This window comes from Frigoribacterium sp. CFBP 13712 (assembly GCF_014842255.1).
In the GTDB taxonomy this organism is placed as follows: Bacteria; Actinomycetota; Actinomycetes; order Actinomycetales; family Microbacteriaceae; genus Frigoribacterium.
In genome coordinates, this window is sequence record NZ_JACYVH010000006.1 from 1 (window position 1) to 55,766 (window position 55,766).

The window sequence follows — 55,766 nt, forward strand, 5'->3', positions numbered from 1 at the left end:
CGTTGACAACTGCAAGCAGACCGACGACATGGCAATCCCACTGCTGAGCCATGGTGCGCTATTGCATCGAGTTCGGATGATGTTGACGGAGATCCGCGAGGCCCGCTGAGTAGACGAAGCCTGGATTCACGAGCTGCGTTGCACGAGCCAGAGCAGTGACTGTGAACCTAATCTCGTAACCGCCGTTCCTCCATCTCTCGTGTTTCACCTGGCTGATCATTCCGTGGGAGTACGCGGGATCTGCCGTGATCGGGTAGATCACTCCATCGGCGTCTTTGTGATCAACGACCTGCGTCAGCGTGTGCCCGTCGAGCTCATATCGTGTTGGGACTTCGGTCCCGGCCGCGTCGAGTGCCCAGGCTGGTGTGAAACCACCGATGAGGACTCCCAGCCTTGTCTCAAGGAAGATCAGGCCGCCGTCCTCGCGCACGACAGTTCCCTCCGGGAGTTCCAGGTCGTAGTCGAAGCGCTCGGGAGCTTCCGGGCCGTCCAGGATTGTCGCGATCTGCAGGGTCCCGTCTTCTTTGACGGCTGTCGTCGTCCTCGTTCCGTTGAAGTTCTCGGATGCAGTCACGCCGTCCTGGACCATAAATGCTGAGGACGAGTCGCTTTCAAAGGGGCGCCCGATACCCACGGTCGCGACGTCAGATTCGATGCGGATACTCTCGTTGCCGGCGCGCGGAACGGCAACAGTCACGTCATCGAGTTCGAGAAGCATCGACATTTCCGTCGTGGCGCTTGCCTCGGTCGTCGTCTCCGCCAGAACGTGCCTATCTTCCTCGACGGTCGCCCGGGCCACCTGGTTCAAGATTGAGCGAACGTCACGGACGGAACCGGAGTCGTCAGCTTGCGCAGCACCCGCAGTGACCACCAGCGCGGAGATCGTGATGAGGCCGATCAACGAGCTTGACCTTCGTGCAGACATAGGTAAACCTTTCGTTTGCAATAACAGTTGATCGAAAGGTAGCCCTAGTCGTGTTTCGAAGCAAGACCGTCGTCGCGATCTGCGTTGGCATCGTTCTCATCCTCGGGGTACTCGTCTGGATCCAGATGACCGGCGCTCTGGCCATCTTCTTCGACCCTGAACCGGAGTTGGATCTTTGAATCTCTGCCTTTCACCCCCACAGGCTCGCTGACCAGGCTGACGCGCGGGGGTCGGCTGAGCGCGCCGACCTCTCTGCATCCGAAAACCCGACGGATCTTGCAATCGAGGAGTTCATCAACCGGGCGACAGCTGGCCTTGCGCCCATCTGACTTAACGAAGACGTGTGCCGCTTCCAGAAGCTCGCTCTCTGGGCGCTGATAAGCGAGAACCTGGGCCGGTAGCGCTCGACAACTAGTTGGACCGGTGGACGTCGAAGTCCGCACTCGTTGCAGCCGCATCCAACACACAAGGAGCGCTGCTCGGAGACAGCGTCTGCCCGCTACAGCGTGATGCCGCGCTGCGCCATGAAGGCGACCGGGTTGGCGGCCGTGCCGTTGATGCGGGTCTCGAAGTGCAGGTGGCAGCCCGTCGAGTTGCCGGTCGAGCCGACGTGCCCGATCTGCTGGCCGAGCGCGACCCGCTGGCCGACGCCGACCATGATGCCGCCGTCGGGCTGGTGTCCATAGGCCGTCGTGATGCCGTTGCCGTGGTCGATCAGCACGTAGTTGCCGTAGCCGCCGTACCAGCCGGCGTAGACGACGGTGCCCGCCGTGGCGGCGAAGATCGGGGTGTTGCAGGCGGCGGCCAGGTCGGTGCCCGCGTGCAGGATGTAGGCGCCGGTGACCGGGTTCACGCGCATGCCGAAGCCGCTCACGACGTTCCCGCCCGACGGGCGCGTCCAGCCGAAGCTCGACGTGACGCCCACCGGGGTGCCCGAGGTCGGGCTGCCGAGACGGGCGGCGCGGGCCGCAGCCTCGGCCTCCTTCTTCTTGCGCTCAGCCTCGCCCTTCTCGAACTGGGCCTGTGTGGTGTCCGCGTTCGTCTTGAGCGAGACGAGCTGCGCCTGGAGGCGGGCGCCGTTCTCCTGCTGCTCGGCGAGCGAGTCGGCGGCGGCCCGGGCCGCCTCGTTGGCGACCTCGAGCGCGGCCTGCGCCTTCGCGGCCAACTCGCCCAGCGCCTCCTCGGCCACTGCGGCCTGGTCGGTCAGCGACTGCGCCGTGTTGCGATCCTGTGTGGCCTGCGAGTAGATGCCGTCGGCCTGCTCGGTCAGCTTGGTCATCGCGCCGAGCTTGTAGAGCAGCTCGCCCGCGTCGCCCGGGTCGGCGATCAGGGTGCCGGTCATGTCGTTGCCGTTGCCGCCCGAGCGGCCGAGCTGCGCGGCGAGCTGCCCCGCGCGCTCCTCACTGGCGGCGGCCACGGTCGCCGCCGAGTCGGCCTGATCGCGCAGCTGCTGCGTCTTGAACTGCGCTTCGTCGAAGGCGGTCTGCGCCTTCTGCAGGATGTCGCCCTTCTTCTTCGCGTCGGCGTTCTTGCGGTCGAGGTCCTTCGTCATCTGGTCGAGGATCTCCTCGAGCCGCTTGATCTCGGCGACCTTCGCGGCCTCGTCGCCGCGTGCCTTCTCCACGTCCGCCCACGACGGGTAGCTCGCCGCCTGAGCCGAGTCGACGGGACCGCCCGTCACGCCGACGCCCACGCCCGCGACCAGAGCGAGGGCGACGACCACGGCGGTCGCCCGACGACGGCGACGGGTCGAGGCAGCGGGGCGCGACGCACCGGAGCGGCCGAGGAGGCGGAAGAGACTCATGCAGGATCGATTCGTTCGAGAACGGGGTGACGCCGCCTGCGGCCCCTCAGACCTTCAAGCGCAGGTCGAAACTAACGGCGCCCGACCCGTCCGGGGGGTGACACGCCGGAGCGACGTCGCGGTCGGCGGTCGGAGACGCCGGCCGCGCACGGGCGATCGCCGACCACGTTTTGCATTAACGCCGCCTGGTCCGTATGCTCGTCTCTCGGTTGCTCTGTGCTCTTCGGAACACACGGCCCCATCGTTTAGTGGCCTAGGACACCGCCCTTTCACGGCGGCAGCACGGGTTCGAATCCCGTTGGGGTCACTGGTTCGGCAACGATCCAGAGTCCGGTTAGTATAAGTAGCAATTGTTTGGCCCTGTAGCGCAGTTGGTTAGCGCGCCGCCCTGTCACGGCGGAGGTCGCCGGTTCAAGTCCGGTCAGGGTCGCCAAGGCGAGTTTCTCGTCTGGAGGGCCAGTCCCTCCCGGTGGGCCAGAGAGTCGAAGCACCTGTTCGATCAGGCCCCCACGGCTGGGTAGCTCAGTTGGTAGAGCGTTCGACTGAAAATCGAAAGGTCCACGGATCGATGCCGTGTCCAGCCACTCAAGGTCCCGTCTCGGCGGGGCCTGTCGTCTTTAAGCCGGGTATCGGGTCGCTGCCGGGTATCGGATCACTGCCGGGTCACGGATCACTGCCGGTCCTCGGGCGCGGTCGTCGCGCCGGCCGCTGCGAGGTCGCGTGAGCATCGGCCACGACCCCGGCGTCGCGCATCCGCGCCACCGCTGGCTCGACCCGCTGCTGGCCGGTCTCCTGGCGTTCGTGGTCGCCGGTGTCGGCAGCTGGATCCCCTCGTACTGGAGCGACGAGGCGACCACCCTGATCGCCGCCCGCATGCCGCTGCCCGACCTGATCGCGTTCCTGGGTCAGCGCGACGCGGTGCACAGCGTCTACTACCTGATGATGCACGCCTGGATCGGCCTGATGGGCGAGAGCGAGTTCGCCACGCGCCTCCCGGGGGTGCTGTTCACCGGTCTCGGGGCCGCGGGCGTGCTCGTGCTGGTCCGCATGCTGACCAGCCGCATGACGGCCGTGCTCGCCGCCGTCGTCTACGCGGTGCTGCCGCGCCTCACGCTCGAGGCCATCGAGGCCCGGCCGTACGCCCTCACCGCCGCCCTCGCCGTCTGGGTCACCGTGCTGGTGCTCGTCGCGTCGCGGCGTCAGAGCTGGTGGTGGTGGCTCGCGTACGGCGCGGGTCTCGCCGCGTCCATCGCGACGTTCGTCCCGCTCGCCCTGATGGTCGTGGTGCACGGCGTGTTCCTCGCGTTGGCACCGGCTCAGCGCCGACGTCGGGGAGCCCGCCACCGCCTCCTCGGCTGGTCGCTCTCGACCGGGGCCGCGCTGCTGGCGACGGCGCCGATGATCGGCACGGTGCTGAGCGAGCGCAACCGGCTGCTCGGCTCGGACGACCCCTCGACCGGGGCCGACATCACATGGTGGACGGTGCTGGTCGAGCCGTGGTTCGCGACGTCGATCGCGTACGCGGTGATCGGCCTGGTGCTGCTCATCCTGCTCGGCACGCGGTTGCGCGACCGGGCACGGACCCCGGGCAGCATCGTGCTGCTCGGAGCCCTATGGGTCGTGCTGCCGGTGGGTCTGCTGCTGATCGCCGGTCTCGCGCTCGAACCGGTCTTCCAGGCGCGCCTCGTCGTGTTCGCGGCGCCGGGCATGTGCCTGCTGCTGAGCGTGGCGATCACGGGGTTCCGGCGCCGATGGGTCAGCATCGCGCTGATCGCCCTGCTCGTCGTCGCCTCCGCCCCGACCTGGGTGCTGCAGCGGCAGCCGACGGGCAAGGGCGGTGCGGCCGACCTGCGTCAGATCGCGGGCTACATCGAGCAGCAGGCCCGGCCCGGCGACGCGTTCGTGCTCGACGCCTCTGGCACGGTGTCGACCCGGCCCCGCCAGGCGTTCTACGCGTACCCCGACCGGTTCGACGGGCTCGACGACGTCGCGTTCGTCCGCTCGGGCGCCGCCGAGGGCCGCTTCACCGACGTGACCCTCGGCCTCGACGACGAGACGCAGCGCGCCGAGCTGCAGGAGCGCCTCACCGACGTCGACCGCCTGTGGATCGCGCGGCTGCAGATCGATGCGCTCGACGACCCCGACCTGAACACCCTCGGCGGCTTCGGCTACGACCTCGCGCAAGAGCACCGCACGGGTCGCAGCGTCGTCTACCTGTTCGTCCGCCCCGACGGTCGCGGCTGAGCGGCGACCGCCGAGGAGGCGCGGGTCGGGTCGACCGTCAGCGTCGCAGATCGAGGGTGCAGCACTTCACCCCGCCGCCGCCCAGCAGCAGCTCGGAGAGGTCGACGCCGATCGGGTTGTAACCCCGCTCGCGCAGCTGACGCTCGAAGCCCGTCGCCCGGGCGGCGATGACGACGTTGTAGCCGTCGCTGTACGAGTTGAGCCCCAGGATGGCGGCGTCCTCCTCGTCGACGAGGATCGCGTCCGGGAACCGCTCGCGCAGCACCTCGAGCGAGGCCGCGTCGAAGGCGCTCTCGAGGTAGGCGATGTTCTGGCCGCCCTCGACGGGCTCGGGGTCGAGCACCGCGATGGCCGTGTCGAGGTGGTAGAACGCGGGGTTCACGAGGGTGAGCCCGACGACCTCGCGACCGAAGACCCGCGCGACCTCGTCGTGCGAGCGGGTCGATGTGCGGAACCCGGTGCCGGCCAGCACGACGTCGCCGACGAGGAGCAGGTCGCCCTCGCCCTCGTTGATCTCGTCGGGCACGGCGACGTCGAAGCCGGCCTCGCGGAACCAGTCCATGTAGGCGGGGCCCTCGGGCTGGCGCTCGGGGTAGGTGAACAGGGCGCCGTAGGCCTTGCCGTCGACGACGAATCCGCCGTTCGCCGCGTAGACCATGTCGGGCAGGCCGTCGATCGGGTCGATCAGGTGCACGTCGTGACCGAGGCCGACGTAGGTGTCGTAGAGCACCTGCCACTGGGCCACCGCCTTCGCGGTGTCGGTGGGCGCCGCGGGGTCCATCCACGGGTTGATCTTGTAGCTCACGGTGAAGTGGTCGGGTCGGCACATCAGCACCGTGCGCGGGGTGGCTCGACGGGTGATCGGGGGCTGGGGGTCTCCGGCGGTGTCCACGGAGTCGCTCGTGATGCTCACGGGTGCCAGTGTCACACGCACCGGGCGCAGGAGGCCGGGCTGCGACGCAACGAATGTGCGTTATGGGCCTGGATCACGCAACTAGTTGCCGTAGGGTCTCGGGGTGGACAATCTCGACTTCGGCATCATCGACCTGCTGCGCCAGAACGCCCGCGCCGGCTACGGCGACATCGGGGCGTCGGTGGGGCTGAGCGCCTCGGCGGTGAAGCGACGTGTCGACCGCCTCGTCGCGGACGGCGTCATCAAGGGCTTCACGGTGCAGGTCGACCCGACGGTGGACGGCCTGGGCACCGAGGCGTACGTCGAGCTGTTCTGCCGAGGCACCGTGTCGCCGCAGGAGCTGCAGCGGATCCTCAGCACGGTGCCCGAGGTCGTCGACGCCGGCACCGTCACGGGCAGCGCCGACGCCATCGTGCACATGCGCAGCCGCGACATCCCGTCGCTCGAGGAGGCGCTCGAACGCGTCCGCAACGCCCCGAACGTCGATCACACCCGCAGCGCGATCGTCCTGTCGAAGCTGATCAGCCGCCACCCCGCCTGAGCGTCGCACGTGCCGCGCGCCGGGTCCGTGGTCAGAAAGCGCCCTTCACGAGGCCAGGAAAGACGACTACTGACCACCGAGCCCGGCCTCGCCCCGCGCGCAACGAGTCGAGTGGTCAGAAGATGCTCTTCGCGAGGCCACCAAGGACATCTTCTGACCACTCGAGGCGCGAGCTCGCCTGACCTCACGTGACCGAGCGCCGCGCGTCGCGTGGCGTCGAGTGGTCAGAAAGCGCCCTTCGCAAACCCACGAAGGGCGACTACTGACCCCCGAGCGCGGGCGGGGGCGCGGGCGCAGGCGCGGGCGCGGGCACGGGCTAGCGCGCGAGCGCGGGCTCGAGCGCAGGCCCGCCCGGCGCCCGCACCCGCACCCGCGTCAGAGCCGCAGGTCGCGGAGGGCCGCCTCGGGCCGCCCGTCGCGGTGGGCCGCCACCGTGACCGTCTGCTCGTGCACGAAGGGGAGCAGCTCGACCCGGCCCTCGTCGGTGACCTCGCCCGTCCAGATGGCGACGTCGGCGCTGTGCCCGACGGCGGACGAGAGCTCCGTCCGCCCCCGGCCGACGAGGCGGATGCGCAGCCCGCGGTAGTCGGCCACACGACGGCGCTGGGCGGCGGAGGGCGTCATGCCGAGCTCGATCGCGGGGTCATCGACGTCGTCGATCTGCTGCAGCGACCCGACGGCCGCACGGTCGAAGAAGGCCTCGTCGCTCTCGACGATCACCGCCCCTACCTCGACAGGCGACTGCGGAGACGTGATCAGCAGATGGAGCGCCGCGGGCAGGGGCAGAGCGGTGCTGAGGTCGATGCGCGCCCCCGCCCGAGTGGCTGCGGCGATGAGACGGACGAGGTCGACGGGGTCGCCGCCCGACGCGAGCCGCAGCACGACCGACGCGGGGCGGTGACGCAGCACCGTGCGCTCGACCTCGAGGCCGCCGAGGGCCCGCGAGGCGCCGAAGACGTCTCGCCAGGCGCGTTCATCGCTGCGGGCCGCCGCGCGGATGCGGTCGAACTCGTCGAACGAGAGGTTCGCACGGGCGGCCTCGATCAGGCGGACAACCGGCTCGGAGACGCCGTCGAGCTGCAACGACTTCTCGAGCGACCGGGCCGCTCTCGACCAGGCGCCCTGCGCGATGACGGTGTGCGCGCCTCCTGCGGCGGTGGTCCGCCCGACCGACGCGCGACGGCGCCCGCCCGAGGGGCTCCGACCCGCCCGGGGTGCGGCGACGGCGCGGTTGACCACGAGCGAGCCGACGTCGAGGGCCTCGAGCCACTGCTCGACCTCGTCGACGTCGAGCGAATGCAACCCGGCCGTCGACGAGCGCTCGAGCGCGCTCTGGAGGTCGACCGCCTCGGCGAAGGTGTCGACGTGCACGAGTCCGAGCGCGGGCCCGCCCGGCATGGGGCGGGTGAAGGCGCCGCCCGGGCGCACGCCGTCTCGGATGCCGGGCCGCCAGAGCACGCCGTCGTCGTCGAGTCGTTCGGGCGCGACGAGCCAGGATTCTCCGGGGTCGAGCTCGGTGAGGGCGGCGAGCAGCGGCCCCTCGGCGGAAGCGATCAGCGGCCCGACGTCGGTGGTGGCGGCGTCCGGCCGGCCGACCCGCAGCGCGGCGACGGCGTCGACCAGACGACGACGGAAGCCCGCGGCCCGCGACCTCGACCCCACGACGACCACGAGCCGGGCGGCCCAGGGCGCCTGACCGGCGTGGGCGAACGCGCCGGCCACGACGTCGACGGCCGCTCGGTCGAGGTCGGCGGTCTCGGCGACGACGACGGAGTTGAGCCCGGGCGTCTCGGCCCAGAGCTCGCGGTCGCCCCGGAACGAGCGGACGCCCGCCGCGGTCTCGAACGGGCCGTGCAGCACGACGCGGTCGACGGCCGGGTGCACGAGCAGATCGTGCGCCAGCCCGAGGTCGTCGACGATCGCCGTCGCGACGAGTTCGGCGGGCACGCCTGCCGAGCGGAGCAGGTCGGCGACCACCGAGGCCGTGCGGCACGCCTCGAGCGCGGGGCGGACGACGACGCCGCTGCCCGCCGCGAGCGCCGCGGACACCGAGCCGACCAGGGTCGAGACGGCGGAGTCGGCCGTCGGCACGACGACGGTGAGCCGAGGAGGCGCGTAGCGGGCCCCGCGGACGTCGCCCAGACCGCGGGCGAGAACCGCGTGCCACCGGGCGGCGTCGACCGCCGCGCCGACGTCGAGGGCCGCCTCGCTGAGCGTCGAACCCGTCTCGCTGATCAGGACCTCGATCAGGCGGGCCCGGTGGGAGTCGAGCCGGGCGGCGACGGCGTCGAGCAGGGCGGCGCGCTCGGCGTGGTCGCGGCGACCCCAGGCGACTCCGGCCTGGACGGTGCGGGCGACGGTCTCCTCGAGCCGACTGTGATCGGGCACCCGGGCGCCGTCGATCTGCGCGAGACCGAGCTCGGACGTCTGCGCGGCGACGAGGATGCGCCGGCCCCATGCCCGGGCGAGGTCGAGCGCCGGGTCGGCGTCGGGGGTGTTGACGAACCCGGTGCCCGACTCGACGCCGGAGGTCGGATCAGCGGGCCCACCCTCCGCGGTGTCGCCGCCGGGCGCGCCCTCGGTCCCCGCCGCGGCGTCGACGCCGGCAGCGACCGCGGCCGCGACCGACCGACGGTAGGCGGCGACCTCGCGCTCGAACCCGGGCCCGTCGGCCGGGTCGACGCCGACGGGGCCGCCGATGAGCCCCCGCACCAGTCCGCCGATCGCGGCGTCGAACTCCTCCGGCGGTGCGACGGGCGTGTACATCGCCATGCCGCCGACCTCGGCGGCGACCGCGCGGGTCTGCGCCGGCGCCAGCCCGTGCACGGCCTCGAAGACGACGTGGGGTACGACGTCGCGCTGCTGCGCGAGGGTCCAGGCGTGGGCGAGGTCGAGCAGGCTGTGCGTCGCGACGCCGACGTGCGCCACCGCGGCGTTCTCGGGTCGCAGGGCGTGGTCGAGCAGACGCCGGTACGACGCGTCGGTCGCGGCCTTCGTGGGCAGGGTCGGCGCGGGCCGCGCGTGACGGGACGCGTCGACGGCCTCGGCGGCGAGGTTCGCGCCCTTGACGAGTCGGATGCGGATCGGGGCCCCGCCGTCGGCGACCCGCTGCCGCGCCCAGTCGGTGAGCAGCTCGAGCGTCGCCAGGGCGTCGGGCAGGTAGGCCTGCAGCGCGATCCCGGCCTCGAGGCGCCTGAGCGAGGGCTGGTCGAGAAGGCGCGTGAAGACGTCGACGGTCAGGTCGAGTTCGCCGCGCCGCCCCATGTCGAGGTCGATCAGCGTCGGCACCCGGCCGGCGAGCGCGAGCTCGTACACCGGGGTCAGCCGGGCGACCAGGGCCGAGGCGGTCTCGTCGAGGGCCCACGGGCCGAAGGGGCCGCCGACGTCGCGCAGCGAGACCGACACGTGGTGCACGTCGTCGCGGGCGACCAGGTCGTGCAGCCGCGCGAGGCGGCGGTCGGCCCCGGCCGGGCCGATGACGGGCTCGCCGAGCGGGGCGAGGTTCGTCCGCGAGCCGCCGGACGCGAGGGCGGACAGGTGCGCGCCGAGCTTGTCGGGGCTCTCGTCGACGACGAGGTGCTCGACCAGGCGCCGGAACGCCCGGCGGGCGACGGGCATCACGGCGCGCGGCGCCAGGGGGCCGAACCCACCCCCGGTCGAGACGGCGGCCCGCAGGTGCCAGGGCAGGGAGTCGGGCATCGCCCGGCTGAGCTGGTCGAGACGACGCGCCGCGACGGCGTGGTCGTCGACGAGCACGACGCCGTCGACGAACGCGGCCGTGAACTCGAGGCCCTCGGCGTCTCGGACGACGCGGGCGAGACGGGTCGCCGACGCCTCGGCCGGGGCGTCTCTCGCGGCCCGGCGCCACCGACCGGCGGTCTCGACGGTCTGCTGCGTGAGGTCGGCGGCGTTCACATCGGACATGGCCCGAGGATATGCCGGACCACCGTCTCTACACTGGGCGAATGGCCCACGAACTGACCGACGACGAGTGGGCCGTCTGGGATGCGTTCTACGCCATGCGCCGACGTCTCGATCGCGCGCTCGAGCTCCGACTGCACACGCAGTCGGGCGTGTCGGCGGCCGAGTACGAGATCCTGGTGGGGCTCGGTCGCAGTGCCGACCGGCGCCTCCGGGTCCGTGACATCGCCGAGCAGATCGGCTGGGAGAAGAGCCGGGTCAGCCATCAGGTCACGCGGATGGAGCGCCGCGACCTCGTGCGCCGCTCGGACTGCTCGACGGACGGCCGGGGCACCTGGGTCGAGCTCACCGCCGACGGCCGCCGGGCCATGCTGACGGCGACCCGCGGTCACACCGCCGCCATCGGCGAGTACTTCGTCGCGGCCCTCGGCTCGGATGCGGCGGCGCTGCACTCGTTCTCCCATCGGGTGCTCGACGCGATCGGCGGCGACGCGTCGCCCGACGCGCCGACGGGCCGCCCGGCGGCCTGAGCCGCCGCCTCCGCGCGCCCGGCTCCGCGCGCCTGTCGGGGCGTCAGTGGAACCGGTGGTCCTGGATGGTCATCCGCGGGCCGAACTTCGGCTTCGAGAACCCGCTGGCCGAGATGAGCCGCATGACCCGCTCGCGGTGACCGCGCCACGGTTCGAGCAGTTCGAGCATGCCGTCGTCGTCGACCGGTCGCCCGATCAGGGCCCAGCCGACGAGGGCCGGGAGGTGGTAGTCGCCGACGCTCGGGCTGTCGGCGTCGCCGTGGGCCCGCTGCATAGTCTCGGCGGCCGTCCACACGCCGATCCCCGGGATCGATCGCAGCCTCCTCTCGACCTCCGGTCCGCCGCGACCGAGCGCCAGCGTCCTCTCGAGCGACGGCGCGACGGCGCAGACCCGCATCACGGTGTCGGATCGCTGGGGGCCCACCCCGGCGCGGTGCCACTCCCAGCTCGGGATCCGCCGCCACCCCGCGGCGTCGGGCGGCACGACGAGCCCGTCGGGCGCGGGCCCGGGCGCCGGCTCGCCGTGTCGGCGCACGAGGTCGCGCCAGGCCCGCCAGGCCTCGCGACTCGTCACCTTCTGCTCGAGCACGGCGGGTACGAGCATCTGCACGACCTGGTTGGTGCGCGTCAGGCGGAGGCCGGGGAGGCGGTGGCGGGCATCGCGCAGGAACGCGTTGTCGGCGACGTCGAGACCCGACCAGTCGTCTCCGCGACCGAGCATCTCGGGGACGGCCTCGACGACCCAGTCGGCGCCCGGGCCCCAGGCGTGGGCGCGGATGCCGTCGGTCGTCGACTCGAGGCGGAGCGTCGCGGGGCCGGTCGGCGCCCGCACGGCACGCCACAGGGCGCCGCCGACCACCCGGAACGCGGGGTCGCCCGAACCGCGTGACAGCGGTCGGAGCGTCGCCCGCACGTCGACGTGCTCGCTCGGACGGTACGTCGTCTCGATCGGAGCCCCGGCCTCGTCGGGCGTCAGGGCGGGATCGGGCATGCGGCGATGGTAGACGCCGCCCCCGTCACCCGCAGCGACCGACCCCCAAAGAGGCATTTGACGGTCGGCGTCGCGGGCTCCAGGGTTGGCCTGTGTCCGCACTCGACGAACTCCGCGCGACGGCCCACCCGATCCGCCTGCGCCTCCTCTCCCTCCTCACCGGCGCCGCGATGAGCGCCGCCGAGGCCGGGCGCGAACTCGGCCTGTCGCAGGCGACCGCGAGCTACCACCTCCGGGTGCTCGAGCGCGTCGGTCTGATCGAGGTCGTCGAGCTGGTGCGGATCCGCGGCGGTGAGGCGAAGCGCTATCGGCACGTCTCGTCGGCCCGGCCGTTCGACCCGAGCCCCGACCCCCGCGACCCGTCCTCCCCCGGCGCGTCCCGACCCGACGATCAGGAGGAGCGCGCCCAGTACATCGAGGCCCTGATCGACGAGCTCCGCCGACGATCCGGCCGTCGCGCCGTCGGGCCCCAGCTGTCGACCGACGCCGAGCTCTGGGTCGACGACGAGACGTGGCAGCGCGTGGTCCGCCACGTCGGCCAGGCCTCGGCCCTGCTGCACGCCCGGGCGCGACCGCCGCGCACGCCCGGCACGAGCCCCGTGTCGATGACGGCTGCGCTGTTCGCCCTGAGGCGACCGTGACCGCGGACCGAGGAGGCGCCTCCTCGGCCTCCGGAGACGTCCCGACCCGAGGCGGTCCCCTCGCGCACCCCTCGTTCCGCTGGCTGCTCGCCGCACGAACGACCGGCATCCTCGGCAACGCGGTCGCCCCGATCGCCCTGGCCTTCGCCGTGCTCGACCTCACCGGGTCGGCGGCCGATCTCGGGCTCGTCGTCGCGGCGCGCTCCGTGGCCAACGTCGCCGTGCTGCTGTTCGGGGGCGTGATCGCCGATCGTCTGCCCCGCGACGTCGTGCTGGTCGGCGCCTCGCTGGCGGCGGCCGCGACGCAGGCCGTCGTCGCGGCCCTCGTGATCACCGGCACGGCGACCATCCCGACCCTCGTCGTGATGAGCGTGCTGAACGGCGCGGTCGCGGCCGTCAGCCTGCCGGCGGCCGCGGCGCTCGTGCCCGAGACGGTGCCGACCGACCTCCTCCGCCCGGCGAACGCCCTGCTGAGACTCGGGCTCAACGGCGGGAGCATCGTCGGCGCCTCGGCCGGGGCGGGTCTCGTCGCGGTGATCGGGCCGGGCTGGGGTCTCGCAGTCGATGCGGCGGGCTTCGCCCTCGCCGGCGCCCTGTACACCCGGCTGCGACTGCCCCGCCGACCCCGGGCGGCACCCGAGGCGGGGCGGAGCCCGTCGGTGCTCGGCGATCTGCGCGACGGCTGGCAGGAGTTCACGCGGCGCTCGTGGGTGTGGATCGTGGTCGCCCAGTTCGCCGTCCTGAACGCCGCGTTCGTGGGCGCCACGACCGTGCTCGGCCCCGTGGTCGCCGACGACTCGTTCGGGCGCGGCGCCTGGGGCCTCGTGATCGCCGCCCAGACCGGCGGCCTGGCCCTGGGCGCGCTGATCGCCCTGCGCTGGCGACCCCGGCGGGGGCTGGCCGTCGGGGTCGGCCTCATGGCCGTGACCGCGGTGCCGGTCGCGACCCTCGGACTCGCTCCGCAGCTGCCCGCCCTGATCGCCGCCTTCGCCCTCGGCGGCATCGCCCTCGAGATCTTCGCGATCACCTGGGACCAGTCGCTGCAGAGCCGGATCCCGCGCGAGGCGCTCGCCCGGGTCTACTCGTACGACATGGTCGGCTCGTTCGTCGCGATCCCGCTCGGCGAGGTCCTGGTCGGCCCGGCGGCCCACGTGTTCGGCACGCCGTCGACGCTCGTGGCATGCGCCGTCGTCATCGTCGCGGCGAGCGCCGCGGCCCTCGCGGCGCCGAGCGTGCGGCGGCTGACCCTGGATGACACCGGTGGGCGATAGGCCTCGGCGAGCATCGCACCGGACGAAGTACCCTGGAGACCATGAGCCACGCCCGGATCCGACACGTGCGACGTCGCGTGACGGTCCGTGCGCAGTCGTTCCCGAAGGCCCGCGTGCTGACGAAGCGCACGTGCGGCACGAACGGGTGGATGAGCCTGTGGGGCAGCAACGCCCACGGCGAGATAGCCGGCTGCCCGCCGCCACGGCGCTGAGACCGCCCGACCTCCAGGCCGGGTGACACGCATCCCGTTCTCGCTCCACCGACCCCGAGGTCACGCATGTCCGACGCTCCGTCCACCCATCCCTCCCCCCAGCAGGCCCCGGGAGGCGCATCCCGCGCGCAGCGCATCTCGCGTTTCGTCAGCCGCGACACCACGGGCGGGCTGCTGCTGCTCGTGGCCACCGTGCTCGCACTCGTCATCGCCAACAGCCCGGCCGGCGGCTTCTACTCGGAGGTCCGGGACCTCCGCTTCGGCCCCGAGGCGCTCCACCTGAACCTCAGCGTGGGCACCTGGGCCGCGGACGGCCTGCTGGCGATCTTCTTCTTCGTCGTCGGCCTCGAGCTCAAGCAGGAGTTCGTGGCGGGTTCGCTCCGCGACCCGAAGGTCGCCGCCCTCCCGATCGCGGCGGCCGTCGGCGGCGTCATCCTGCCCGCCGTCATCTTCACGCTGATCAACCTGAACGCCGGGCCGGACGCCCTGCAGGGCTGGGCCATCCCGGCGGCGACCGACATCGCCTTCGCCGTCGCGGTGATCGCCGTCGTCGGCAAGAACCTCCCACCCGCTCTGCGGACGTTCCTCCTCACGCTCGCCGTCGTCGACGACCTCATCGCGATCACGATCATCGCCGTGTTCTACACGGCCGGCATCGCCTTCGTCCCGCTCCTGCTCGCGGTCCTGCCGCTGATCGCGTTCGCGGTGCTCGTGCGCCGCGGGGTGCGCTCGTGGTGGCTGCTGATCCCCCTCGGCGTCACCGCGTGGGCCCTCGTGCACGCCTCGGGTGTGCACGCCACCATCGCCGGCGTCGTCCTGGGCCTCCTGGTGCCCGCTATCGCGACGAAACGGGCCGGCGTCACGCACGTCACCGCCGACGGCCGAGAGGAGCGCCACCCGCTGACGCACCACTTCGCCGAGCGCTGGAGCCCGATCTCGTCGGGTCTGGCCGTGCCGATCTTCGCGTTCTTCTCGGCCGGTGTCTCGGTGGGCGGCGTCAGCGGCCTCACCGAGTCGCTGACGGACAGCGTCGCCCTCGGGATCATCGTCGCCCTGGTCGTCGGCAAGTCGATCGGGATCACCGGCGCGTCGCTCCTCGTGACGCGCCTGCCGGGCATCCGGCTCGACCCGAGCCTCCGCTGGCCCGACGTGCTGGGGCTGTCGTTCGTCGCCGGGATCGGGTTCACGGTGTCGCTCCTCGTCGGCGAGCTCGCCTACGGCACCGGCAGCGCGCAGGACGACGTGGTGAAGGTCGGCGTGCTGGTGGGCTCTCTGGTGGCCGCGTTGATCGGCGCGGGCATCCTCGTCGTGCGCGGCCGCTGGCACGCCCGGCAGCCCGGCTGAGGCCGGGCGGACCCCGCCGAGCCCCCTCGGCCGGCGCGGTCCGCCGACACCGGCATATCGGGTCTGGCTTAAAAGAATGACAGCTGATATGTTTTGCTTCCGACCTTGGAGGCAGCATGCCAGTTCCCGACCGCTCCACACGTCGCCCCCGGCGACTGCTGCGTGACCTGACGTTCGAATCGGTGCTCGACGCCATTCTCGACGGCACGCTGCACCCGGGCGAGCGCCTGTTCGAAGACGACATCGCCGCGTGGCTCGGCGTCTCGAAGACACCCGTCAAGGAGGCGCTGGCGCGTCTCGCGACGCAGGGCCTCGTCGACATCGAGGCCAACCGGTACACCCGGATCTCGTCGGTGACGGTCGCCGATCTGCTCGACACGTTCGAGCTGATCGGCATCCTGCACGGCGACGCCATCCGCTCGGCGGCGCACGCCCCGACCGACGAGACGGCGGAGATCGCCGACCGCGTCGTCGAGGCGATGACGGCCGACGGCGCCACCTGCGCCGACGTCGTCCGAGAGACGACGGTCTTCGTCGACCGTGCCGAGAACCCCCTAACCCGCAAGGCCGCCGAGCCCCTCGACCACCGCGCGGCGTTCCTCTCCCGCCACGTGTCGATCGATCTGCACCACCCGGCCCTGCGCCCGTCGTTCGACGCGTTCGTCGCGACGCTCGTCGATCGCCGGTGGGTCGAGGCGGGCGACGCACTCACGGGGCTGCTCGGTCGCGACGCCCTCGGGCCCGTGGTCGCCGGGCTCGACGACATCCCGCCCCTGCCCGAGACCCGGCGGGTGACCCGGTGACGTCGACGCCCCTCCGCCCGCACGCCGAGAGCATCCGCGTCGAGCTGCCGCCCGTCCGACGCCGACCCCACCGGGTGACGAAGCGCGTCGTCGACGTCGTGGTGGCCGCCCTGCTCATCGTCGCCCTGCTGCCCCTGGCCCTCGTCACGGCCCTCGCCGTGCGACTCGACAGTCGCGGCCCCGTCCTCTACCGGCAGGTGCGCGCCGGGCTCGACGGCGAGGCGTTCACGATGCTCAAGTTCCGCACCATGCACGTCGACGCCGAGACCCGCCTGGCCGATCTCGTCGCCCGCAACGAGGCCGGCGGCCCGCTCTTCAAACTGCGCGACGACCCGCGCATCACCAGGGTGGGTCGCGTGCTGCGCCTCTACTCGATCGACGAGCTGCCCCAGCTCTGGAACATCCTCCGAGGCGACATGAGCCTCGTCGGGCCACGACCCGCGCTGTTCCGCGAGGTCGACCACTACTGCGACCGGGCGCGTCAGAGACTGCTCGTGCTGCCCGGTCTGACCGGCCCGTGGCAGGTCGGCGGCCGCTCCGACCTCCCATGGGACGACGGGCTCGACCTCGATCTCTCGTACGTGCACGACTGGACTCCGGCGACGGACGCCGTCGTCCTGGCGCGGACGGTCCGTGCGGTCATCCGCCCCGTCGGCGCTTACTGACACCACCGGTGGTCACGCCGCCGCGCTGCCGGCACGCACGACCGAGAGCAGCACCGGCGCCGACGCGATCTCGGCGAGGGCGACGCGTGAGGCGCCGAGGTCGGCACGGGCGACGGCGGCGCGGAGGGCCGCCAGCGCCGCCGACAGCCCCGCCTCGTCGAGATCGTCGCCGATGAAGCGGGCGTGGAACAGCACCGTGGGGCCGAAATGGCCCATCAGCTGAGCGAGCCGCCGGTTCGACGACGCCGTGGCCATCGCCTCGGCGGCGGAGACGAGCGCCTCGATGGCCGGGGGCGCGGTCGGCGACGCGACCCGCGCCTCCTCGTCCACCGGCAGCGGGCCGTCGAGCGCCGTCGCCACCGCGACCCGGGCGGCGTCGTCGGCGATCGCCTCGGCGAGCGCGAGATCGGCGAGCGAGCAGAGCGTCGACAGCAGAGGCCGCACGAGCCAGGGCCGCGCGGTGCTGACCCGCGTGTACCGCTTGGGCACCGTCTCGACGAGAGAGAGGTCTTCCAGGCGGGCGAGCGCCATGCGGATGGGTGTGCGCGAGACGCCGAGCCAGTCTTCGAGATCGGTGTCGTGCAGGCGCTCGCCCTCGCCGAGCTGCCCCGACACGATCGCCTCGAGGACGAGCTCGAAGACCTCGTCGCGGTGGAGGCGCCGGCAGAGGGTGGGCGACGGGGTCGTCGGGATGGGCATCGATCCTCCTCGTGGTGGGTGGGGGCACCGACCGGTCGACCTGTCGTGCCACATCCCAGAATAGTGCATTTATCATCCAGCTTCTGACGACCGATGGCTACACTCTTCCGGTGGCCGTCCCCAAGATCCTGCTGTTCTACGTCTTCACCCCGCTCGCCGACCCCGAGGCCATCCGCCTCTGGCAGCGCGAGCTCTGCCGCTCGCTCGACCTGACCGGCCGCATCGTGCTCTCGCCGCACGGCATCAACGCGACGGTCGGCGGCGAGCTCGCCGACGTCAAGCGGTACCTGCGCACCACGCGCCAGTACGCCCCCTTCGCGGGCGTCGACGCGAAGTGGAGCGAGGGCACCGGTCACGACTTCCCCAAACTGTCGGTCAAGGTCCGCGACGAGATCGTCACCTTCGGCGCCCCCGACGAGCTGCGCGTCGACGAGCAGGGCGTCGTCGGCGGCGGCACCCGCCTCAGCCCCGACGACCTGCACGACCTGATGGACCGCGAGCAGGTGACCTTCTTCGACGGCCGCAACGAGTTCGAGTCGCGCATCGGGCGGTTCCGCGACGCGGTCGTGCCCGACGTCGCCACGACGCGCGAGTTCGTCGCCGAGATCGAGAGCGGGCGCTACGACCACCTGAAGGACGAGCCGATCGTCACGTACTGCACCGGCGGGGTCCGCTGCGAGGTGCTCAGCTCGCTGATGACGAGCCGCGGATTCTCCCGCGTGTACCAGCTGGAGGGCGGAGTGGTCCGCTACGGCGAGCGCTTCGGCGACGACGGCGTGTGGGACGGCTCGCTCTACGTCTTCGACGGGCGCGGCTCGGTCGACTTCTCCGACCACACCGCGGTGCTCGGCCGCTGCGTGCGGTGCGGCGACGCCACGAAGCGGATGCAGAACTGCAGCGACGTGCAGTGCCGCGAGCAGCTGGTGGTCTGCGACGCCTGCGGACGAGGAGGCGCGGTTCACTGTGACTCGCACCGCGCCTCCGGCGTACCGTCGCAGCCATGACGGACACGAACGACATCAAGCGCATCTCCGAGGTGCTCGACAAGGGCCGCATCGGCATCCTCACGACCCAGGGCAGCAGCCAGCACCTGGTCAGTCGACCCCTGGCCATCGTCGACCGCGAGTTCGACGGCAAGGTCTACTTCTTCACGCCCGACCCGTCGCCCAAGACGGACGACGTGCGCGCGCACCCGCAGGTCAACGTCGCGGTCGAGACCGGCAAGGGCTACCTGTCGCTCTCGGGCAAGGCGACAGTCGTCAAGGACGCCGAGATCATCGACGAGCTGTGGACCACCGCGGCCGAGGCCTGGTTCGACCAGGGTCGAGACGACCCGACCGTCGCGCTGCTCGAGGTCGACGTCGAGACGGCCGAGTACTGGGTGAGCAACGAGCCCAAGGCCATCACGATGCTCAAGTACGCGAAGGCCGCGATCACCGGCGGTCACCCCGAGAACATCGCCGACACGGGCACCGTCCGCCTCTGAGGCGTCTGGGCTGCGCCCGACTCGGGGCGCGGCCCGGCTGCGGGCGGCCCGGCTGCGGGCGGCCCGGCTGCGCGCGGCTCGGTCGCGCGCGTCCCGGCTGCGAGCGGCTCAGCCGCAGGTGACCTCGCGCCCGGCCGGGTCGACGTACTCGCCCGAGCCGAGCTGGGCGCAGGTAGCCGACAGGCGCGCCAGGTAGTCGAGGGCGCTGACCCCGTAGACGATGCTCGCGATCAGCACGACGCCTCCGATCGCGACGCCGATCAGGGCCAGCCGACGAGAGAAGCCGGCGCGCGACGAGCGGTGGGCGGCGACCAGCCCGAGCACGATGCCGAGCGGCGCGAAGAAGACGCCGAAGACGACCGACGCGACGGCCAGGCCGTGCCCCGGGTCGTCGTGCCGCGGCCGCGGAGCGTCCCACACGTCGTCGTCGGCGGGTGCGAAGTACGAGTCGAAGTCGGCGTCGCGGGCCCGGTGCTCGGGTGCGCGCGTGCCCTCCGCAGCGGACCCGGCTGCGCCCTGACCGGACGGCGTGCGCTCGGGCGCCTCGGGCGACCAGGTCTGCGGGGCGACCGGCGCGATCGACGCGACCCGTGCCTCCGGCAGGGTGTTCACCGGCCGAGGAGGCGCGGCGAGGGGGATCGAGCGATCCTCACCGGGTGCGGGTCGGGTGAAGCGCGCCCACGGCGACGGGGGTCGCGGCGTGGACTGGTCGGTCATGCATCCACGGTAGTACGCCATGATGGGATCGACCTCGGCCCTCCGGGCCGGGCCCGACCTTGCGATGGAGCATCACGATGAGAATCGGAATCCTCACCAGCGGCGGCGACTGCCCTGGACTCAACGCCGTCATCCGCGGAGCCGTCCTCAAGGGCACGCAGATCCACGGGCAGGAGTTCGTCGGGTTCCGCGACGGCTGGCGGGGGGTGGTCGACGCCGACATCGTGCCTCTCGTCCGCAAGGACATCCAGGGCATCGCGAAGCAGGGCGGCACGATCCTCGGCACGAGCCGCACGAACCCCTTCGAGGGCGACGGCGGCGTGGCGCGCATCACCGAGAACATGGAGCGCCACGGCATCGACGCCATGATCGCGATCGGCGGCGAGGGCACCCTCGCGGCCGCCAAGCGCCTGACCGACGCCGGCCTCAAGATCGTCGGCGTGCCGAAGACGGTCGACAACGACCTCGGCGCCACCGACTACACCTTCGGCTTCGACACGGCCGTGCAGATCGCGACCGACGCGATGGACCGCCTCCGCACCACGGGCGAGTCGCACAGCCGCTGCATGGTGGCCGAGGTCATGGGCCGCCACGTCGGCTGGATCGCGCTGCACTCGGGCATGGCGTCGGGTGCGCACGCGATCCTCATCCCCGAGCAGGCGACGAGCATGGACCAGATCGTCGCGTGGGTGAAGTCCGCCTACGACCGCGGGCGCGCACCGCTGGTGGTCGTCGCCGAGGGCTTCGTGCCCGACCAGGGCACCGACGTGCACTCCGAGCGCGGTCTCGACGCCTTCGGCCGCCCTCGTCTCGGCGGCATCGGCGAGCGCCTCGCCCCCATCATCGAGGAGCGCACCGGCATCGAGACCCGCGCGACGACGCTCGGGCACATCCAGCGCGGCGGCACCCCGACGTCGTACGACCGGGTGCTCGCGACGCGTCTCGGTCTCGCGGCGAGCGACGCCGTGCAGGAGGGGCGCTGGGGTCGCATGGTCGCCCTGCGCGGCACCGACATCGTGCACGTCTCGTTCGAGGAGGCGCTCGACAGCCTGAAGACCGTGCCGCAGCACCGTTACGACGAGGCCGCGATCCTCTTCGGCTGAGCCGAGGAGGCGCGGGTCGCCTCCACACGGACGGATCCGTCCACATTCCCCCGTGCAGGCGAGGCGCGAGGCGTCGTCATCTGACAGTCTCGATGCATGGTCACGTTCATCGTCGTCGGGTCGGTGGGTCTCGTCGTCCTCCTGGTCAGCATCGTCGTGGGTGATCTGCTCGACGTCTTCGACATCGGCGACGGCCTCGTCTCGGGCGTCGCCGTCGGCGCGGCGCTCGCCATCTTCGGCCTGGCCGGCATCGTCACGCTGCAGAGCGGTCTGCCCCCGGGGTGGACGTACGCGATCGCCGTCGCGATGGCGCTCGTCGCCCTCGTGCTGATCCAGATCGTCATCCGCCGCGTGACCAGACGCGAGACCGGCGGCCACTGGTCGCCCGTCGGTTTCGTCGGCACCGCCACCGAGACCATCACGCCGACCGGCGGCGAGGTCCGGCTCGACGGCGTCCGCGAACTCGAACGGCGTCTCGCCGTCAGCGACGTGCGCATCGAGCGCGGCACCCGCATCCGCGTGGTGGCCGAGTCCGGGCCGCGCGTCGAGGTCGTGCGCGACGACTCCGAGCCGACCCGCGCCTCCTAGGCTCCCCCGGCCCGCCGGGCCCCCCGACAACCGCCCTGCACCACCGAAAGAGAAACGAGAAGCCCTGTGGACTTCATCTCCGGCAACACCAGCGTCGTCGCCATCGTCGTCGCGGTCGTCATCGCCATCGCGCTGCTGTCGTTCATCGCCAGCCGCGTGCGCCGCGTCCCGCCGAACGAGGCGCTGATCGTCGTCGGCCGTGGTGCCGAGCGCTCCGAGGGCGGTGGCATCTCGAGCCCGCAGAAGGTGATCATCGGGGGCCGCACGTTCGTCTGGCCCATCTTCCAGGAGGGCTTCAAGCTCAGCCTCGAGCAGTACCAGACCCCCGTCGAGGTCCAGGCGATCGACGCCAACTACATCCGCACCGCGGTCAAGGCCACGGTCAACTTCAAGGTCACCGGCACCGAAGACGGCGTGCGCCGCGCCGCCCAGCGCTACCTGCTGCAGCAGCAGCAGCTGCCGGTCATCGTGCAGCAGTCGCTCGAGGGCTCGATCCGCGGTCTGATCGGCGGGCAGCCGGTCGACGACCTGGTGAAGAACTTCTCGCGCCTCGCGGCCGACGCCGTCAACGAGACGAAGGGCGAGCTCGCCGAGCTCGGTCTGCAGATCGAGACGATGAACATCCGCGAGATCGAGACCCCGGGCAGCACCTACCTCGCCGACCGCGGTCGCGCCGAGGCGGCCGTCGCCAAGCAGAACGCCGACGTCGCCGAGGCGGAGGCCGAGCGCATCGCCGCCCTGGCCCGCATCGGCAACACGCAGCAGACCGCCGAGCGTCAGCTGCAGCTCGACGTGCGCCAGGCGCAGATCAAGGCCGAGACCGACCGCGCCAACGCCGAGGCCTCCGCCGCCGGCGAGCTGGCCCGTGCCACTCAAGACAAGCTGGTCGCCGAGCAGGAGAGCATCGCCGTCGCCGAGCAGGCCAAGGTCAACCAGGAGCGCCTGAACATCGACGTGCGTCAGCCCGCCGAGGCCGCCGCGTACGCCGCCGTCCAGAACGCCGAGGCCGAGCGCGACGCCGCCAACGCCGCCGTCGAGGCCGAGGCGTTCCGCCGCACGCAGCTCGCCGACGCCGCCCGCGCCGCCGCCGAGAACGAGGCCGCAGCCGTCGAGGCCGCCGGTCGCGCCGAGGCCGCGGCCATCAAGGCGAAGGGTCTGGCCGAGGCCGAGGCCGTCGACGCCCTCGCCGAGGCGCAGGGCAAGTTCGGCCAGGCGGCGCTCGCGTCGCAGGTCATCTCGCGCCTGCCCGACATCGCCCGCGAGATGGCGGCGCCGATGAGCAACATCGACACCCTCACCGTCGTGTCGACGGACGGGGCGAACGAGCTCACCAAGTCGGTGGCGAACAACATGACGCAGCTGCAGGACGTCGTCAAGGCCACGACGGGTCTCGACCTCGTCGGTGCCCTGGGCGGGTTCCTGGGCGGGCGTGCCGGCGCGGCGACCGACTCGACCGTCGGCACGTCGCCTCTCGGCACCACGCCGCGCAGCACCACGCCGCGCGACTCCGCGTAGCCTGACGCCCATGCGAGCCGTCGTCGTCGAGAAGGGTCATCCCGCGTCTCTCCGAGAGGTGGGGCCCGGGCCCGACGGCGACGGCCTCGACCCCGGCCAGGTCGTCGTCGACGTGCTCTGGTCGGGCCTGAACTACAAAGACGGGCTCGCCCTCGCGGGCGACCCGGGCGTCGCACGGGTCAGCCCGCTCGTGCCGGGCATCGACCTCGTCGGGACGATCGCGGCCGTCGGGCCTGTCTCGAGCGGCGCATCCTCATCCGCCTCCGCGTCGCCCGCGTCGCCCGCGTCGTTCGCGGTCGGCGACCTGGTGGTCGCCACGGGCGCGGGTCTCGGCGAGACGCGAGACGGCGGCTACGCCGAACGCGCCGTCGTCGACACCGCCACGCTCGTCGCCGTGCCCGACGGCATCGACGCCCGGCGTGCGGCAGCGATCGGCACGGCCGGTCTGACCGCGATGCTCAGCGTGCTCCGTCTCGAGCGCGACGTGCGGCCGGGCGACGGCGAGATCGTCGTCACCGGCGCCGCCGGAGGTGTCGGGTCGGTGGCCGTCGCCGTCTTGAGTCGACTCGGGTACTCGGTCACCGCCTCCTCGGGTCGGGCCGACGAGCTGGGGCCGTACCTGCGGTCGCTGGGCGCCTCGTCCGTCATCGACCGTGCCGAGCTCGGCGAGCAGGGGAAGCCGCTCCGACGCCCCCGCTGGGCAGGTGCCGTCGACTCGGTCGGCAGCACGACCCTCGCGAGCGTGCTCGCCGAGACCGCCTGGGGCGGCACGGTCACGGCCTGCGGCCTCGCTCAGGGCTCGGACCTCACGACTACGGTGCTGCCGTTCATCCTGCGGTCGGTCACCCTGGCGGGCATCGACTCGGTGCAGGCCCCCCTGGCACTCCGCCAGGAGGCGTGGTCACGGCTCGCGACCGACCTCGACCTCGAGCTGCTCGACTCGCTGACCACCGAGACGACCCTCGACGAGGTCGTCGCGCTCGGCCCCGAGATCGTCGCCGGGCGCGTGCGCGGACGCACGGTCGTGCGCGTGGGCGCCTGACACGACGGCCTCCGGCGGAACCCCGAGGGTCGGCCCCGAGGGCGCGGCCGTGAGCGTGGGGCCTCGACACGGTTCGCAGCGGTCGAGTAAAGTACCGGATAATCGATACTTCCTCGCGCATTGAAGGTCTGATACATGCCCATCCCCACCGGCCCCGAGAACCCGGCCCCCCGCCGCCTCCTCCGTGACGTCGTGTTCGACAAGATGCTGTCCGCGATCGAAGACGGCACGCTGCAGCCCGGCGAGCGCCTCAACGACGACGAGCTGGTCACCTGGCTCGGCGTCTCGCGCACGCCCATCCGCGAGGCGATCGCCAAGCTGGTCGACTACGGCCTCGTCGAGATGGAGGCCAACCGCTACACGCGCATCGCGATGCCCGACTTCGATCTCTATCGGCACGCGCTGCAGGTGTACGCCGGGCTGAACGAGTTGACGGCGCGGTGGGCGATCCCGCTGCTCTCCGACTCCGACGTCGACGAGTTCACGGCCCTGGTCGACACGGCCCTCCGCCGCCTCGACGCCCGCGATGTCGGCGGCCTCGGCGACTTCCAGGCCGTGCCGGCGTACCTCCGCACGAAGGTCGGCAACCCGCTGCTCGACAGCGCCGAGCGCCTCGTCAACGCGCGCGTCATGTTCATGTCGAAGCCCGTGCTCAACCACTGGCAGTGGGAGCTCACGACGGACTTCCTGAACCGCATCCGCGAGGCCGTGCGCCGACGCGACATCGACCTCGCCATCGCCGCGTTCATCCCGTTGAACGAGGCGAACCTCCGCCACCTCGAGGCCGTCGAGGTCGACGGGGCCCTCCTCTCGACCCCGTCGTGACCCCGCTCGGACACTGAGCCGCAGCACAGCAAGACCGCACCACCGCAAGACAGCACCACAGCACCACAGCACCACAGCGAGACCGCACCACCGCACCGCCTCATGTGCGGGCCGACGCAGGGAAGTCGGCCCGCACCTCCCACCCTCCGCCCGACCCAGGAGTGCCCGATGCCGATCCCCACGCTCACCGACCAGCCGCCCGCCCCCCGCCGCCTGCTGCGCGACGTCGTCTACGACAAGATGTTCGACGCGATCATCGACGGCACCCTCGAGTTCGGCGAACGACTGAACGACGACCAGCTGGTCGCCTGGCTCGGCGTCTCGCGCACGCCCGTCCGCGAGGCCATCGCGAAGCTCGCCGACCAGGCGCTCGTCGACATCGAGGCGAACCGGTACACGCGCATCGTGCACCCGACCTTCGACGAGTTCGTCGACACCATCGATGTCGGTTACGCCGTCTGGGCGCTCTTCGTCGAGCGCGGTGTCGCGCGTCTGGGTGCCGCTCAGCGCACCGAGGCCCTGAAGATCCTCGACGCCCGCGCGAAGGCGTTCGCGGCGAAGAAGCCCGAAGACGACCGCGCGCTCGTCCGCTTCAACGAGCTGCTGCTCGAGGCCAGCGCGAGCACCTCGCTGGCGCGACTGTGGGCGAACACCGGCCCGCGCCTCCTGCTGCTGATCCGTCGCCCGTCGTCGCAGGGTCTGTTCGACTTCGACGCGGCCCTCGCGTTCACGAAGACGCTGCGCGACGCGGTCGCCGAGGGCGACGCCCAGGCCGCGGCCGAGGCGGTCCGCACGCAGCCCGAGCGTCTGGCCGAGTTCCACGAGCAGGTCCGCGAGGCGGGCGTCTACCTCTCGTGACGCCGACGTCGATCACGTCGAGCATCGCACCAGTGGTGCTCGACGTGGCCGACGTCCGGGTCGCCCGTGCGGGTCGCGATCTGCTCGCCGGAGTCTCGCTGCGCGTGCGGGCCGCCGAGCACTGGGCCCTGATCGGTCCGAACGGGGCGGGCAAGACGACGCTGCTCACCCTCTGCGGCGCCCTCGGTCACCCCACCTCGGGCACGGTCGACGTGCTGGGGCGGCGGCTCGGTCGCGTCGACCTGAGCGAGCTGCGCCGGCGCATCGGCCACGTCGACCCCCGGCATCGCATGCTGCGCGACAACACGGTGCACGAGGTGGTGCTGACCGGGCTCACCGGCAGCAGCGACCCCGTCGCCCGCTGGTCGCCGACACCCGCCGAGGAGGCGCGGGCACGATCGCTGACCGCCTCCGTCGGACTCGGGGCCCGCTCCACGGCCCGCTGGTCGGTGCTGTCGCAAGGAGAGCGGGGTCGCGCCCTGATCGCCCGCGCGCTGCTCGCGTCGCCCGCGCTGCTGCTGCTCGACGAGCCCGCGACGGGTCTCGACGTCGCCGCGCGCGAGCACCTGCTCGACACCCTCGACGAGGTGCGGGCGAGCCACCCCGACGTCGCCTCGGTGACGGTCACGCATCATCTCGAGGATCTGCCGGCCAGCACGAGTCATGCGGTGCTGCTGCGCGACGGACGCGTCTTCGCGCAGGGGCCCGCCGACGACGTGCTGACCTCGGAGCTCGTCTCGGCGGCGTTCGACCACCCGCTGGTGATCGAGCGCGTCGCCGGCCGCTGGTCTGCGCGCACCCGGCGCGGCCGCCCGGCCTCATCGATGTGACCCGAAACGGGCCCTCGGCCGGTGCCGACACCCCCTCCGGGTCATTTCGATGCTTGCGGCGGGCCGGGAAGGGCCCAGCGGGGCCGCCGGCCGGCGACGCGCACCTGGCGGGGCCGCCCGGCTTCATCGATGTGACCCGAAACGGGCCCTCGGCCGGTGCCGACGCCCCCTTCGGGTCACCTCGATGCTTGCGGCGGGCCGGGAAGAGCCCAGCCGGGCCGCCGGCCGGCGACGCGCACCCCGCGGGGCCGCCCGGCGGCATCGAAGTGACCCGGAAGGGGCCCTCGGCCGGTGCCGATGCCCCTTTCGGGTCACTTCGATGAGCGGGCCGGGCCGACTAGCGGCCCGGCCGCTACCCGGCGGCGGGCGCCGTCGCGGCCGCGGCGGCCTTGGCGGCTGCAGGCAACGCGTCGAGGATCCGCGACACCGCAGTCTCGTCGTGCGCCGCCGTGACGAACCAGGCCTCGTACACCGACGGCGGAAGGTTCACCCCGGCGTCGAGCATCGCGTGGAAGAACGGCGGGTAGCGCCAGGTCTGCTGGGCGCGTACGTCGTCGTAGTCTCGCGGGGCGTCGGGTGTGAAGGCGAACGAGAAGAGCGAACCGGCGCGCTGCACGGTGTGCTCGACGCCCTCGGCCGACAGGGCCTCCGAGACGGCGACCGACAGCCGGTCGGCGACCGCGTCGAGCGTCGCGTAGACCTCGGGAGTCGCGAGTCGGAGCGTCGCGGTGCCGGCCGCCACGGCGACCGGGTTGCCGCTCAACGTGCCGGCCTGGTAGACGGGGCCGAGAGGGGCGAGGTAGTCCATCACGTCGGCACGCCCGCCGAGCGCCGCCAACGGCATGCCGCCGCCGATGACCTTGCCGAAGGTGACGAGGTCGGGCTCCCAACCGCTGCCGTCGGGGACGACGTCGGCGGCCTCGAGACCCCACCAGCCGGCGGGCCCGACCCGGAACCCGGTCAGCACCTCGTCGACGATCAGCAGCGAGCCGTTGCTGCGGGTGATCTCGGAGAGGCTGCGATTGAACCCGCGTCGCGGGGCGAGGACGCCCATGTTGGCCGCGGCGGCCTCGACGATGACGGCGGCGATCCGCGGTCCGTGCTCGGCGAACGCCTGACGGACGGCGTCGAGGTCGTTGTACGGCAGCACGAGGGTCTGCGCCGCGGTCGCCTCGGTGATGCCGGCCGAGCCGGGCATCGAGAGCGTCGCGACACCCGAGCCGGCCTCGGCCAGCAGCGAGTCGGAGTGGCCGTGGTAATGACCGGCGAACTTCACCAGCAGGTCGCGACCCGTGAAGCCGCGTGCGAGCCGGATGGCGGTCATGGTCGCCTCGGTGCCGGTCGACACCATGCGGATCTTGCCGATCGGCCGGGCGTCGCCCACGGAGACCCGCTCGCGCACGAGCTCGGCGAGCTCGGTCTCACCGGGTGTCGACGCCCCGAACGACAGGCCGCGCGCGGCCGCCTGCTGCACGGCCTCGAGCACCTCGGGGTGCGTGTGGCCGAGGATGGCCGGACCCCACGACGCGACCAGGTCGACGTACTCGCGACCCTCGGTGTCGGTGACGTAGGCCCCCTTCGCACCCACCAGGAACCGGGGCGTGCCCCCGACCGAGCCGTAGGCGCGGACGGGCGAGTTCACCCCGCCGGGGATGGAGCGCTTCGCTCGGGCGAAGAAGCCGTCGTTGGTGCGGTCGTCGCGGGCGATGCCCATCAGATGCGTCCTTCCCGGAGGCGCGTGGCCAGTTCGGTCGCCCAGTACGTCAGGATCGCGTCGGCCCCGGCGCGCTTGATCGACAGCACGCTCTCGTACGACGCGGCGTCGAGGTCGATCCAGCCGTTGGCGGCGGCGGCCTGGATCATCGCGTACTCGCCGCTGATCTGGTACGCCCAGACCGGGACGGTGCTCGTGGCGGCGGTCTCGGCGAGCACGTCGAGATAGCTCATGGCCGGCTTCACCATCACGATGTCGGCACCCTCGGCGATGTCGAGGTCGACCTCGCGGAGACCCTCACGGCCGTTGGCCGCATCGAGCTGGTACGTGCGACGGTCGCCCACGAGCGTCGACTGGACCGCCTCGCGGAACGGCCCGTAGAACGCCGAGGCGTACTTCGCCGAGTACGCCAGCAACGCGCTGTTCGAGAAGCCGGCCTCGTCGAGGGCGTCGCGGGCCGAGCCGATCTGGCCGTCCATCATGCCGCTCATGCCGATCAGCTGCGAGCCCGCCTCGGCCTGCACGACGGCCATCGCGTCGTAGCGCTCGAGCGTCGCGTCGTTGTCGACCGAGCCGTCCGCCGCGAGGACGCCGCAGTGGCCGTGGTCGGTGAACTCGTCGAGGCAGAGGTCGGTCTGCACGACGAGGGCGCCCTGCGCCGCGTCGACTGCGACCCGGGTCGCGACGTTGAGGATGCCCTCGGGGTCGGTGGCCCCCGAGCCCACGGCGTCCTTCTCGAGCGGCACGCCGAACAGCATGACGCCGCCGACACCGGCCTCGGCGGCCTCGGCGACCGCATGCGGGAGGCTGCTGAGGCTGTGGTGCACGACACCCGGCATGGACGAGATCTCGGCGGGTGAGTCGATGCCCTCTCGCACGAACATGGGCAGCACGAGGTCGGACGGGTGGAGGCGCGTCTCGGCCGACAGCCGGCGGAGGGCGGGGGTGGCGCGCAGCCGGCGGGGGCGCACGCGGGGGAACTCTGACATCAGTCTTTCTCGGGATCGGAGTGGCGTCCGTCGAGGGCGTGGTCGACCACTGCCTGGACGAGGGCGGCCGCCGAGCGGGTCTCGGCGATCAGGTGCACCGGCAAGCCGGCGGCGCGGGCGTCGAACGCCGTGCGCGGCCCGATGCAGGCGACGAGTGTGCTGGCGGGCAGCGGAGCGAGCTGCGCCGCGATCTGCCGGGCGACGCTGCCCGAGGTGATGAGGATGACGCCGATGTCGCCCGAGCGGACGCCGGTCGCGACGGCCTCGGAGACCTCGACGCCGACGGTGCGGTAGGCGGCGACGAACTCGGCGTCGAAGCCGCGCTCGGAGAGACCGGCGACGAGGGTCGGCTCGGCCAGGTCGGACTGGGGCACGAGCACGCGACCCTGGACGTCGTCTCGGGGCCACTCCTTGACGAGGCCCCGGGCCGAGTTGTCGCCCTCGGGCACGAAGTCCACGCGGTACCCCGACAGCGTCAGGGCCGCGGCCGTCGTCTCGCCCACGGCGGCGATGCGGGTCGAGGCCGGGGGCCGGATGCCGTTGCCGACGAGGACGTCGACCGTGGTGGCGCTCGTCACGACGAGCCAGTCGTAGACGCCGGCCTCGAGTCGTGCCAGGGCGGCCGCGAGCAGCTCGGGCGTCTCGGCGGGTGCGAAGTTGATCATCGGGGCGATGACCGGGGCGGCGCCGTGCGCACGGAGCGCCGCGGCCACGCCGTCGCCCCACTTGCCGCCTCGGGGCACGAGGACGCGGGTGCCCTTGAGCGGCCGCTCGGCCGTCACGAGGCGCTCCCCACCGGGTCTCCGCCGGAGGGCCCGCCGCCGATCGGGGCGAGCTCGGCCGCCCCGAGTTCGAGCAGCTCGTCGACGACACGACCGGCGACCTCGGCGACGTCGACCAGCTGCGTCTCGAGCGGACCGTCGTCGAGCGAGACGGCGTGCGACGCACTGACCGTGCCGGCGCCCTCGGGGCTGTAGACCGTGGCGCTGAGCAGCAGCAGACCGGCGTCGACCACGGCCGAGGCGCCGATCGGCGCGGCGCACCCCGCCTCGAGCCGCGCCAGCACCTGACGCTCGGCCGAGACGACCAGACGCGTGTCGCGGTCGTCGATCGCGGCGAGGCCGCGGGCGAGGGTCTCGTCGGGGTCGCCCTCGCGGACCTCGACGGCCAGCGAGCCCTGGCCGGGGGCGGTCGGCCACCAGCCGAGACCGAGCAGGTCGGTCGCGGCGTCGAGGCGCCCAAGACGCCCCAGACCGGCGGCGGACAGCAGGACGGCGTCGAGATCGTCTCCGACCCGGCGGAGGCGCGTGTCGACGTTGCCGCGGATGTCGACGACCTCGAGATCCGGTCGTCGTGCCAGCAGCTGGGCGGCGCGACGCGGTGACCCCGTGCCCACCCGGGAGCCCTGCGGCAGGGTCTCGAGGGTCAAGCCGTCACGGGCGCAGAGCGCGTCGCGGGCGTCGGCACGACCGGGTGTCGCGCCGATGACGAGCCCGGGGTGCGAGGCGGTCGGCAGGTCTTTCAGGCTGTGGACGACCACGTCGCACTCGTCGACCAGGAGCGCCGAGCGCAGTGCGCTGGCGAAGACGCCCGTGCCCCCGAGGCTGGCGAGCGACTCGCCCGTCGCCTGGGTGCGGTCGCCCTCGGTCTTGATGCGGATGAGCTCGACGTCGGCGCCCGTCTCGCGGGCGAGCCGCTCGGCGATCGTGGTCGACTGGGCGACGGCGAGTGCGCTGCCGCGGGTTCCGATGCGAAGTGTCGTCACAGCTCTAGGGCACCAGACCCGAGAGGGCGGGCTTGAAGCCGAGACGGACGTTCTCGCAGCACCCGGGGCGGCAGACGTCGTACCAGGGGCCGAGATCGGTTACGTGCGGGCGGTCTTCGACCGGCACGCCGTCACGGCGTTCGAGCACGAGGTCGACCAGGCCCGTCACGTAGTTCGGGTCGATGCCGGGGGTCGGCGTGCGCACGGCCCAGAAGCCGTTCTTCTCGCTCGTCTCGAGGGCCTCGTTGTCGAGATCCCACATGACCTCCATGTGGTCGCTGACGAAGCCGAGCGGCACGATCACGACGGCGCGCGTCGGGCCACCGGCGAGGTCGTCGATCGCGTCGTTGATGTCGGGCTCGAGCCACGGCATCGACGGCGGGCCGCTGCGCGACTGGTAGACGAGCTGCCACGGCACGGTGCTGCCGCCGCCCTCGGGGATCTCGAGCTCGAGCGCGGCCTCGGCGGCCGCCATGACGACCTCGGCCACTGCCTTGTGCTGCGCGGCGTAGGCGCCGTCGTCGTCGAAGCCGCGCGACTGCGGGCCGCTCTTCGCGGCGTCGGTCGACGGGATCGAGTGCGTCGCGAACAGCACCTGGATCTCGCTCGACAGGTCGAGGCCGTCGATCTCGGCGCGGGCCTTCAGCAGGGCGTCGCGCACACCGTCGATGAACGGCTGGACGAAGCCGGGGTGGTCGAAGAACTGACGCACCTTGTCGATCTGCATGGTGTCGGCGAGACCGGTCTCGTCGAGCGCCATCGCGAAGTCCTCGCGGTACTGGCGGCACGAGCTGTACGACGAGTAGGCGCTGGTCGCGACGGCGATCAGCTTGCGGAACCCGCGGCTGTCGGCCTCGCGCACCGCGTCGGCCATGTAGGGATCCCAGTTGCGGTTTCCCCAGACGACGGGCAGGTCGATGCCACGACGCTCGAGCTCGGCCTCGAGGGCGGCCTTGAGCTCGCGGTTGTGCTGGTTGATGGGGCTGACGCCGCCGAAGTGGCGGTAGTGCGTCGCGACCTCTTCGAGCCGCTCTTCGGGGATGCCGCGACCCCGGGTGACGTTGCGGAGGAACGGGATGACGTCGTCCTGGCCCTCGGGCCCGCCGAAGCCGGCCAGCAGGATCGCGTCGTAGTCGGTCGGCTCGGAGACGTGCTCGGGGCCGCGCTCGGCCGCCGGGGTGGCGTTGCGCACGAGCTCGCCGTTGGTGATTCCGCTGGTGTCGGTCACGACAGAACCTCGATGATCTCGGTGGTGGTGATCCGTCGGCCGGTGAAGAACGGGATCTCTTCACGGACGTGACGGCGGGCTTCGGTGTAGCGCAGGTCGCGCATGAGGTCGACGAGCTGCACGAGCTCGGGTGCCTCGAGTGCGAGGATCCACTCGTAGTCGCCGAGCGAGAAGCTCGCGACGGTGTTGGTCAGCACCGCGCGGTGCTCGGAGCCCTGCTTGCCGTGATCGGCCAGCATCTGACGGCGCTCGGCCTCGGGCAGCAGGTACCACTCGTAGCTGCGGACGAACGGGTAGACCGTCAGCCATGTCTCGGGCTCTTTGCCGCGCATGAAGGCGGGGCTGTGGTTGCGCGAGAACTCGGCATCGCGGTGCATGCCCATGGCGTTCCAGGTCGGGAGGAGACCGCCGAGGGCGTCGGTACGCAGCAGCCGCCGGTAGGCCGACTGGATGGCCTCGGGCACCTCGCCGTGCAGCCAGATCATGATGTCGGCGTCGGCGCGCAGGGCGCTGACGTCGTAGAACCCCCGGACGACGACCCCGTCGGCGGCCAGCGATGCGACGACCGCGTCGAGCGCCTCGGCGTCGGCCTCGTCGGGTGCGAACGGGTTCTGGAGGTCGCGTCGGAGGACGGCCCACAGGGTGTAGCCGAGCCGCTCGCCCCCACCGGCCGACGACGACGCGTCGGTCGGGGCCGGCGACGGCGCCTCGGGTGAGGGGGCGGCGGGTGAATCTGACGTCGGCAACACGGGTGCCGACCCGTCGGCGCTGGTACTCATGCGGCTATTCTCCCCCTCTCCCGGCTGGGAGCCCAACCAGGTACTTCCAGTTCGAGAGAACGGTGGAGAACCCCTCGAGGAGGGGCCTCCGGGGAGGGACTATCGGCGCTTGACGACAGCGACCAGGATGCCGCCGACGGTCAACGCCACGACACCGGCACCGGCCAGCCAGGGCCACTTGTCGTGCTCGTACGAGGCCTTCGCGCGCTGACCGGCGGCGCCCAGCTGCTTGGGCACGTTCAGCTTGTCTTCGATCTCGTTCAACGTGGCGGCCAGCTCGGCGCGCGTCTTGTCGATGTGACCCTGGATGTCGTTCGTGTCGCTCACGATGGTTCCGATCGGTGCAGAGGAGGTGCGGAGAAGGAGGGAGCGCGTCAGGACTCGTCGAGGCGCGTGCGCGGGATGGTGCCGACGCCCTTGATGGCGCGCAGGTCGCGCTGGAGGCTGGCGAGGGTCTTCTCGGGGACGACCGGCAGACCGACCTTGATCTTCTTGTAGCCGACCCAGCCGAGGATGGCCGCGCCGATCAGCAGGGCGACGGCCACGATCAGCGCCGAGAGCCAGCCCGGCAGCCAGATGGCGATCAGCAGCACGATCGCGGTCAGCAGCACGCCCAGCGCCGCGAAGACCAGCACGAGAGCGCCGACGACGAAGCCGGCGCCGAGGCCGAACGCCTTGAGCGTCGCCATGATCTCGCTCTTGAGCAGCGCGATCTCGCCCTTGACGAGATCGGTGACCAGCGTGGGGACGTCGTGCAGCAGGGTGAAGAGCGACCGCGAGCGCGTCCGTGAACCGGAGTCGTGCCGGATCCGGTCGCTTCGGGTGGAATCGGTCATCGGGTCTTACCGGTGGTCGCCGACTTCTGCTTCTTCTTCTTGCCCCCGCCGAAGGCCCGCACGATCACGAACTTCGCGCCGTTGACCCCGGCGTCGACGAGGTCGGCGGTCTTCGCGCCGGCGAAGTCCTCCGCCTTGCCGACCTGACGCTGCACCGCGCGGCTGTGCCAGAGCTTGGACGACGTCGTCGAGATCTGGTCGTAGCGGTCTCGCCCGGCCCGGGCGCCCAGTACGAAGCCGAGGGCTCCTCCGGCGACGAAGATCAATTTGCCTCGCATGTCGCTCCATTCGTGGTCTGCGCACGGCAGTCGGCCGCGCGAGTCCCCAATCTAGTCCGAGCGCGCCGCGAGTTGCCCGACCCCGCCGCTGAGCAGTGCCGCGGCGGTCGCCCGGGACTGCGCGATGACCGCGGCCAGACCACGACCGGCCACGGCACCGCCGACCCGATGCACGCCGTCGAGGGGGGCGACGGGGGCGACCCGCGCCTCCTCGGCGTCCGTGACGGGTGCGGCGAGAGGGGCGTCCCAGGCGACCCGCGCCCAGCCCTCGACGGCGTCGGGGTCGATCGGCACGCCGAGCAGCACCGCGGCGTCGGCGATCGCGACGGCCCGCAGCTCGGCGTCGGGCGTGCCGGGCTCGACCACGGGCGAGTCGTAGCTGAGACGGAGCACGTGCCGCCCGCCGGCGAGGTCGGCGAGCCAGGGCCATTTGACCGTCGCGTGCGTCAGGGCCTTCGCCCGCACGTCGAGGGCGCCGGGGGCGACGAGCACGCCCGTGCCCCGCGGCCCGGTGTCGAGCGCCGGCTCGCGGACGACGAGCGTCACGAGCGTGATCAGGCCGGGAGCCGAGGAGGCGCGACCCGCCAGAGCCCGCCCCGCACCGTCGCCCACGGCCAGCACCACGGCGTCGGCGACGAGTCGCTCGCCGTCGACGGTGACGGACGACGCGTCGAGCGCCGACACCACCGCACCGAGTCGCATCTCGACGCCGAGTCGCTCGAGGTCGGCGACCAGGGCGTCGACCAGGCGGGCGTTGCCCCCGCGGAGACCGGCGACGGCCGAGCCGGCGGGGGCCAGCGCGCGGAGGCTGAGGACGGCCGCAGCCAGCGAGCCCTCCCGCAGCAGCGCCCGGCGGAGCCCTGGCGAGACGCGGTCGACGAGGAGGTCGTCGGGGTGCCGCGAGTGCACGCCTCCGACGATGGGCGTGACCAGGCGGTCGAGCACGGCGTCGCCCATCCGCGCCCGGATGAACGGGCCGACCGTCGTCTCGTCGGCGCCCACCTCGGCCGGCTGCGCGTCGAGTCGCTCGGCGAGCGCGGCGCCCTCGACGCCGATCACCTGCAGCACGTCGGGGTCCGTGAGGTCTCCGGGGATCCCGAGCAGACCCGTGCGGGGCAGCGGGAAGGCCTGTCCGTCGGCCTCGTGCACCCAGGCGCCGCGGCCGTCGGGCAGCACGACGTCGTCGGCGAGACCGAGCTCGTCGAGGTACGCGGCCACCGTGCCGCCGCGGGTGGCGAAGCTCTCGGCGCCCGAGTCGAGGTCGATCCCCGCGACGGTGTGCCGACCGACCTCGCCGCCGAGACGGTCGGACGCCTCGAGCAGCAGCACGGTCGCACCGCCGCGGGCCAGCTCGCGCGCGACGACCAGCCCCGCGACGCCGCCCCCGACGACGACCACGTCGGCCGGCGAACCGCCGGCACCGGTCGAGGAGGCGCGGAGCAGGTCAGGCACGGTCGTACCCTTTCTACGAGAGTGGACTTCTAGAGCGTGTGCGCCAGCTCGACGATGCGGCTCAGCACGTCGGGGTCGGTGTCGGGGTTGACCCCGTGGCCGAGGTTCAGCACATGGGCCGGGGCGGCGCGACCGCGTTCGACGACGTCGCGCACGTGGGCCTCGAGCACGGGCCAGGGCGCCTGCAGCAGAGCGGGGTCGATGTTGCCCTGCAGGGGCGTGCCGCCGCCGAGACGCCGGGACGCCTCGTCGAGCGGGATGCGCCAGTCGACGCCCATCGCGTCGACGCCGACGTCGCGCATGGCGGTCAGCACCTCGCCGCTGCCGACGCCGAAGTGGATGCGCGGCACGCCCAGGTCGGCCACGTGCGAGAGCGCACGGGCCGAGTGCGGTGCCACGTTCGCCGTGTAGTCGGCGAGCGAGAGCGACCCGACCCACGAGTCGAACAGCTGGGCGGCGCTGGCACCCGCGAGCACCTGGGCGCGGAGAAAGGCCCCGGTGACGTCCGCCGCCCAGGTGAGCAGCGCCTCCCAGGTGTCGGGATCGCTGTGCATCAGGGTGCGCGCACGGATGTGGTCTTTCGACGGACCGCCCTCGACGAGGTACGCGGCGAGGGTGAAGGGCGCCCCGGCGAATCCGATCAGCGGCGTGCTGCCCAGCTCGGCGACGGTCTGGGCGACGCCCGCGGCGATCGGCGCCAGGGCCTCGTCGTCGAGGGGTCGGAGGGCGGCGACGTCGGCCGCGGTGCGGATCGGCGTCTCGAGCACGGGGCCGCGCCCGGGCACGATGTCGACCGAGACCCCGGCGAGCTTGATCGGCACGACGATGTCGCTGAAGAAGATGCCCGCGTCGACCCCGTGCCGGCGCACCGGCTGCAGCGTGATCTCGCTGGCGAGGTCGGGCGTCAGGCAGGCGTCGAGCATCTTGGTGCCGACGCGCAGCTCGCGGTACTCGGGCAGCGAGCGCCCGGCCTGCCGCATGAACCACACGGGCAGGGTCTCGGGTCGGTCGCCCCGCAGGGCCCGCACCAGCCGGGAGTCGGCGGTGAGACCGGTCGCGAGCGGGTGCTGGTCGGGCAAGGCGGAGGAGTTCACGCCGAAGATTCTCGCATCGCCCGCTGGGCATCGCATCGAGGTGACGCGACGGGGGTCTCGCCTGGGCGACGGACCCCTCGTCGGGTCACCTCGACGACCGCGGAGCCGAGGAGGCGCGGGTCGGCCGAGGAGGCGCGGGTCAGCCGACCTTGACGACCATCTTCCCGACGTTGGCACCGCGCATCAGGCCGGTGAACGCCTCGAAGGCCTGGTCGATGCCCTCGACCACGGTCTCGTCGTGGACGACGTCGCCGTTCGCCAGCCACGGGCCCATCTCGGCCTGGAAGGCCGGAGCGACGTGACGGTAGTTCCCGAGCGTGAAGCCCTTCATCATGAGGCCGCGCGTGACCATGTTGGTCAGGCCGGTGATGCCGACCGGGGCGCCGGTCGAGTTGTAGTTCGCGATCGAGCCGCAGAGCGCCGCGCGTCCGCCGTCGCGGAACGAGTCGAGGGCGGCCGAGAGGTGGTCGCCTCCGACGTTGTCGAAGTAGAGGTCGATGCCGTCGGGCGCTGCCTCGCGCAGCAGCTCGGTGACGTCGCCGTCCTTGTAGTTGAAGGCCGCGTCGAAGCCGTACTTCGAGGTGAGCAGCTCGACCTTCTCGGCGGATCCGGCGCTGCCGATCACACGCGAGGCGCCCTTGAGACGGGCGATCTGGCCGACCATGGTGCCCACGGCGCCGGCGGCTCCCGAGACGAAGACGACGTCGCCCTCGCGGATGCCGGCGATCTCCGTCAGACCGACGTAGGCGGTCAGCCCGGTGAGACCGAGCACGCCGAGGTAGGCCGACAGCGGCACTCCGTCGACGGGCTGCACGGCACGGAACGAGCCCGCGCCTCCCTGGGCCACGTCGCGCCAGCCGAGGTCGTGCTGCACGACCGCGCCGACGGGGAGGTCGCCCGAGCGGGACTCGACCACGCGGCCGATGGCACCGCCGGTCATCGTCTCGTTCAGGGCGAACGGCGGCACGTACGACTTGACGTCGTTCATCCGACCGCGCATGTAGGGGTCGACGGAGAGGAACTCGTTCTGCACCCGGACCTCGCCCTCGCCGAGCTCGGGCAGCGTCACCTCGACACGGCGCACGTCGTCGGGGGTGGGCTCGCCCTGGGGGCGGGCGATGAGCTGCCACTGGGTGCTGATGGTCATGATTCTCCTGTCGTCGGGCCGAGCGGGTGGTCGGCGGGGCCTCGTGTTGCAATGCGCAACACCGGCTGAGCATTCCCGTGCCTCAGCATCACCCCGCGCTTCCGCTCGACGTCGAGCCATCACCCAGCCGAATGCGCCCGGGGGCGTTACTCTTGATCGGTGCTCATCTGCCTGACGGCGTCCCATCGGAACGCCAGCTTCGACCTCCTCGAGAAGTTGAGCATCGGCGCACCCTCCGCGGTCGGCACATTGGTCGACGGCAGCGACTTCGTCAACGGCGCCGTCGTGCTCGCGACCTGCAACCGCTTCGAGGCCTACCTCGACGTCGACGAGCCCCTCACCGCCGGCAGCGCCGTCGCGGTCGAGGCCACCATCGCCACCATGAGCGATGCGAGCGACGTCACGGCCGACGACCTCCGCGACAGCGTGCGGGTCATCACCGGCGACGAGGTCGTCGAGCACCTGTTCGCCGTCAGCTCCGGCCTCGAGTCGGTCGTCATCGGCGAAGACGAGATCTCGGGTCAGGTGCGTCGCGCCCTCGAGCGGGCCCGCGAGGGCGGCACGACGTCGTCCGACCTCGAACGCCTCTTCCAGAAGGCTTCGCACACCTCGCGGGGCGTCAAGAACCGCACGAACGTAGGAGGCGCGGGTCGCTCGCTCGTCCGCCTCGCCCTCGAGCTCGCCTCCTCGCGCGTCACGGACTGGGCCCACGCCCGGGTGCTGATCGTGGGCACCGGCCAGTACGCGGCCACCACGGTCACCGCACTGCGCGACCGGGGCGCCGACCGGCTGGCCGTCTACTCGTCGTCGGGTCGCGCCTCCTGGTTCGGGCTGAAGCACGACGCGACCCCCTACGACGACCTCGCCACCGCCATCGAGTGGTGCGACGTCCTCATCACCTGCACCTCGACCACCCAGCCCGTGGTCACCCCCGACGTCGTCACCCCGGGCGCGCGCCGACTCGTCATCGACCTCGGTCTGCCGCGCAACGTCGACCCGCTGGTCACCGAGGTCGAGGGCGTCGAGCTGCTCGACCTCGAGACGATCAGCCTGCACGCTCCGCTCGCCGAGCTCACCGCCGCCGACGACGCCCGCGCGCTCGTGTCGACGGCCGCCGCCGAGTTCCAGGCCGTCGCCGCCGAGCAGTCGCTGACCCCCGCGGTCGTCGCGCTGCGGAAGCACGTCTTCGACCTGCTCGACTCCGAGATCGAGCGGGCGCGGTCGCGTGGCGACTCGTCCGACCGCACCGAGGCCGCGCTGCGTCACCTGGCCGGCGTGCTGCTCCACACCCCGTCGGTGCGGGCGCGCGAGCTGGCCCGCGAGGGCCGCGGCGAGGAGTTCCGCGACGGGCTCGAGGCGCTGTTCGGCCTCACCGACACGCGCGCGGCCGCCGCCCCGGCCCCGCACCTGCGCGCCGTCGGCGACGCCGGCTGACCGGCGGATCCACCGCACGACGCCAGGAGATGCACACGACGCCACGAGAAAAGGTGGCGTCGTGTCCATCTGGTGGCGTCGTGATGACGACCCGCGCCTCCTCGGCCGACCGCCGACACCGGCGCGTCACCCCCACGCGACGCCAGCCGACGGGCGCGTTCCCCCGCACGACGCCAGCTGACCCGCGCGCCACCTACGACGCCACGAGATGCACACGACGCCACGAGAAAAGGTGGCGTCATGTCCATCTGGTGGCGTCGTGATGACGACCCGCGCCTCCTCGGCCGACCGCCGACCGCCGACCACCGGCGCCGGCACCGGCAACGCCGCCGCCAGAACCGGCACCGGCCCCGCGGTCACCAGATCGTGACGCGCTCCTCCGGCGGCAGCCAGGCCGCGTCGGTCGGCACCACGTCGAACGCGGCGTAGAACTCGTCGATGTTGCGCACGATCTGGTTGCAGCGGAACTCGTTCGGCGAGTGCGGGTCGATCGACAGCAGGCGCACGGCCTCCTCGTCGCGCAGGGTGATCTGCCACGCCTGCGCCCAGCTGAGGAAGAACCGCTGGGCCCCGGTCAGACCGTCGATCACGGGCGGCTCGGCCCCCTCGAGCGACAGCAGGTAGGCCTTGTAGGCGATCGACAGCCCGCCGAGGTCGCCGATGTTCTCCCCGATGGTGAGGGCGCCGTTCACGTGGTGGTCGGGCACCTGGGCGGGGGCGAGCGCGTCGTACTGGGCGATCAGCGAGGCGGTGAGCTTCTCGAACGCCTCGCGGTCGGCGGCCGTCCACCAGTCGCGGAGCCGACCGTCGCCGTCGTACTTCGAGCCCTGGTCGTCGAAGCCGTGGCCGATCTCGTGCCCGATGACGGCGCCGATCGCGCCGTAGTTGGCGGCGGCGTCGCGGGTCTCGTCGAAGAACGGGAACTGCAGGATGGCGGCGGGGAACACGATCTCGTTCATGCCGGGGTTGTAGTACGCGTTGATGGTCTGCGGCGTCATGAACCACTCGCCGCGGTCGAGCGGCTGACCGATCTTGCCCAGCTCGCGGTCGAAGCCGACGGCGGCGGTCGCCCGCACGTTGCCGACCAGATCGGCCGGGTCGACCTCGAGGGCCGAGTAGTCGCGCCAGGTGTCGGGGAACCCGATCTTGGGGGTGAACTTCTCGAGCTTCTCGAGCGCGCGGCCGCGGGTCTCCTCCGTCATCCACTCGAGCTCGGTGATGCTCTGCCGGTACGCCTCGACGAGGTGCGCGACGAGCACGTCCATGGCGGTCTTGGCCGCGGGCGCGAAGTGGCGCTCGACGTAGATGCGCCCGACGGCCTCGCCCATGGCGCCCTCGACGAGCGAGACGCCGCGCTTCCAGCGGGCGCGCTGCACGGGTGCGCCGGTCAGGGTGCGGCCGTAGAAGCCGAAGTTCGCCTCGACGAACGGGGTCGACAGGTACGCCGCCGACGAGCGGACGATCTGCCAGCGCAGCCAGTCTTTCCAGTCGAGGAGGCGCGCTCCGGTCAGCAGCGACGCCAGACCGGTCACGAACGACGGCTCCCGGACGACGACCTCGTCGAACACGCGCTCGGGCGCGCCCACGGCGTCGCGCCAGACGGTCAGGTCGACGCCTTCGGCGAGCGCCTCGAACCCCGCCCAGGGCAGCAGGTTGTAGGTGGCGTCGCTGTCGCGGGTGGCGACGTTGTCCCAGTGGTGCGAGGCGAGCTCGGTCTCGAGCGCCATGATGCGGGCGGCGCGGTCGTCGGCCTCGTCGAAGCCGGCGAGCTCGAGCATGCGGGCGACGAAGGCGACGTACGCGGTGCGGATCGACTCGGACTTCTCCTCGCGGTAGTACGACTCGTCGGGCAGCCCCAGACCGCCCTGCTCGACGAACAGGACGTAGCGCTCGGGGTCGCCCGGGTCGTTGTCGACGAAGAGCTGAACGAAGCTCGCGAGCCCCTGCTTCTCGAACGAGCCCAGGAGGCGCAGGAGGCCGTCGACGTCGGTCACGTCGTCGACGGGGTCGAGCAGGGGGCGGATGGGCTCGGCGCCGAGCGCCTCGACCCGCTGCTCGTCGAGGAAGCTCGTGTAGAGGTCGCCGACCTTGCGGGCCTCGGTGCCGGGCTCGGCGTCCTGGGACTCCTGGATGATGTCGCGGACGGCCGCCTCGGCCTCCTCGGCGAGCACGTAGAACGAGCCGTAGCGCGCCTTGTCCTCGGGGATCTCGGTGCGGGCGATCCACCGCCCGTTCACGTGACGGAAGAGGTCGTCCTGAGGACGCACCCCCGGGTCGAGCTCGTCGGTCAGGATTCCGGAGGAGAGGGCGTCGCTGGTCATGGCCGTCAGCCTACGGCCGCGCCGCCGCTACAGTTCTGAGCATGGCACTCCCCTGGTCTCTGCACGGTGACGGAAAGACGGTGGACTCCACCGAGATCGTGGCGCCGGAGGAGCGGCTCACCTGGCCGCGCACCATCGGCCTGGGCGGTCAGCACGTCGTCGCGATGTTCGGCGCGACGTTCCTGGTGCCGATCCTCACCGGGTTTCCGCCGAGCACGACGCTGCTCTTCTCGGGCATCGGCACGCTGCTGTTCCTCATCATCACGAAGAACCGGCTGCCGAGCTATCTCGGGTCGTCGTTCGCGTTCCTCGCACCGATCGCGGCGGCGAAGGAGGTCGGCGGCATCCCGCTGGCGCTGAGCGGCATCATCGTCGTCGGGGCGCTGCTCGCGATCATCGGCGTGGTGGTGAATCTCGCAGGCACCCGCTGGATCGACTCGCTGCTGCCCCCGGTCGTCAGCGGCGCGATCGTCGCCCTGATCGGCTTCAACCTCGCGCCCGCCGCCCGCGACAACTTCGCGCTCGCCCCGCTCACCGCGGTCATCACCTTGGCCGCGGTGGTGCTGAGCGCCGTGCTGTTCAGAGGTCTGCTCGGTCGCCTCTCGATCTTCGTCGGTGTGGTGGTCGGCTACGTCGCGGCCGTGCTGCTCGGCGAGGTCAGCTTCGACGCCGTGCGCGACGCCCCGTGGGTCGGCCTGCCGACCTTCACCGCCCCGGCCTTCGACCTGTCGGCGCTGCCCGTCTACCTCGGGTTCCTGCCCGTCGTGCTCGCGCTGATCGCCGAGAACGTCGGGCACGTGAAGGGCGTCGGCCAGCTCACCAAGCGCAACCTCGACCCGCTGACCGGTCGCGCGCTGTTCGCCGACGGTCTCAGCACGGTGCTCGCCGGGCTCGGCGGCGGGTCGGCCACCACGACCTACGGCGAGAACATCGGCGTGATGAGCGCCACGCGCGTGTTCTCGACCGCCGCCTACTGGGTCGCCGGCATCGTCGCGATCCTGCTGGGGCTGTCGCCGAAGATCGGCGCCGTCATCTTCACGATCCCTCCGGGCGTGCTCGGCGGCGTGACCACGGCCCTCTACGGTCTGATCGGCGTGATCGGCATCCGCATCTGGGTCGAGAACAAGGTCGACTTCAGCCGCCCGAAGAACCAGCTGACCGCCGGCATCGCCCTGATCATGGGCATCGCGGACTTCACCCTGTCGCTCGGTGGCGCCACGTTCGGCGGCATCATCCTCGGCACGGTCGCGGCGATCGTGGTGTACCACCTGATGACGCTGGTCGGCCGCGCCCGCGGCACCGACTGAGGTGCGCCTCCGGAACCCCCTCGATCGCGAGATCGTCCGACTGGCCCTGCCGGCCCTCGGCGCGCTGATCGCCGAGCCGCTGTTCCTGCTGACCGACACGGCCCTGATCGGGCATCTCGGGTCGGTGCCGCTGGCGGGCCTGGGGGTCGCCGGGGTCATCCTGCAGACCGCGCTCGGGCTGCTGATCTTCCTGGCGTACGCGACGACGCCGACGGTGGCGAGGAGGCTCGGCGCCGGTGACCGCGCCGGTGCCATCCGGGCCGGCGTGGACGGGCTCTGGTTCGCGCTGCTGCTCGGCGTGGTGCTCGCCGTCGTGGGGGCGTTCACGGCACCCGCGCTCGTGGGGCTGTTCGGCACGGAGCCGGCCGTCGAAGCCGCCGCGACGACCTACCTCACAGTGTCGATGATCGGGCTGCCGGGCATGCTGATCGTCATCGCCGCGACGGGGCTGCTGCGCGGGCTGCAGGACACCCGCACCCCGCTGATCGTCGCCGGTCTCGGGTTCGCCGCGAACGCGGGCCTGAACGCCGTGTTCATCTACGGTCTCGGCTGGGGCGTCGCCGGCTCGGCCGCCGGCACGGTCGTGGCGCAGTGGGGCATGGCGGCCGTCTACGTCGTCATCGCCGTGCGGGCGGCCCGCGCCGTGGGCGCCGACCTGCGCCCGGGGCTCGCGGGGGTCGGACGCACCGCCCGGTCGGGCGCGTGGCTGCTGGTGCGGAACGCGAGTCTTCGGGTCGCGATGATCGCGACCGTGGCGACCGCCGCCTCCTCGGGGGTGACGGGGTTGGCGACGATCCAGATCGCGTTGACGCTGTTCAGCACGCTCGCGTTCGCGCTCGACGCCCTGGCGATCGCCGGGCAGGCGATGATCGGGCACTCGCTCGGCGCCGGCGACCGCGACCGCGTTCGGGCCGTCACCCGGCGCCTGATGGTGTTCGGGGTCGGCGGCGGGGTGCTGCTCGGCGGGCTCGTCGCGGCGCTGTCGGGCGTGCTCGGGCCGGTGTTCACGACCGACGAGGGCGTGCGGGCGCTGCTGCCCGGCGTGGTGCTCGCGATGGCCGTCGGCATCCCGCTGGCCGGTTTCGTCTTCGTGCTCGACGGGGTGCTGCTCGGCGCGGGCGACGCCCGGTACCTCGCGCTGGCCGGGATCGTGAACGTGGTCGTGTACCTGGCGATCCTCGTGCCGGTCGAACGCACCGTGGGCGACGGAGTGGGATCGACCGTGGCGTTGTGGCTCGCGTTCGGGCTGGGCTACATCGGCATCCGCGCCGTCACGCTCGGGGTGCGGGCCGCGGGGTCGCGCTGGATGGTGGTCGGGGCGCGCTGAGCACCTCGGCAGCAGCGGGGGCGCTCCGCACGTCCGTCCAGCCCACGACCAGGAGACTGCGCGATGTGTAGCGTCTCCTCTCGTGCCTTCCTTCGACGAGACCCCGCTGCGTGACCGCCACTTCGACGACTACCGGCCCGGCGACGGTGGGACGTACGGCCCCGTCGAGGTCACCGAGAGCTCCATCGTGGGCTTCGCGGCCGACTTCGACCCGCACACCATGCACCTGGATCCCCTCGGCGCGGCCGACGGCCCCTTCGGCGGGCTGATCGCCAGCGGCTGGCACACGACAGCCGTGATGATGCGGCTGATGGTCGACAACTTCTTGAACGAGCGGACCAGCCTCGCGTCTCCCGGCGTCGACGAGCTGCGCTGGCACCTGCCCGTCCGCCCCGGCGATCTGCTACGCGCGCGGTTCACGGTGCTCGAGGCCCGCCCGTCGCGGACCAAGCCCGACCGCGGCATCGTCCGCACCCGCATCGAGATGCTGAATCAGCGCGACGAGGTCGTCATGTCGCAGGTGATGATGAACCTGATCCGCCGCCGCGCCTAGGGGGTCGGCGCCTGCCCGCGTCCCTCCCGTGAGCACGGTGGGCAGAAGACGCCCTTCGCTGCGCCGGGAAGGGCGTCTTCTGACCAGGGTGGGCGTCAGTCGGGCGGAGCGACGCCGGGCGGCTCGGCGCCGGCCTCGAGCCGGGCGACGGCGCGGGCGATGCGGCCGACCCGCGCCTCCTCGGTGGGTGCCGTCAGCACCGGATGCATGACCGAATAGCGGGCCGACCGGCTCAGCCCGGCGAACGCCTGGGAGGCGCGGGTCGAGTCCGCGAGCGCAGCCGCCAGGTCGACGGGCGGCTCCATGTCGGCCTGGCCCGCGTAGGCGCGATCCCAGCGTCCGTCGGCCTTCGCCCGGTCGATCTCGGCCTGGCCCCGCGGGCGCATCCGGCCCGAGTCGACCAGCCGCGCGACGTGGTCGACGTTGCGCATCGACCAGATCGAGCGTGCTCGACGCGGGGTGAAGTGCTGCTGGAAGGTCGCCTCGTCGATGGCGTTGCGGCGCCCGTCGATCCACCCGCTGCAGAGCGCCTCGTCGAGCGCCTCGGCGTAGGTGAGCGACGTGGGGCTCGACGTGCCCTTCTTCGCGAGCACGAGACGCACGCCGTCCGAGGTCGCCTCGTGGGCGTCGAGCCAGGCCCGCCAGGCGGCGGCGTCGAGCACGGTGAGGCGGTCGTCGCTCATGTCTCCCTCTCGGGGCCGGGTCCGTCGGCGAGTGGCGACCCGCGCCTCCTCGGCTCCGTGGTCAGTCGGCGGCGGGCGCCTCGACGGCGCGCAGGGCGGTGACGACCTGTTCGAGGAACGCGTCGACCTGATCCTGGTCGTACCCTTCGCGGAACTTCGTCGGCTGGAACCTCGCCGCGACGACCTCGTCGGCGGTGAGGGGGCCCGGGCCGCGCCCCTGCTCGACCGCCGCGAACGTCGCGGTGATCTTGTCGAGCAGATCGTCGACCTGATCCTGGTCGTAGCCCTCCCGGAATCGGGTCGGTGTGAATCTCGTCGCGACGACGTCCTGTGCGAGCATGTCTCCCCCTCGTTCGTGCCTCGATACTCCCACGGGTCGCGGCCTGCCACGCTCGCGGCCCGGGGGTCAGGCCGTGGGCAGCCAGACGCGCATCGTCGAGGGCCCGCGGTTCGCCCACGAGGCGTACGGCACGAGGTCGACGCGGCCCAGGGGCACGACCCGCCCGCCGGACTCCCCGTAGGGCCAGTCGACCGTCTCGTCGGCGAATCGGGCGATGTCGACGGAGGCGCCGGTCGCGGTGGTCTCCAGGGTCGCGCCGGTGTCGACCACGACGTCGTTCACGTCTCCGCTCGGCAGATCGGTCGACTCGAGCACGAGCACCAGCGGGCCCCGCTGCACGGCGACCTGCCCTCGGACGGCGTCGATGCGCGGGTCGGGGGTGACCCAGCGCGCCTCGAGCGGGAACTCGACGGTCACGACGTCGCCTGCGCGGAACCGCCCGGAGACGGTCGTCGTGCGCCCGACGCGCACGTCCGCGGCCCCGCCGGCCGGAGCCTCGCCGACCCCACCACCACGCCCGACCCGCGCCGACCCGGCCCACGACGGGATGCGCAGGTCGAGCTCGACCTCGCGCCCCGTGTCCTCGCGCCAGGTGACGGTCACGTCGCCCGCGTACGGGTAGCCGCTCCGCACCGAGACCGCGACGACCGTGCCGTCGGCGAGCGCGGTGTCGACGTCGTAGTCGCCGTACTGGTGCAGCTGCAGCCCGCCGGGCGTCGTCGTCGCGAAGGTCGACTCGAGGCTCGCCAGCGTGCGCGCCACGTTCGTCGGGCAGCACGACACCTCGAACCAGGGGGCCCTGAGACTCGAGAGGGCGCGCGCGTTCAACGCGGCCTCGTCGGGCGCGACGCCGTCGGTGCGCTGGTGCAGCGTGTTCGTGTAGAAGAACGCGCGGCCGTCGTCACGGGGTGAGGCCATCACGTTGTTCAGCAACGTGCGCTCGATCAGGTCGGCGTACCGGGGGTCGGCGTCCTGCAGCAGCAGCCGCCACGACAGCATGTTCGACGCGATGCCCGCGCAGGTCTCGGAGTACGCGCGGTCGGGCGGCAGCTCGAAGTCGGCGCCGTACGACTCGTCCTGATGGTGCGACCCCATGCCGCCGGTCACGTAGGTGCGTCGCGCGACGGTCGCCTCCCACTGACGGCGGACGGCGTCGGCGAGCTCGGCGTCGCCCGTCTCGACCGCGACGTCGAGCGCACCGGCGGCCAGATACAGCGCCCTGACCGAGTGACCCCGCAGCACGTCGGCGTCGCGCACCGGCACGTCGTCCTGGAAGTACTCCGGCCCGTACTCGATCGGTGCGAGCAGCCCGTGGCCGCGACGCTCGACGAAGAGGCGGGCGAGCTCGACGTGACGGGGCTCGTCGAGCGCCCGACCCAGCTCGACCAGGGCGACCTCGATCTCGGGGTGCCCGCAGACGGCGACCCGCCCCTCCGGCCCGAACGCCTCCCAGAGGTGATCGGCCAGGCGGCGCGCGACGTCGACGAGCGCGCTGTCGAGACCGGAGCGCGCCGCCGCGACGGCCGCCTGGATCAGGTGCCCGAAGCTGTAGAGCTCGTGCCCCCACTCGAGGTTCGAGTAGCGCGCCGGCTGCCAGGGGCGACCGAAGCTGGTGTGCAGGTAGCCGTCGTCGTCCTGCGCCGAGGCGACGCGCGAGACGAGTCGGTCGTAGCGGGCCGCCAGGTCGGCGTCGTGCGACCGGCCGAGCTCCCACGCCATGCCCTCGAGCAGCTTGTAGACCTCGCTGTCGACGAACTCGATGCCGGAGTGCTCCCAGCCGGTCTCGCTCGACGCCGCCCGGTCGAAGTTGGCCGTCCAGCCGATGCGCTCCATCCAGTCCTCGCAGTGCTGCAGCACCACGTGGGCGTTGAGCTGCTGCTTCTCGAACCAGTAGCCGCCGGTCAGACGGATCTCGCTCGAGTCGAGGGGGGTCAGCGCCGAGCTGCGCGGGGCGACGGGGCCGCCGTGGGCGGACGTCGAGGTCTGGACGGTGGTCACGGGGATGCTCCTCGAGGGGTGGGTGGCGGTCATGTCGTCAGTCCTTCACGGCGCCTGCGGTGACACCGGCGGCCACGTAGCGCTGGGCGACGACGAGCAGGACGGTGGCGGGGATGGAGGCGACGACGGCGGTGGCCATGATCGAGTTCCACTCCTGGTTGTTGTTGCCGATGTAGCGGTAGATGCCGAGGGTGATCGTCTGCGCGTCGCCGCCGCTGTTGAGCGTCGACGAGAAGACGAAGTCCGACCAGGCCCAGAGGAACGCGAAGAGTCCGACGGTGACCGCCGAGTTGCGGCTGACGGGCAGCACGATCGAGATGAAGGTCCGCCAGGCGCCGGCGCCGTCGAGCTTCGCGGCACTCATCAGCTCGTCGGGGATCCCCCGCATGAAGGCGGTGAAGATCAGCACCCCGAACGGCACCGCGAGCGTCGAGTCGGCGATGACCAGCCCCCACCACTCGTCGAGGATCCCGAGGTTCAGGTAGATCGCGTAGAAGCCCATGGCCATGATCACCTGCGGGATCATCTGCGCGACCAGCAGGACGAAGCTCAGCGCGCCTCCTCCCCGGGGTCGCAGCTTCGCGAGCGAGTACGCGGCCGGGGCGGCGAGCGCGATCGTCACGACCACGGTGCCGATCCCCACCAGCAGACTCGTGCCGAGGTACGGCAGCTGGTCGGCGACCACGGCCCGGTAGCCGTCGAGCGTCGGCGCGGCGGGGAACCACGACGGCGGGCTCTGCCGCATCTGCGCGGTCGGGGTGAGCGAGACGTTGATCATCCAGTAGATCGGGAACAGCATGATCGCGGTGAGGACGACGCCGATCACGGTGGTGGCGAGACTGCGACGACCGGCTCTCCCCGAGGAGGCGCGGCGCGCCTCCGATCGGGGGGCCGCGGCGGGGCGGACGGCGGTGGTCATGACTGGTCCTGCTTCCTCTGCACGCGCAGGTAGACGAAGCCGCAGACGAGGGCCATGACGATCAGCAGGTTGCCGACGGCCGCGGCCGGTCCGAAGGAGGGGAGGGTGGAGCCGAAGCCGAGCTGGTACGACCAGATGGCGAAGGTGGTCGAGGCGTCGCCGGGGCCGCCCCGCGTCATGATCCAGATGATGTCGAAGACCTTCAGCGTGTAGACGAGACCGAGCAGGATCGTGATGGCCGACACCGGCCGCAGCAGGGGGAACGTGATGCGCCAGAAGACCTGCCAGGCGTTCGCGCCGTCGAGGGCGGCGGCCTCGTAGATGTCGCCCGAGATGTTCTGCAGCCCGCTGTAGAGGATCACGAGGTTGAACGGGATGCCGATCCAGATGTTGGCGATGATGACGCTGGTCAGAGCCCACTGCGGCGAGGTGAGCCAGTTCACCTGGTCGCCGCCGAGGGTGCGGATCACCGAGTTGACGACGCCGCTCTCGCTGTTGAGCATCCACGACCAGGTCGACGCGCTGACGATCAGGGGGAGGAGCCACGGCACGAGGAACAGCGCCCGGAGCGTCGCCGAGAGCGGGAACCTCTGGAAGAAGAACACCGCGAGCGCCATGCCGATCGAGAACTGGAATGCGATCGAGATGCCGGTGAACAGCAGGGTGTTGATCAGCGCCGGCCCGAAGGTCGGGCTGGTGAAGACGTCGGCGAAGTTCTCGAACCCGATGAAGGGCGCGTTCCCGTCGATGAACGAGCGGACCGTGTAGTCGTGCGTCGACAGGTCGACGTTGCGGACCAGCGGCCAGACGTAGAAGACGGCGAGGTAGGCGACGACCGGGGCGAGGAACGCCCAGGCGGCCAGCTGCCCCGTGTCGGGGCGGCGCCTGCGGGTGGGGCCGGCGGGGGCGGGCGTGCTGCCCGTCCCCGCCGGGGACACGGCCTCACGACGTTCCATCGTGTCGGTGCTCATGGTGCTCCTGTCGTCGTTCGGCGGTGTCGCGGTGGTGCGGTGCTGCGGGTGGTGCCGGTGCTGCGCGGCGGCGGCGTGCTAATCGGTGGCGGAGGACGCGGCGGTCTGCGCCTCCTTCAGGGCCTCCTCGGGGCTCGCCGAGCCGCTGAGGCTGTTCTGCACGGCCTTCCAGAGCTGCTCCGAGATCTTCGGGTAGTCCGTGCCGAGGTCGTCGCTGGTGCGCCCCTTGGCCTCGCCGACCGCGGTGACCCAGGGCTCGAGGTCGGGATCGGCGGCGAGCTGCGCCTCCTGGGCGTCCTTCGTCGGGGCGACGTACGACAGGGTCGTGTCGGTCGCGACGAGGTTGTCGGTGCTCGTGAGGCAGGCCTGGATCTTCTCGCTGACCTCGTAACGGGCGTCGTCGCTCTGCACGGGCACGGTCAGGAACTCGCCGCCGGTCGGTGCGGGGGCCGCGCCGCCGTCCTTCGAGGGGATCGAGATGATGCCGTAGTCGATGTCGGACGCCTTGATGCCCGCGAGCTGCCAGGTGCCGTTCTCGCCGAACGCGTACTCGCCGGTCATGAACTCCTGCCACGTCGTGGTCTGGGTGTTGTTGATCACCGAGTTGGGGGCGTACCCCTGCTCGAGCCAGCCCGTCCAGAGGTCGAGGGCCGAGACGGCGTCGTCGGAGTCGAGCTCGGTCAGGTCGGCCCCGCTGCCCCAGTACCAGGGGAGGAACTGGAAGCTGCCCTCCTCCGTGCCTATGGCCGAGAACGTGATGCCCTTCTTGCCCACCGCCGTGACCTTCTCGAGGGCGCTCGTCAGGGAGTCCCAGTCGGTGATCGACGCCGGGTCGACGCCCGCCTCGTCGAGGATCGCCTTGTTGTAGTAGAGCGCCAGGGTGTTGGCCCCGATCGGAACGCCGTAGGTCTTCCCGTCGACCTGACCCGCGGCGAGGATGTTCTCCTCGATGTCGGCCGTGTCGGCACCGGTCTCGTCGGTGTCGGTCAGCAGACCCGCCTCGGCGAGGGTCGAGACCACCGGGTTGTCGACGAGCAGCAGGTCGGGGCTGTTGCCCTGCTGACCGGCGAGGAGCGCCTTGCTCGTCAGGTCGGAGGTGTCGTAGCCGGTCCGCTCGATGGTGACGCCGGCCTCGGTGCCGCACGACTCGACGAGCTTCGTCCAGTCGGACGTGCCGTCGAACTGGGGGTACGGGTCCCAGAAGGTGTAGGTGCCGGTGGCCGCGTCGCCGCCGGCGGACGAGCCGCCACCGGAGCAGCCGGTGAGGGCGAGCGAGACCGCTGCGAGCCCGACGAGCGCGACGGCGGCCTTCTTGCTGTGGAAGGGGGAGATCACAGGAGGTTCCTCTCTGAACTGCTGCGGGTGCTCCGTCAGAGAGCCGGGCCGGAGGTGCGGCGCGGGTGCTCGTCGTCGAGAACGTGAGACCGAAACTGGTTTCGGGAGTGAAGTTACACGCGGCTTGGTTGCTCGTCAACGACTTTGTGAACTATTTTCGGAACATGTCCAACGCAGCAGGCGGCAGAGGCCCCGCATCGACGGTCACGCTCGCCGACGTGGCGCGTGCCGCCGGGGTCTCCGTGGCGACGGCCTCGAAGGCCCTGAACGGTCGCGCCCAGGTGCGCGAGAGCACGCGGGTCAAGGTGCAGGAGGCCGCGGCCGCGCTGTCGTTCACCCCCAACTTCTTCGCCCAGGCGCTCAACTCGCCACGCACCGGCACCATCGGCATGGTCACCAGCGATCTCGACAACCGGTTCGTGCTGCCGGTGCTGCTCGGGGCGGAGGACGCCTTCGGCTCGGGCTCGCTCTCGGTGCTGCTGGCCGACGCCCGCGACGACGCCCTGCGCGAGCAGCTGCACCTGCAGACGCTGCTGACCCGGCGCGTCGACGGCCTGCTGATCGTCGGGCGGACGACGAACCCGAGACCACCCGTGCCCCTGATGGCCGATGTGCCCGTCGTGTACGTCTACGCGCCGTCGACCGACCCCGCCGACGCGTCGTTCACGCCCGACAACGTGCAGGCCGGCCGCCTCGCCGCCGAGCACCTGCTGGCGACGGGTCGCACGCGCATCGCCCTCGTCAACGGCGAGGCCTCGTACGCCGCGGCACGCGACCGGGCCGCCGGGGTGCAGCAGGCCGTCGAGGCGGCCGGGCTCGAGCTCGTGGGCGGCACGTCGCTGTTCGGGCAGTGGGGCGAGGGGTGGGGGCGGGACTGCGCGCGCCTCCTCGTCCGGGGCGGCGAAGCGGTCGACGCGATCATCGGCGGCAGCGACCACATCGCCCGCGGCGTCATCGACACGCTGCGCGACGAGGGCGTCGGGGTGCCCGACGACGTCGCCGTGATCGGGTTCGACAACTGGGACCTCCTGGTGCGCGAGTCGCGCCCGACCCTCACCAGCGTCGACATGTCGCTCGAACAGCTCGGGCGGGCGGCGGCGCAGCACCTCGTCGACGCGATCGGCGGGGCGCCGTCGCCCGGCGTGGTGGCGGGGCCGGTGCGACTCGTGGTGCGCGACTCGGCGTGACTCGGCGGTCTGCACCCGACCCGCGCCTCCTGGGCACGCGCACGCCCCCTGCGCACGCACCCGCCTCCTGCGCACGCACCCGCGCGAGGTTCGGCGGGTTCCCGTCACTCGCGGCGGGTCAGCGCTGACCCGCCACCGATGACGGCGACCCGCCGCACCCTCACGACGCCTCGAACAGCACCGCGCCCTCGGCCACGACCACGTCGGGCGACCAGTCGGCGCCGAGCACGACGAGATCCGCCCGGGCCCCGACCTCGAAGCGCCCGAGGTCGCCGCGGCCGAGCAGATCGGCCGGGGTGCGTGTCAGCGCGGTGACCGCCGCGACCGGGTCGACGCCCGACTCGACGGCGAGGCGCAGGGCGACGTCCTGCGTGAGCACCGACCCGGCGAGCGCGCCCGAGTCGGCGAGCCGCGCCTCCCCGTCCGAGACGACGACGTCGAGCCCGCCGAGGCGGTACGCGCCGTCGGCGCTGCCCGTGGCGCTCATCGCGTCCGTCACGAGCGCCACGCGCCCCGGGGCGAGGCGGAAGGCCGCGCGGGTGACGGCCGGGTGCAGGTGCACGCCGTCGACGATGAGCTCGAGCACGGCGTCGGCATCGACGGCCGCCAGCACGGGCCCGGGCTCGCGATGCAGCAGCGGGGGCATGGTGTTGAAGGCGTGGGTGAGCGCGCGGGCGCCCCGGCGGAAGGCGTCGAGGGCGCAGTCGTAGTCGGCCGCGGTGTGCCCGACGGCGACGACGACCCCCGCCTCGACGAGACGACTCCGGGCGTCGGCGGCACCGTCGAGCTCGGGCGCGATCGTGACCATCCGCAACGACCCGACCGCCGCAGCGAGCAGGCGGTCGATCGACTCGGCGGTCGGCGTCGTGAGCACCGTCTCGTCGTGCGCGCCCTTGCGCGTCGGCGCGAGATAGGGGCCCTCGAGGTGCGAGCCGAGCACGAGGGGGTCCGACGCCGCGAGCGCCGCGACCCGCCGGAGCGCCGCCTCCTGCCGGTCGATCGGCGCCGAGACGAGGCTCAGCACCTGCCGCGTCGTGCCGTGCCTGCGGTGGTGCGCGAGGGCGGGTGCGAGGTCGGCGTCGTCGTCGTACGAGATCCCGGCCGCGCCGTGCCCGTGCAGGTCGATGAACCCGGGGGTGACGACCCGGCCCCGCGCATCGATGGTGCGGACGCCCGCCGGAGGCTCGGCGAGAGACCCCGCACCGGTCCCGACCCCGGTCCCCACCTCGACGACGACCCCGCCCTCGATGCGCAGCCAGCCCGGCCGGCGCCCCGCCGAGTCGATCAGCACGGCGTCGTGCACGAACAGCGCATCCGCGTCGGCGCCAGCACCCACGTCAGCACCAGCACCCGCACCCGCACCGGCGCCAGCACCAGCACCCGCGTCAGCGGTCACAGCTCCTGCCATTCGGGCTTGTTCGCGTAGGCGAGGCGGTAGTAGTCGGCGTGCTGCAGCTCGCTCGCCGCGGCTTCGTCGACCAGCACCGTGACGCTCGGGTGCAGCTGGATCAACGAGCCGGGCACGCCGCTGCTGATCGGGCCCTCGACGGCGGCGGCCACCGCGGCGGCCTTGTTCGCCCCGAACGCGAGGAGCACGAGGTGACGCGCGTCGCGGATCGTCCCGAGACCCTGCGTGAGGCAGTGCAGCGGCACCTGGTCGATCGAGTCGAAGAAGCGGGCGTTGTCCTCGCGGGTCTGGGTGGTCAGGGTCTTGACGCGGGTGCGGCTCGCGAGGCTCGAGCCGGGTTCGTTGAAGCCGATGTGCCCGTCGGTGCCGATGCCGAGCAGCTGCACGTCGACGCCGCCGGCGGCGGTGATGGCCGCCTCGTAGCGCTCCCCGGCCGTGGCGAGGGTCGCGGGCGACGCGTCGGGCACCGCGAGCAGGGCCGGGTCGAGCCCGAGCGGCTCGACGGCCTCGCGTTCGAGCACGGCGCGGTAGCTCTCGGGGTGCCCGTCGGGCAGGCCGACGTACTCGTCGAGCGCGAAGCAGCGCACCCCGCTCAGGTCGGCGCCGGCCGACGCGAGCGCTCGGTAGGTCGTGAGCGGGGTCGAGCCGGTGGCGACTCCGAGCACGGGTCGTTCGATGCGCGCGAAGCGACGGAGGATCGCGTCGGCGGCGAGACGACCCGCGGCCTCCGCGTCGGTGACGATGACGACTTCGGCCATGGCGGTCGGGCCTTTCGAAGCGAGGGCTGAGGCGTGGGCGGAGGCGAGAGCTGAGGCGAGAGCTGGGGCGAGGGGCGGGGCCTGGCGCCCGCCCCGACGCGCGATCCCTCGCCGCAGACGACGCTAGCATCGGCGCCCCGCGTTTTGGGGGCGCGCGGACTCGGCCCGGATGCGCGACCGTGGAGGGATGAGCCCACGCCCTGCGTGTTCGTGACGATGACCCCTCCGGCCCCGTCCTGATACATGCAGCCGCACGCCCCACCAGCGCGCGCTGCCGGACGCTCAGGACCAGGAGACACCATGACCAGCACCTACACGCCCCACGACGCTCCCGCCGCCGAGCCCTCTCCACCGACGGGCGGCTTCGATCGATTCCAGATGTCGGGAGAGGATCTCGAGGAGGCGCGGGCCGGTCTCGAGACCAGTCTCGAAGGTCGCGAATTCCGCGCCCGACGTGCCGAGATGCCTTTCTCGTACCGATTCGCGTCGGCGGGCGACTCGCGTCTCAGCCTGCAGAGCGGGACGTTCCTCGCGCACATCCAAGGGGTCATCCCCTGGTCGAAGGACTACATCGTGTCGTGGTTCCGTTCGGGCGCGGTCACCATCGATCACCCGGGCGGCCAGCTCAGCAGCGACGGTTCGCGGCCCTTCCTGACGCCGAGCGAGACGTCGTACTCGTTCACGATGACGCCGCACCGGCACGGCATCGTGCACTTCGGGGCGTCGTTCCTCGAAGACGTCGCGACCGAGCGCCACGGCGGTCCGCCGCAGCGCATCGTCTTCGACTACGCCGCCGTCCCCGACGCGGCGGCCCTCTCCGCCTGGCAGGCCGCGCTCGGCGCCGCGACCCCGCTGATCGTGGCGCCCGCGACACCCCCTCTCGCCCGGCACTCGGCGCAGGCGTCGTTGGCCGGGGCCCTGCTCGACCTCTTCCCGTGGCGGGCCGTCGACGTCCCCGAGGCGCTCCGCACCGAGCACACCCGGAAGCTCCGCCAGGCCGCCGAGTACGTGCACGCCTTCGCCGACCAGCCGATCACGGCGGGCGACATCGCCTCGGCGGCCGGCGTGCACACCCGCACGCTGCAGCAGCTGATGAGCCAGCACCTCGGATCGAGCCCCACGACCTACCTCCGCCACGTGCGACTCGACCGGGCCCGTCAGGACCTCCTCGCGGCCGACCCCGGCTCCGACTTCGTGGCCGGCATCGCGCGCCGCTGGGGCTTCGGCAATCTGGGGCGCTTCTCCGCGGCCTACGCCGCGCGCTTCGGCGAGTACCCGCGAGACACGCTCAGCCGCTGGTGACGTCGGGAATCGCTCTCCTCACCCTCGCATGAATGCGTGCGCATAAACGATTAGGAGGTGCTTCCGCCGTCGGCGGAACCGGTTAGGCATGTCATACGGAGAACCATGAATTACACTTGATCCCTGGCACGCCGTCGCACGTTTATCCGCGGCGCTTTTTCATTGTTTTTTCA

At 72.2% G+C, this 55,766-nt stretch carries 52 protein-coding genes, 3 tRNA genes and 2 pseudogenes; 28 read left to right on the forward strand and 29 right to left on the reverse strand.

Translation table 11 applies throughout. From position 1 onward, the window contains the following. Positions 1–58 precede the first annotated feature (58 nt). Entirely contained in the window at positions 59–901 is an 843-nt protein-coding gene (locus IFT51_RS11015; RefSeq protein ID WP_192061140.1) for a hypothetical protein, read from the reverse strand. A gap of 74 nt (positions 902–975) precedes the next feature. On the opposite strand from IFT51_RS11015, the gene IFT51_RS15375 reads away from it, so the two are divergent. Further along, a complete protein-coding gene (locus IFT51_RS15375; protein WP_256415657.1) occupies positions 976–1,104 on the forward strand; it encodes a hypothetical protein in 129 nt (42 codons plus the stop codon). Positions 1,105–1,424: 320 nt separating this feature from the next. On the opposite strand, the gene IFT51_RS11020 is transcribed toward IFT51_RS15375, so the two are convergent. After that, positions 1,425–2,729 (reverse strand): M23 family metallopeptidase, encoded by a 1,305-nt coding sequence (locus IFT51_RS11020; RefSeq protein ID WP_192061141.1) that lies wholly within the window; start codon positions 2,727–2,729, stop codon positions 1,425–1,427. A 234-nt stretch (positions 2,730–2,963) separates the two neighbouring features. On the opposite strand from IFT51_RS11020, the gene IFT51_RS11025 reads away from it, so the two are divergent. The 4 genes from IFT51_RS11025 (at position 2,964) to IFT51_RS11040 (ending at position 4,973) form a co-directional block, all read left to right on the forward strand. Further along, a tRNA-Glu gene (locus IFT51_RS11025) sits at positions 2,964–3,036 on the forward strand. 49 nt (positions 3,037–3,085) lie between these two features. Then, positions 3,086–3,162, forward strand: a tRNA-Asp gene (locus IFT51_RS11030). Positions 3,163–3,240: 78 nt separating this feature from the next. Continuing rightward, positions 3,241–3,313 (forward strand) — tRNA-Phe (locus tag IFT51_RS11035). 136 nt (positions 3,314–3,449) lie between these two features. Beyond that, positions 3,450–4,973, forward strand: coding sequence for a glycosyltransferase family 39 protein (locus tag IFT51_RS11040; protein ID WP_192061142.1), 1,524 nt, complete (start codon positions 3,450–3,452; stop codon positions 4,971–4,973). Positions 4,974–5,010: 37 nt separating this feature from the next. On the opposite strand, the gene ddaH is transcribed toward IFT51_RS11040, so the two are convergent. After that, positions 5,011–5,865, reverse strand: coding sequence for a dimethylargininase (gene ddaH, locus IFT51_RS11045; protein ID WP_371740776.1), 855 nt, complete (start codon positions 5,863–5,865; stop codon positions 5,011–5,013). Between the two features lie 124 nt (positions 5,866–5,989). Between ddaH and IFT51_RS11050 the strand changes: the two genes are divergently transcribed. After that, entirely contained in the window at positions 5,990–6,427 is a 438-nt protein-coding gene (locus IFT51_RS11050; protein WP_192061143.1) for an Lrp/AsnC family transcriptional regulator, read from the forward strand. 375 nt (positions 6,428–6,802) lie between these two features. Here the strand turns inward: IFT51_RS11050 and IFT51_RS11055 are convergent, their stop codons facing one another. Next, positions 6,803–10,351, reverse strand: a complete 3,549-nt coding sequence (locus IFT51_RS11055) for a proline dehydrogenase family protein (RefSeq protein WP_192061144.1) — start codon at positions 10,349–10,351, stop codon at positions 6,803–6,805. A gap of 41 nt (positions 10,352–10,392) precedes the next feature. On the opposite strand from IFT51_RS11055, the gene IFT51_RS11060 reads away from it, so the two are divergent. After that, on the forward strand, positions 10,393–10,878 hold the full coding sequence (locus tag IFT51_RS11060) for a MarR family winged helix-turn-helix transcriptional regulator (protein WP_192061145.1): 486 nt from the start codon (positions 10,393–10,395) through the stop codon (positions 10,876–10,878). A gap of 43 nt (positions 10,879–10,921) precedes the next feature. Here IFT51_RS11060 and IFT51_RS11065 read toward each other — a convergent pair whose 3' ends face one another. Further along, positions 10,922–11,869 carry a DNA-3-methyladenine glycosylase gene (locus IFT51_RS11065; RefSeq protein WP_192061146.1) on the reverse strand — a complete coding sequence of 316 codons (948 nt, stop codon included), beginning with the start codon at positions 11,867–11,869 and terminating at the stop codon, positions 10,922–10,924. Positions 11,870–11,961: 92 nt separating this feature from the next. On the opposite strand from IFT51_RS11065, the gene IFT51_RS15635 reads away from it, so the two are divergent. The 6 genes from IFT51_RS15635 to IFT51_RS14870 all read left to right on the forward strand — a co-directional run bounded on the left by IFT51_RS15635 (position 11,962) and on the right by IFT51_RS14870 (position 16,805). Further along, positions 11,962–12,510 (forward strand): helix-turn-helix domain-containing protein, encoded by a 549-nt coding sequence (locus IFT51_RS15635; RefSeq protein ID WP_192061147.1) that lies wholly within the window; start codon positions 11,962–11,964, stop codon positions 12,508–12,510. Beyond that, positions 12,507–13,781 (forward strand): MFS transporter, encoded by a 1,275-nt coding sequence (locus IFT51_RS11075; RefSeq protein ID WP_192061148.1) that lies wholly within the window; start codon positions 12,507–12,509, stop codon positions 13,779–13,781. Before IFT51_RS15635 ends, IFT51_RS11075 begins: the two co-directional genes overlap by 4 nt. A 41-nt stretch (positions 13,782–13,822) precedes the next feature. After that, on the forward strand, positions 13,823–13,993 hold the full coding sequence (locus tag IFT51_RS11080) for a hypothetical protein (protein WP_192061149.1): 171 nt from the start codon (positions 13,823–13,825) through the stop codon (positions 13,991–13,993). Positions 13,994–14,059: 66 nt separating this feature from the next. Further along, positions 14,060–15,337 (forward strand): Na+/H+ antiporter NhaA, encoded by a 1,278-nt coding sequence (gene nhaA, locus IFT51_RS11085; protein WP_192061150.1) that lies wholly within the window; start codon positions 14,060–14,062, stop codon positions 15,335–15,337. Positions 15,338–15,453: 116 nt separating this feature from the next. Further along, complete coding sequence (locus IFT51_RS15170; protein WP_197982001.1) at positions 15,454–16,140, forward strand: GntR family transcriptional regulator; 687 nt, start codon at positions 15,454–15,456, stop codon at positions 16,138–16,140. Continuing rightward, positions 16,137–16,805: a sugar transferase gene (locus tag IFT51_RS14870; RefSeq protein WP_371740765.1), complete on the forward strand. Its 669-nt coding sequence runs from the start codon at positions 16,137–16,139 to the stop codon at positions 16,803–16,805. Before IFT51_RS15170 ends, IFT51_RS14870 begins: the two co-directional genes overlap by 4 nt. 12 nt (positions 16,806–16,817) lie before the next feature. Here the strand turns inward: IFT51_RS14870 and IFT51_RS11095 are convergent, their stop codons facing one another. Continuing rightward, entirely contained in the window at positions 16,818–17,504 is a 687-nt protein-coding gene (locus IFT51_RS11095) for a GntR family transcriptional regulator (RefSeq protein WP_192061151.1), read from the reverse strand. Between the two features lie 110 nt (positions 17,505–17,614). On the opposite strand from IFT51_RS11095, the gene IFT51_RS11100 reads away from it, so the two are divergent. Continuing rightward, positions 17,615–18,508: a rhodanese-related sulfurtransferase gene (locus tag IFT51_RS11100; RefSeq protein WP_192061152.1), complete on the forward strand. Its 894-nt coding sequence runs from the start codon at positions 17,615–17,617 to the stop codon at positions 18,506–18,508. Then, entirely contained in the window at positions 18,505–18,990 is a 486-nt protein-coding gene (locus IFT51_RS11105; protein WP_192061153.1) for a pyridoxamine 5'-phosphate oxidase family protein, read from the forward strand. Before IFT51_RS11100 ends, IFT51_RS11105 begins: the two co-directional genes overlap by 4 nt. Positions 18,991–19,098: 108 nt before the next feature. On the opposite strand, the gene IFT51_RS11110 is transcribed toward IFT51_RS11105, so the two are convergent. Further along, positions 19,099–19,707, reverse strand: a complete 609-nt coding sequence (locus tag IFT51_RS11110) for a hypothetical protein (RefSeq protein WP_192061154.1) — start codon at positions 19,705–19,707, stop codon at positions 19,099–19,101. 77 nt (positions 19,708–19,784) lie between these two features. Here IFT51_RS11110 and IFT51_RS11115 point away from each other — a divergent pair, with 77 nt between their 5' ends. The 7 genes from IFT51_RS11115 (at position 19,785) to IFT51_RS11145 (ending at position 26,468) form a co-directional block, all read left to right on the forward strand. Continuing rightward, complete coding sequence (locus IFT51_RS11115) at positions 19,785–20,810, forward strand: 6-phosphofructokinase (protein WP_192061155.1); 1,026 nt, start codon at positions 19,785–19,787, stop codon at positions 20,808–20,810. A 96-nt stretch (positions 20,811–20,906) separates the two neighbouring features. Further along, positions 20,907–21,398 (forward strand): hypothetical protein, encoded by a 492-nt coding sequence (locus IFT51_RS11120; protein WP_192061156.1) that lies wholly within the window; start codon positions 20,907–20,909, stop codon positions 21,396–21,398. Between the two features lie 66 nt (positions 21,399–21,464). Next, positions 21,465–22,913 carry an SPFH domain-containing protein gene (locus IFT51_RS11125; protein ID WP_192061157.1) on the forward strand — a complete coding sequence of 483 codons (1,449 nt, stop codon included), beginning with the start codon at positions 21,465–21,467 and terminating at the stop codon, positions 22,911–22,913. 10 nt (positions 22,914–22,923) lie between these two features. After that, on the forward strand, positions 22,924–23,955 hold the full coding sequence (locus tag IFT51_RS11130) for an acryloyl-CoA reductase (RefSeq protein WP_192061158.1): 1,032 nt from the start codon (positions 22,924–22,926) through the stop codon (positions 23,953–23,955). Between the two features lie 135 nt (positions 23,956–24,090). Beyond that, positions 24,091–24,780, forward strand: a complete 690-nt coding sequence (locus IFT51_RS15175; protein ID WP_244637232.1) for a GntR family transcriptional regulator — start codon at positions 24,091–24,093, stop codon at positions 24,778–24,780. Positions 24,781–24,948: 168 nt separating this feature from the next. Continuing rightward, positions 24,949–25,638, forward strand: coding sequence for a GntR family transcriptional regulator (locus tag IFT51_RS11140; protein WP_192061159.1), 690 nt, complete (start codon positions 24,949–24,951; stop codon positions 25,636–25,638). Next, on the forward strand, positions 25,635–26,468 hold the full coding sequence (locus IFT51_RS11145) for an ABC transporter ATP-binding protein (protein ID WP_371740766.1): 834 nt from the start codon (positions 25,635–25,637) through the stop codon (positions 26,466–26,468). The genes IFT51_RS11140 and IFT51_RS11145 overlap by 4 nt, the downstream gene beginning before the upstream one ends. A 352-nt stretch (positions 26,469–26,820) precedes the next feature. Here the strand turns inward: IFT51_RS11145 and hemL are convergent, their stop codons facing one another. The 12 genes from hemL to IFT51_RS11205 form a co-directional block, all read right to left on the reverse strand. Further along, positions 26,821–28,182, reverse strand: a complete 1,362-nt coding sequence (hemL, locus tag IFT51_RS11150; RefSeq protein WP_192061160.1) for a glutamate-1-semialdehyde 2,1-aminomutase — start codon at positions 28,180–28,182, stop codon at positions 26,821–26,823. Continuing rightward, on the reverse strand, positions 28,182–29,171 hold the full coding sequence (gene hemB, locus IFT51_RS11155; RefSeq protein ID WP_192061161.1) for a porphobilinogen synthase: 990 nt from the start codon (positions 29,169–29,171) through the stop codon (positions 28,182–28,184). The genes hemL and hemB overlap by 1 nt, the downstream gene beginning before the upstream one ends. Next, positions 29,171–29,953, reverse strand: coding sequence for a uroporphyrinogen-III synthase (locus IFT51_RS11160; RefSeq protein WP_192061162.1), 783 nt, complete (start codon positions 29,951–29,953; stop codon positions 29,171–29,173). Before IFT51_RS11160 ends, hemB begins: the two co-directional genes overlap by 1 nt. Then, complete coding sequence (gene hemC, locus IFT51_RS11165; protein ID WP_192061163.1) at positions 29,950–30,936, reverse strand: hydroxymethylbilane synthase; 987 nt, start codon at positions 30,934–30,936, stop codon at positions 29,950–29,952. The genes IFT51_RS11160 and hemC overlap by 4 nt, the downstream gene beginning before the upstream one ends. Positions 30,937–30,940: 4 nt before the next feature. Next, entirely contained in the window at positions 30,941–32,164 is a 1,224-nt protein-coding gene (locus tag IFT51_RS11170) for a ferrochelatase (protein ID WP_243215011.1), read from the reverse strand. Then, positions 32,161–32,943: a hydrogen peroxide-dependent heme synthase gene (hemQ, locus tag IFT51_RS11175; protein WP_192061164.1), complete on the reverse strand. Its 783-nt coding sequence runs from the start codon at positions 32,941–32,943 to the stop codon at positions 32,161–32,163. The genes IFT51_RS11170 and hemQ overlap by 4 nt, the downstream gene beginning before the upstream one ends. 99 nt (positions 32,944–33,042) lie before the next feature. After that, positions 33,043–33,270 carry a DUF3618 domain-containing protein gene (locus tag IFT51_RS15380; protein ID WP_192061165.1) on the reverse strand — a complete coding sequence of 76 codons (228 nt, stop codon included), beginning with the start codon at positions 33,268–33,270 and terminating at the stop codon, positions 33,043–33,045. A gap of 47 nt (positions 33,271–33,317) precedes the next feature. Beyond that, entirely contained in the window at positions 33,318–33,779 is a 462-nt protein-coding gene (locus IFT51_RS11185) for a phage holin family protein (RefSeq protein WP_192061166.1), read from the reverse strand. Then, on the reverse strand, positions 33,776–34,057 hold the full coding sequence (locus tag IFT51_RS11190) for a hypothetical protein (RefSeq protein ID WP_192061167.1): 282 nt from the start codon (positions 34,055–34,057) through the stop codon (positions 33,776–33,778). The genes IFT51_RS11185 and IFT51_RS11190 overlap by 4 nt, the downstream gene beginning before the upstream one ends. Before the next feature lie 51 nt (positions 34,058–34,108). Beyond that, positions 34,109–35,509: an NAD(P)/FAD-dependent oxidoreductase gene (locus IFT51_RS11195; RefSeq protein ID WP_371740767.1), complete on the reverse strand. Its 1,401-nt coding sequence runs from the start codon at positions 35,507–35,509 to the stop codon at positions 34,109–34,111. A gap of 29 nt (positions 35,510–35,538) precedes the next feature. After that, the gene (gene hemE / locus IFT51_RS11200; protein ID WP_192061168.1) at positions 35,539–36,639 is read right to left on the reverse strand and encodes a uroporphyrinogen decarboxylase; all 1,101 of its coding nucleotides are present in this window, start codon (positions 36,637–36,639) and stop codon (positions 35,539–35,541) included. Positions 36,640–36,742: 103 nt separating this feature from the next. Continuing rightward, positions 36,743–37,750 carry an NADP-dependent oxidoreductase gene (locus tag IFT51_RS11205; protein ID WP_192061169.1) on the reverse strand — a complete coding sequence of 336 codons (1,008 nt, stop codon included), beginning with the start codon at positions 37,748–37,750 and terminating at the stop codon, positions 36,743–36,745. A gap of 159 nt (positions 37,751–37,909) precedes the next feature. Between IFT51_RS11205 and IFT51_RS11210 the strand changes: the two genes are divergently transcribed. Beyond that, entirely contained in the window at positions 37,910–39,184 is a 1,275-nt protein-coding gene (locus IFT51_RS11210) for a glutamyl-tRNA reductase (protein ID WP_192061170.1), read from the forward strand. Between the two features lie 356 nt (positions 39,185–39,540). Here IFT51_RS11210 and IFT51_RS11215 read toward each other — a convergent pair whose 3' ends face one another. Next, positions 39,541–41,505: a M13 family metallopeptidase gene (locus tag IFT51_RS11215; protein ID WP_192061171.1), complete on the reverse strand. Its 1,965-nt coding sequence runs from the start codon at positions 41,503–41,505 to the stop codon at positions 39,541–39,543. 41 nt (positions 41,506–41,546) lie between these two features. Between IFT51_RS11215 and IFT51_RS11220 the strand changes: the two genes are divergently transcribed. From IFT51_RS11220 to IFT51_RS11230, 3 genes are all read left to right on the forward strand, one after another. Continuing rightward, complete coding sequence (locus IFT51_RS11220) at positions 41,547–42,812, forward strand: uracil-xanthine permease family protein (RefSeq protein WP_192061172.1); 1,266 nt, start codon at positions 41,547–41,549, stop codon at positions 42,810–42,812. A gap of 1 nt (position 42,813) precedes the next feature. Next, positions 42,814–44,139 carry an MATE family efflux transporter gene (locus IFT51_RS11225; protein WP_371740768.1) on the forward strand — a complete coding sequence of 442 codons (1,326 nt, stop codon included), beginning with the start codon at positions 42,814–42,816 and terminating at the stop codon, positions 44,137–44,139. 82 nt (positions 44,140–44,221) lie between these two features. Beyond that, positions 44,222–44,692, forward strand: a complete 471-nt coding sequence (locus IFT51_RS11230; RefSeq protein WP_192061173.1) for a MaoC family dehydratase — start codon at positions 44,222–44,224, stop codon at positions 44,690–44,692. Between the two features lie 95 nt (positions 44,693–44,787). On the opposite strand, the gene IFT51_RS11235 is transcribed toward IFT51_RS11230, so the two are convergent. The 7 genes and pseudogenes from IFT51_RS11235 to IFT51_RS11260 form a co-directional block, all read right to left on the reverse strand. Further along, entirely contained in the window at positions 44,788–45,375 is a 588-nt protein-coding gene (locus tag IFT51_RS11235; RefSeq protein WP_192061174.1) for a YdeI family protein, read from the reverse strand. 88 nt (positions 45,376–45,463) lie between these two features. Next, a pseudogene (locus IFT51_RS15180) lies at positions 45,464–45,622 on the reverse strand (DivIVA domain-containing protein); the annotation flags it as partial. Between the two features lie 30 nt (positions 45,623–45,652). Beyond that, positions 45,653–45,715: pseudogene (locus IFT51_RS15185) on the reverse strand (hypothetical protein); the annotation flags it as partial. Positions 45,716–45,781: 66 nt separating this feature from the next. Continuing rightward, positions 45,782–47,746 carry a glycoside hydrolase family 127 protein gene (locus IFT51_RS11245; protein ID WP_192061175.1) on the reverse strand — a complete coding sequence of 655 codons (1,965 nt, stop codon included), beginning with the start codon at positions 47,744–47,746 and terminating at the stop codon, positions 45,782–45,784. Positions 47,747–47,750: 4 nt separating this feature from the next. Next, the gene (locus tag IFT51_RS11250; RefSeq protein WP_243215687.1) at positions 47,751–48,512 is read right to left on the reverse strand and encodes a carbohydrate ABC transporter permease; all 762 of its coding nucleotides are present in this window, start codon (positions 48,510–48,512) and stop codon (positions 47,751–47,753) included. A gap of 116 nt (positions 48,513–48,628) precedes the next feature. Beyond that, positions 48,629–49,603, reverse strand: a complete 975-nt coding sequence (locus IFT51_RS11255) for a carbohydrate ABC transporter permease (RefSeq protein ID WP_244637233.1) — start codon at positions 49,601–49,603, stop codon at positions 48,629–48,631. Between the two features lie 78 nt (positions 49,604–49,681). Further along, positions 49,682–50,938, reverse strand: a complete 1,257-nt coding sequence (locus IFT51_RS11260; protein WP_371740769.1) for an extracellular solute-binding protein — start codon at positions 50,936–50,938, stop codon at positions 49,682–49,684. Positions 50,939–51,102: 164 nt separating this feature from the next. Here IFT51_RS11260 and IFT51_RS11265 point away from each other — a divergent pair, with 164 nt between their 5' ends. Continuing rightward, positions 51,103–52,125: a LacI family DNA-binding transcriptional regulator gene (locus IFT51_RS11265; RefSeq protein ID WP_192061177.1), complete on the forward strand. Its 1,023-nt coding sequence runs from the start codon at positions 51,103–51,105 to the stop codon at positions 52,123–52,125. 160 nt (positions 52,126–52,285) lie between these two features. On the opposite strand, the gene IFT51_RS11270 is transcribed toward IFT51_RS11265, so the two are convergent. After that, a complete protein-coding gene (locus tag IFT51_RS11270) occupies positions 52,286–53,521 on the reverse strand; it encodes an N-acetylglucosamine-6-phosphate deacetylase (protein WP_371740770.1) in 1,236 nt (411 codons plus the stop codon). Further along, positions 53,518–54,291: a glucosamine-6-phosphate deaminase gene (locus IFT51_RS11275; protein ID WP_192061179.1), complete on the reverse strand. Its 774-nt coding sequence runs from the start codon at positions 54,289–54,291 to the stop codon at positions 53,518–53,520. Before IFT51_RS11275 ends, IFT51_RS11270 begins: the two co-directional genes overlap by 4 nt. 300 nt (positions 54,292–54,591) lie before the next feature. Here IFT51_RS11275 and IFT51_RS11280 point away from each other — a divergent pair, with 300 nt between their 5' ends. Beyond that, a complete protein-coding gene (locus IFT51_RS11280) occupies positions 54,592–55,593 on the forward strand; it encodes a helix-turn-helix domain-containing protein (RefSeq protein ID WP_192061180.1) in 1,002 nt (333 codons plus the stop codon). Positions 55,594–55,766: the final 173 nt, after the last annotated feature.

What these genes read in the sequence shown, in the direction of transcription:
- IFT51_RS11020 (WP_192061141.1), bottom strand. Translation starts at nt 2,729, where the DNA reads ATGAGTCTCTTCCGCCTCCTCGGCCGCTCCGGTGCGTCGCGCCCCGCT.
- IFT51_RS11055 (WP_192061144.1), bottom strand. Translation starts at nt 10,351, where the DNA reads ATGTCCGATGTGAACGCCGCCGACCTCACGCAGCAGACCGTCGAGACC.
- IFT51_RS11060 (WP_192061145.1), top strand. Translation starts at nt 10,393, where the DNA reads ATGGCCCACGAACTGACCGACGACGAGTGGGCCGTCTGGGATGCGTTC.
- IFT51_RS11065 (WP_192061146.1), bottom strand. Translation starts at nt 11,869, where the DNA reads ATGCCCGATCCCGCCCTGACGCCCGACGAGGCCGGGGCTCCGATCGAG.
- IFT51_RS11080 (WP_192061149.1), top strand. Translation starts at nt 13,823, where the DNA reads ATGAGCCACGCCCGGATCCGACACGTGCGACGTCGCGTGACGGTCCGT.
- nhaA (WP_192061150.1), top strand. Translation starts at nt 14,060, where the DNA reads ATGTCCGACGCTCCGTCCACCCATCCCTCCCCCCAGCAGGCCCCGGGA.
- IFT51_RS15170 (WP_197982001.1), top strand. Translation starts at nt 15,454, where the DNA reads ATGCCAGTTCCCGACCGCTCCACACGTCGCCCCCGGCGACTGCTGCGT.
- IFT51_RS11095 (WP_192061151.1), bottom strand. Translation starts at nt 17,504, where the DNA reads ATGCCCATCCCGACGACCCCGTCGCCCACCCTCTGCCGGCGCCTCCAC.
- IFT51_RS11105 (WP_192061153.1), top strand. Translation starts at nt 18,505, where the DNA reads ATGACGGACACGAACGACATCAAGCGCATCTCCGAGGTGCTCGACAAG.
- IFT51_RS11110 (WP_192061154.1), bottom strand. Translation starts at nt 19,707, where the DNA reads ATGACCGACCAGTCCACGCCGCGACCCCCGTCGCCGTGGGCGCGCTTC.
- IFT51_RS11115 (WP_192061155.1), top strand. Translation starts at nt 19,785, where the DNA reads ATGAGAATCGGAATCCTCACCAGCGGCGGCGACTGCCCTGGACTCAAC.
- IFT51_RS11120 (WP_192061156.1), top strand. Translation starts at nt 20,907, where the DNA reads ATGGTCACGTTCATCGTCGTCGGGTCGGTGGGTCTCGTCGTCCTCCTG.
- IFT51_RS11130 (WP_192061158.1), top strand. Translation starts at nt 22,924, where the DNA reads ATGCGAGCCGTCGTCGTCGAGAAGGGTCATCCCGCGTCTCTCCGAGAG.
- IFT51_RS15175 (WP_244637232.1), top strand. Translation starts at nt 24,091, where the DNA reads ATGCCCATCCCCACCGGCCCCGAGAACCCGGCCCCCCGCCGCCTCCTC.
- IFT51_RS11140 (WP_192061159.1), top strand. Translation starts at nt 24,949, where the DNA reads ATGCCGATCCCCACGCTCACCGACCAGCCGCCCGCCCCCCGCCGCCTG.
- hemL (WP_192061160.1), bottom strand. Translation starts at nt 28,182, where the DNA reads ATGGGCATCGCCCGCGACGACCGCACCAACGACGGCTTCTTCGCCCGA.
- hemB (WP_192061161.1), bottom strand. Translation starts at nt 29,171, where the DNA reads ATGTCAGAGTTCCCCCGCGTGCGCCCCCGCCGGCTGCGCGCCACCCCC.
- hemQ (WP_192061164.1), bottom strand. Translation starts at nt 32,943, where the DNA reads ATGAGTACCAGCGCCGACGGGTCGGCACCCGTGTTGCCGACGTCAGAT.
- IFT51_RS11185 (WP_192061166.1), bottom strand. Translation starts at nt 33,779, where the DNA reads ATGACCGATTCCACCCGAAGCGACCGGATCCGGCACGACTCCGGTTCA.
- IFT51_RS11190 (WP_192061167.1), bottom strand. Translation starts at nt 34,057, where the DNA reads ATGCGAGGCAAATTGATCTTCGTCGCCGGAGGAGCCCTCGGCTTCGTA.
- hemE (WP_192061168.1), bottom strand. Translation starts at nt 36,639, where the DNA reads ATGCGATGCCCAGCGGGCGATGCGAGAATCTTCGGCGTGAACTCCTCC.
- IFT51_RS11205 (WP_192061169.1), bottom strand. Translation starts at nt 37,750, where the DNA reads ATGACCATCAGCACCCAGTGGCAGCTCATCGCCCGCCCCCAGGGCGAG.
- IFT51_RS11215 (WP_192061171.1), bottom strand. Translation starts at nt 41,505, where the DNA reads ATGACCAGCGACGCCCTCTCCTCCGGAATCCTGACCGACGAGCTCGAC.
- IFT51_RS11220 (WP_192061172.1), top strand. Translation starts at nt 41,547, where the DNA reads ATGGCACTCCCCTGGTCTCTGCACGGTGACGGAAAGACGGTGGACTCC.
- IFT51_RS11235 (WP_192061174.1), bottom strand. Translation starts at nt 45,375, where the DNA reads ATGAGCGACGACCGCCTCACCGTGCTCGACGCCGCCGCCTGGCGGGCC.
- IFT51_RS11245 (WP_192061175.1), bottom strand. Translation starts at nt 47,746, where the DNA reads ATGACCGCCACCCACCCCTCGAGGAGCATCCCCGTGACCACCGTCCAG.
- IFT51_RS11250 (WP_243215687.1), bottom strand. Translation starts at nt 48,512, where the DNA reads ATGCTGTTCCCGATCTACTGGATGATCAACGTCTCGCTCACCCCGACC.
- IFT51_RS11255 (WP_244637233.1), bottom strand. Translation starts at nt 49,603, where the DNA reads ATGAGCACCGACACGATGGAACGTCGTGAGGCCGTGTCCCCGGCGGGG.
- IFT51_RS11265 (WP_192061177.1), top strand. Translation starts at nt 51,103, where the DNA reads ATGTCCAACGCAGCAGGCGGCAGAGGCCCCGCATCGACGGTCACGCTC.
- IFT51_RS11275 (WP_192061179.1), bottom strand. Translation starts at nt 54,291, where the DNA reads ATGGCCGAAGTCGTCATCGTCACCGACGCGGAGGCCGCGGGTCGTCTC.
- IFT51_RS11280 (WP_192061180.1), top strand. Translation starts at nt 54,592, where the DNA reads ATGACCAGCACCTACACGCCCCACGACGCTCCCGCCGCCGAGCCCTCT.